We start from the raw sequence: 46,614 nt of genomic DNA, 5'->3' as shown, positions 1-46,614 counted from the left end.
ACCTCCACGGACGCACCGGATCTACCTCACCCGCCCCGGCATCACGCCTGACCAGCGCAAACCCAGCCACCACACTCGGTTTCGAGAAGCCCTCTGAGTCTGGACTGTTTGGGCTGGGGGGTATCCGGGTCTGGACTGTCTGGGCTGGGGGTGTCCGGGTCGGGGTTTGTCCGGGCCGGAGGTGTCCGAGTCCGTGGCCGTTCGTGTGCGGGGCGGTTCGGGCCAGGTCCGTCCGAGTCCGGGGTCGATCGGGCCGCCCACGGGCAGCAGCCCCTTCGCGCAGCTGACGTACGCAGTGCAGGCACCGGCGCTCCCAACACGAGGGGCGCCACCCGCGAAGGGCCCCGACCCCGATGGCCGGGCCCCGACCGCTCCCACACGCCAACGGCCCGGACCCGGACAGCCCCGGCTGTAAAGGGTCCGGGCTCGATCGGCCCCGGACACAGACGCCGCCGGACACAGACGCCCCGGACACAGCCCCCGGGCTCGGATCCCAACCCGCAGCGACCGGGGGCGGCCCGGGGCGCAGGTCCCTCCCCTCCCACCCCGTCCGCCGAGCGCAGCGTCTAGGCTTCCGACCATGCTGAAAGTTGGCCTGACCGGCGGAATCGGCGCCGGAAAGAGCGAGGTGTCGCGGCTGCTCGTGGAGCACGGTGCCGTGCTGATCGACGCCGACCGCATCGCCCGCGAGGTCGTCGCGCCCGGCACCCCCGGACTCGCGGCGGTGGTCGACGCCTTCGGCGAGCGGGTCCTCGCCCCCGATGGCGGCCTGGACCGGCCCGGGCTCGGCGCGATCGTCTTCGCCGACCCCGAGAAGCTGGCCGTTCTCAACTCGATCGTGCACCCCTTGGTGGGCGCCCGCTCCCGTGAGCTGGAGAGCACAGCGGCCGACGATGCCGTCGTCGTGCACGACGTGCCGCTCCTCGCCGAGAACAGCCTCGCGCCCCTCTACGACGTCGTGGTCGTCGTCGACGCCAGCCCCGAGACCCAGCTCGACCGGCTCGTACGGCGGCGCGGCATGAGCGAGGACGACGCACGCGCGCGTATGGCGGCGCAGGCGACCCGGGACAAACGCCTGGAGATCGCGGACGTCGTCATCGACAACGACGTGCCCCTCGACGCCCTGCGGCGGCGCGTCGCCGAGGTGTGGGCCGACCTGGTCCGCAGGGAACACGCGCACCGCGCGGACGCGGCAGGGGCAGCCGGGGAATAGCATGCGCCCGACCGGGCGTTGAACGGTGTCTGCGAGGGAAGAAGTGTGCCGTGCCTGAGACCAGCGGATCGCCCGGACGTACTCCGGAAACGCATGTCATCGACTTCCGTGCCGCCGAGCATCTGCTCAACGCACGGGATCCGCGGGGCGCGGTGAAGCTGCTCGACGGAGTCATCGCCGCGCACCCCGAGAACACGGCCGCCCGTCTGCTCCGCGCGCGTGCCTTCTTTGCCGCCGCGCAACTGCGCCCCGCCGAGCTGGAATTCACCATCGTCCTGGAACGCGAGCCGGACAACGCGTTCGCGCACTTCGCTCTCGCCCGCACTTATGAGCGCCAGGGCCGCCGCGACCAGGCCAAGCGCCACTTCCGGCTGGCGGCGGCGCTCGACCCGAACCCGCAGTACCTGAAGGCGGCGCAGTTCGATTCCTGAGCCCGGCGGAGCCGTGAATACCGGTGCCACCCGATGGTCATGGGTGCCGGTGCCGGTGCCGGTGCCGGTGCCAGTGCTGGGGCGGGCGGCTCATGGGTGCCGGTGCTGGGGCGGGAGGCGGTACCGCGACCGGCGCTGCGACGGCCGGCGGTAGGGCGGGCTCGCCGGCGGAGCGTACGGCGGTACATCGCGGCCCGGCTGGTAGTGCGGCCCCTGCCGGATGTGCCGGACGATCATGATCAGGTCGACCGTGGTCACCAGCCACAGCAGCCCGCAGGCAATGGCCCAGCCCGTCCGGTCCAGCAGCGCGAACACCGCCGTTCCGAAGATCGCCCAGGCCACGCCCCACACGCTCAGCCAGAACCGCGCCCGCAGAGCACTGCGCGCGGTCGACGGCTCACTGCCCGTACGCATCGGATCATCACTCCTGTTTGCAACGTACTCTTCGATGCGGATGCCGACCAAGCGCACCGGCCGAGGGCATCAAGCGGACGCCGACCGGCAGGGGCCCGCCGTGCCGCCCGGCGTCGGCGGCCCGCCTGACCTGCTGCTCGACCTGGCGTGCCCCGGACCATGGCCGTCTGTCGCAGGCGACACGGCCGCGCCGGGGTACAGGCAGCGCACCGGCCCGTCCACTCGAACGGGTGAACTACTGCGGCATGGGAACGGGTGTGCGGCGCCGGGCCGTTGTTCGGGCATGACGGCTGAAATGCGAGAGGGATACGAGGGCACGGGACCCGGTGCGATCACCCCGGACGGCTGCGCGGTGGAGCTCTACTCGCGCCTGTCGGTCGGTGACGAGCCGGACATCATCGCCGCGGCCGTGCCGGCCGGGGCGAGCATCCTGGAACTGGGCAGCGGCGTCGGACGCGTGACCCACCCCCTGCTGGAGCGCGGGTTCACGGTCACCGCGGTCGACGAGTCCGCGGAGATGCTGGAGCGCATCCGTGGGGCGCGCACCATATGCAGCCCGATCGAGGACCTGGACCTGAGCGAGAGGTTCGACGTGGTGATGCTCGCGTCGTTCCTGGTGCACGCCGGGGACACAGAGGTGCGGCGCGGCCTGCTGCACACCTGCGCCCGGCATGTGGCGGAGGGCGGCTGCGTGCTGATCCAGCGGGAGGGCGAGGACTACCACACGAATCTCCCGAGGGAGCGGGTCGACCCGAGCGGCTACACCGTGCGCATGGTCTCGGCCGAGCCGGTCGGCGACGGGGTGAACTCGGTGCACGCGGAGTATGTGTTCCCGGACGCGGTCTGGACACAGACGTTCGCGGCCCGGCCACTGACGAAGGAACAGTTCGAGGGGGCGCTGGCGGAGGCCGGCCTGGAGGTGGACGAGTATCTGACACCGGACCGGGTGTGGGTCAGAGCGGTCCGGACGGCCTAGGGCTGTGACCGCCCCCGGTTCGCCGGACGGCGATGAGTTCCGCGCCGAAGAGGGGTCTGCCTCTACGACAGCGACCAGGACGCTTCAACGGGAGAACTCATGTCCGAGATCAGTGCCTCCGGCGCGTCCGCCACCGACACCGTCTCCGGTACGGTCATCGCCGAGTCCGCGACCCCGCGCGGCCGGCGCGCCCGTGCCGCCCTGTTCGGCCTGCAAGTGCTGCTCGCGCTCTTCTACGCCATCGCCAGTGCTCTGCCCAAGCTGATCGCGCACTCCTCGGCCGTCGACTCCTTCGACCGGATCGGCTGGGGCACCACCGGCATGTACATCATCGGCGTACTCGAACTGGCCGGGGCCGTGGCCCTGTTGATACCGGTCCTGCAGTCGGTGGCGGCCATGGCGCTCGGCGCGCTCATGGCGGGGGCGTTCGTCGTCCAGGTCACCATCTTCGACGGAGAGAACGCGGCGACCCCGCTCATCCTGATCGTGCCCCTGGCCCTCATCGCCTGGGCCCGACGCGGGCGCAACGCGGATCTGCTGCGCCTGGTGCGCCGACAGGCATGACCTGGGTCACCGGGACCCCGGGGGGCGGTTGCCGAGGCCGCGCAGGGCCCGCAGCCGTTCCAGTTCGCGGCGGTCCCGCTTGGTGGGGCGGCCGGCGCCGCGGTCGCGCACGCCCGCGGGGGCGACGGCATCCCGAGGCGGGGGAGGCGGCGAGTTGTCGACATAGCACTGAACCGCCACGGGGGCGCCGACCCGCTTGCGGATCAGGCGCTTGACGATGACGATCCGCTCCCGGCCCTCGTGCCGCAGCCGCACCTCGTCGCCGACGCGCACGGAGTACGCGGGCTTCACTCGCTCGCCGTTGACGTGGACGTGCCCGCCACGGCAGGCGGCGGCGCCGAGCGAGCGGGTCTTGATCAGGCGGACCGCCCAGATCCAGCTGTCGATGCGGACGGTCTCGCCCTGTCCCGGACCGGCCGCCCGGGCGGCGGCCTCCGCCGCGGCGACCTTGGGGTCCATGGCATCGCCGGCGGGTGCGTCCGAGGAGCCCCTCAGCTCGGCGTCGGCCCGCGCGGAAAGGGCCTCGGCCGGGGCGTTGGCTGGGGCGTCGGCCCTGGCACCCGTCCCGGGGCCCGTCGGGGAGCCGGTCCGCTCGGTCCCATGGTCGCCGTTCACGTCCGCATCCTCGGAAGCCATGCCCCGACCTTAGCTCGCAGAACCGGGGAACACGGCAGCGTTTTCATGCCTGCGGCTCTCGGCTGCTCGTCGCGTGGCGGCGCTCGTCGCCTGCTGTCTGTGCCGTCTGCCGTTTCTGTCTGTGGCGGCGGGTGTGGCCGTTCGCCGGGCATACCGTGGGGGCATGGACAGCAGTGGTCTTGACGCTCTCGACCGGTGCATCGCCGGCTGCCGGGCCTGCCCGCGGCTGGTCGCATGGCGCGAGGAGGTGGCCCGGACCAAGCGCGCGGCCTTCGCCGACTGGACGTACTGGGGCCGCCCGGTGCCCGGCTACGGACCGTCCGACGCCCGGCTGCTGATCCTCGGGCTGGCGCCTGCCGCGCACGGCGGGAACCGGACCGGCCGCATGTTCACCGGCGACCGCTCGGGCGACGTGCTGTACCGGGCGCTGTACGACATCGGGCTGGCCTCGCAGCCCACCTCCGTGAGCGCCGACGACGGTCTGGAACTGTACGGCGTGCGCGTCACCTCGCCCGTGCACTGCGCCCCGCCCGCCAACCGGCCGACGCCCGCCGAACGCGACACCTGCCGCCCCTGGCTGGTGCGGGAGCTGGGGTTGCTGCGGCCCACCCTGCGGGCCGCGGTCGTGCTGGGTGCCTTCGGCTGGCAGGCCGCGCTGCCCGCCTTCGCCGCGGCGGGCTGGACGATCCCGCGTCCCCGGCCGGCCTTCGCGCACGGCGCCCGGGTGTCCCTCGACGGGCTGGACCTCTTCGGTTGCTTCCACGTCAGCCAGCGCAACACCTTCACCGGACGGCTCACGCCCGAGATGCTGCGGGAGGTGCTGCGCACGGCGGCGGACGCGGCCGGGCTGCCGGGCCGGAAATGAAATGAGAGGACAGGCCCGCCGCCGGGTCGTTACGGTGCCCCGATGGGCCTCTATCCGGAGATCGAACCGTACGACCACGGCATGCTCGACGTCGGTGACGGCAATCTCGTCCACTGGGAGACCTGCGGCAATCCGCACGGCAAGCCCGCGGTCATGCTGCACGGCGGCCCCGGCTCCGGCAGCACCCCGCAGCTGCGCCGCTACTGCGACCCGGCCGCCTATCGCATCGTGCTGCTCGACCAGCGCGGCAGCGGTCGTTCGACGCCGAGGGCGAGCGCGTACGGCACCGACATGAGCGTCAACACGACGGCCCATCTGATCGCCGACCTGGAACTGCTGCGCCGGCACCTCGGGATCGAGCGGTGGCTGGTGTGGGGCATCTCCTGGGGGTCGGTGCTGGGCCTGCGGTACGCGCAGACGCATCCGGAGGCCGTGTCCGAGCTGGTGCTGGCCGGGGTGGCGACCGGCTCCGACGCCGAAGTGACGCTGCTGACCAGGGGGTTGGGGAAGATCTTCCCTGAGGCGTTCGAGCGGTTCCTGGCCGGGCTGCCCGAGGGCGAGCGGGACGGCAACCTCGCCGCCGCCTACCACCGGTTGCTGGAGTCGCCCGACCAGGCCGTGCGGGAGCGGGCGGCGCGCGCCTGGACCGACTGGGAGACGGCGATCGTCCCCGCGCCGCCGCGTTCGGTCGAGCGGTACGAGGACCCGGAGTTCCGGATGGGCTTCGCCCGCACGGTCACCCACTACTGGGGCAGCGACCACTTCCTGGGCGAGGGCAACGACACGGGCGTCGTACTGCGCGACGCGCACCTGTTGAAGGGCATTCCGGGGACCCTCGTCCAGGGCAGTCTCGACCTGGCCAACCTCGTCGGGATGGTCTGGCGGCTCCATCACGCCTGGCCCGGCAGCGAGTTGGTGGTCGTGGACGAGGCCGGCCACAACGCGGGCGCGCCGGGCATCGTGGACGCGGTGGTGGCGGCTACGGACAAGTACGCGGCGTCCGCGCGCTGATCACGGCCGCCACACATAGCGAACGTCCGGCTCGCGCTCCTCGTTCGCGCTGCCGTGCGTGAACTCGACGGCGACAAAGCCGCGCCGCTCGTGGAAGCGGTGGGCGGGCTTGTTGACCTGGAAGGTCCACAGGGTGAGGCCCTCGGGACCGCGTTCCTTGGCCAGGCCGACGAACCGGTCACCGATGCCGCGGCCCCGCCACCGGGGGTCGAGGCAGAGCTGGGAGAGCGTCGCGCCGTCGAGCACCATCACCCCCACGATGCCGCCCCCGCCGACCGCCTCGGCGACCCACGTCTCCCTGAGCGGTACGACGGCGTCACGGAAGTAGTCCCGTACGGCGTCGTCGGACCGCGGGCGGGTGACCGTCGGCAGCGCGGCGTCGTAGGAACGCAGCCAGACATCGGCGGCGGCACGCGCGTCGGGGCGGACAATCTGCCGATCATGCGGGGCAGGTCCCGCGTCCGCATCCGAATTATTCGGCTCGCGCGACCGACCCACCCCACATAGGCTCCCGCCGATCCTTACCTTCCGCCGTTCCCCGCCTCTGCCGATCTCTCCCTCCCGCCGTTCTCCGCCTCCGCCGATCTCCGCCTAGCGCCGATCTCCGCGGAAGCGCACAGCACCGCACCCGACGTCCCGTTCACCCGCCGGAGCCGCCCATGCCGTCCGATCCCGACCAGATGTTCCTGGACACCACCGCCCACCGCCTCGCCGCGCTCACCGCCGTCCGGGCCGTGGCACTCGGCGGCTCCCGGGCCCAGGGCACCCACCGCCCGGACAGCGACTGGGACCTCGCCGTCTACTACCGGGGCCGCTTCGACCCCGCGGAGCTGCGCGCCCTCGGCTGGCCGGGGGAGGTGTCCGAGATCGGCGGCTGGGGCGGCGGTGTCTTCAACGGCGGCGCCTGGCTGACCATCGACGGCCGTCGCGTCGACGTGCACTACCGCGATCTGGACGTCGTAGAGCACGAACTGGCGCAGGCGCGGGAGGGCCGCTTCCGGGTGGAGCCGCTGCTCTTCCACCTCGCCGGCATCCCCAGCTACCTGGTCGTCGCGGAACTCGCGGTCAACACGGTGCTACGGGGAGAACTGCCACGCCCCGCGGCCTACCCGCCGAAGCTGCGCCGAACCGCCCCCGAACACTGGCGGGGCACCGCCCGCGCCACCCTCGCCTACGCCAAGGCCAACCACGCGCCGCACGGCCGCCTCACCGAGGTCGCCGGCGCCCTCGCCGTGGCCGCCGCCCAGACCGCCCACGCGGTGCTCGCGGCCCGCGGGGAATGGGTGACCAACGAGAAACGGCTGCTGGAGCGGGCGGGACTGCGCGCCGTCGACGGCATCGTGACCGGTCTGGACGGCACCGGGCCGGTGGCCGGGATCGAGCGCGCCGAGGCCCTGTTCGAGGAGTCGGTCGCCGCGGTCCGCGCCATGACCGATGGCCCGGCCACCGCTGACCGCCGGACCGCCGAATAATCGTTCGAGATGGCTGAGTTGACGCTGCTAACGTCTTCCCGTGGCGAAACTCAACCAGATCATCGCAGTCGAGAAGGGCATCAAGTCCAAGGCGCACCAGGACCTGACGACCACTCATCACGGGCTGCAGAAGCCCGCGTTGCTCGCGGGCATCTCCCGGACGTACCAGCCGAAGGACGAGGAGGGCGAGCAGTTGCCGCCCGAGTCGACGCGGGTGCAGGTCAAGGCCGAGGACGTGCTGCGGGAGACCGCGGCGATCCTGACGCGGCTGTTCGACGTGACCGCCACCAAGGACTGGGCCAACTGCACCGCGCGGGCGGACGTGACCGTGGACGGGCGGGTGCTCGTCGCCGACGTCCCCGTCTCCTACCTGCTGTTCCTGGAGAAGCAGCTCGTCGACCTCAACACCTTCGTGCGGAAGCTGCCGGTGCTCGACGCCTCCGAGTCGTGGGCGCAGGACCCGTCCACCGACGCCTGGAAGACCGAGCCGGTACGGACGCTGCGCACCAAGAAGGTGCCGCGCAACCACGTCAAGGCGGAGGCCACCGACAAGCATCCGGCCCAGGTCGAGGTCTACTACGAGGACGTGCCCATCGGATACTGGACCACCGTGAAGTTCTCCGGCGCGCTTCCCGCCCGCCGCGTCAACGAACTCCTCGACCGGGTCGAGAAGTTGCAGCAGGCCGTGAAGTTCGCGCGAGAGGAGGCCAACGGCGTCGACGTCGTCGACCAGCGGATCGGTGACGCCGTGTTCGGTTACCTCTTCCGATAACCGCACCCTGTGAGACTCCCCGGTCCCGGTGACCGGGGTGCGCGAGGAGCGCAAGCTGAAGCTGAGGCTTGTCGTGACTGCGCGGTTCCAGTGGAGGTTCGAGTCCTCCCCGCGGCATCCATGGACCATCCCCGTGCCGCGGTGGCCCAACAGGCAGAGGCAGACCGCGATCAATCTCAGACTCTCGCTCCAGACTCAGCATTCGCCGTCGATCGCCGGATCGACCGGGCCCAGGCCCCAGGGCGTCGAGATGCCGGTTCAAGTCCGGTCCGCACAGCTCGATGTGCGGTGGTCCAAAGGCAGGACGCGACGACATAACGACTGACCTGGACCCTCAAGCGTGCCGGCGTGTGATCGTGGACGGCATTCCAGGGCCCGGGGGCAGGCTACGCCCCCGGGTCCGCTCCCGTTCGGCCGGACGATCCGGCCGGGACCCGGTCCGGCCGCGCCGTTGTGTTCATAAAGAACGCCCCCCTCCGGTCAACCGTCACACGGCGGAAACACAACCGCTCCATTGCGTACGGTCCCGCGATCTACCGTGGACCCACAGCCCACCCGCCACGGCCGCCGTCGCCCGAAGGCACACCCCGCCCTCGTCCGGACAGGAGCCCCGGTGACCCGCGCCCTCCCCGCAGCCCCGCCCTGGCTCGCCCACGCCCTCAGCGCCCAGCGCGGGCCCGTGCCCTGGAGCGCCGTCGCGCGCGGGGCGCTCGCCGCGGGCCCGCTGCTGCTCGGCGCCGTCCTCGGCGGCCACGCCTCCCTCGGTGTCGTCGCCGCCATCGCCGCCATGCTCGCCGGGATCAACGACCGGCCCGGCAGCCGTAGGGCGGCGGTCGCGCGGCTCGGTGTGCCCGCGCTCGCCGGGGCGGTGGGGCTGCTGGCCGGGACGTACACGAGCCGGTACCTCGGCGCCGTCCCACTGACCCTGCTGCTGACCGGCCTCGGGCTCGTCGCCGGCGGCATGAGCGCGGTCGGACCCGTCGCATCCGGCGCCGGCACGCAGTTGCTCGTCGCCGCCGCGATCGGGGCCGGCATGCCGCTGCCCGAACCGGGCTGGCTGCGCGCGCTCGCCTTCCTCGCCGGAGCCGGCTGGCTGCTCGCGCTGCGGCTCGCCCTGCCCACGCCCGGCGCCCTCACCGGCGACTACCGGTTCGACGGGGAACGGGCGGCGGTGGCCGATGTGTACGACGCCGTAGCCGACCTGCTCGACGCCGCCGGCACCGGCGCGGCCGTACGGCGCCGGGCCGCGCTCACCGCCGCCCTCGACCATGCACAGGACGCCCTCGCCGGACCCCGGCTGCGCCGGTACGCGAGCTGCGCGGCCGAGCGCCGGCTGCACGCCCGGTACGCCGCCGCGCTGCCGCTCGCCGAGGCCGCGACCGCGCTCGCCTGGGCCGGGGAAGCGGTGTCCGGCCGGGCCTGCGAAGGGCCCCGCAGGCTCGCCGCCGCCGTCCGCGGCAACCGTCCCACCGGACCGCTGCCCGCGCCCAGCCGCTGCGCGCCGGCCCTGCGCGCCCTCGACGACGCACTCCTGCACGCCGCCGACGTCTTCGACCGGGGCAAGGACGGCGACCTGCACACCCGCAGGCGGCGGACGCGGGATGCGCTCCGCACGGCGCTGGGCACCGGCGGACGGGAGTACGGACTGCGCGTCGCCCTGTGCTTCGGGGCGAGCGCGGCCATCGCCCAGTCCCTGCACCACGCCCGCTGGTACGGGCAGCACCAGCACTGGTACTGGCTGCCCGCCACCGCCGTCTTCCTCGTCAAGCCCGACCTCGGCCCGCTGGCGTCACGGGTGCTGTGCCGGGCCGCCGGGACCGTTCTCGGTGCCCTCGTCTTCGCCGGGCTCGCCGCCGTACTGCCCCGGCCCGCGGGGCTCGTCGCGCTGGTCGCCGTCAGCGGGGCGCTCATCCCGGTCGCCACCCGGCACTTCGCCGCGCAGACCGCCGTCGTCACCGTGCTCGTGCTCGCCCTCGTCATGGTCGGCGGGGAGCCGCAGGCCTCCGTCAGCCGGATCGGCGAGACGCTGCTGGCCTGCGCGCTCGTGCTGGTCGTCGGGCATCTGCCGATGCCGGGGGAGCGGGGCGCGGGCGTACGGGCCCGGCTCGCCGCGGCCGGGAGCGCCGCGCACGCCTACCTCACCCATGTCCTCGCGGGGTGCGAGGACCGCCCCGAGCGGTGGGCGCTGCGCCGCGAGGCCTACCGCACCCTCGCCGCGGCCCGTACCGCCATCGCCCTCGCCGCCGCCGAACTGCCCGCCCTGGCCCGGCACACCGAGGGCACCGACGCGGTGGCGTCCGTCCTGGAACGGCTCGTCGACACGACCACGGCCTGCGCCGTGCACCTCGACGACACCGGACGGCTCAGCCCGCGCCACACCGAGCAACTCGACGCACTGCTCACGGAGCTGGAGCGCGACGGACGGCAACTCGGGCCCATGGCCCCGGAACTGCCGCTCACAGCCTGACGCCGCATCTGGCCGGTCGTCGTCGCCTGCCCCGCCTGCCTCGCCGGCCACCGCGCCTCACCGTCCCGCCGGTCCGTCCCGACCGCCGCCTTGTCCCGCCGCCGAGTGCCGCCTTCAGGAGTAGGCCACCCGAGCACCCGCTTCTTTCTAGGCTGTGCCTCATGGATCCCGCGGACGGCCTCCTCGACCACCCGTACGACGTGTACCGGCGGCTGCGCGACAACGCGCCGGTGCACCGCATCACCGGCCCCGACGGCACCCCCGCCTGGCTCGTCACCCGCTACGACGACGTGCGCGAAGCCCTCGCCGACCCCCGGCTCGCGCTCGACAAACGGCACGCCTCGGCGGGCACCTACAAGGGTTTCTCGCTGCCACCCGCCCTCGACGCCAACCTGCTCAACATGGACCCGCCCGACCACACGCGCGTGCGCCGCCTGGTCGGCCGGGCCTTCACACCGCGCCGCGTGCAGCGGTTGCGGGCGCCGATCCGGCATACCGCTGACGCGCTGCTCGACGTGCTCGGCCCGCACGGCAGCGCCGACCTCGTCGCCGCATACGCCGCACCCCTGCCGATCACCGTCATCTGCGACCTGCTCGGCATTCCGGACGAGCACCGGTTCGACTTCAGGGTCTGGACGGACAGCCTCGTCGCCCCCGACCCGGCACGGCCCGAGGCCGGCAAGGAGGCCGTGGTGGCGATGCTGGGCTATTTCACCCGGCTGCTGCGCGACAAGCGCGCCGAGCCGGGCGACGACCTGCTCTCCGACCTGATCGCGGTGCGCGACGGCGGCGACCGGCTGAGCGAGGACGAACTGATGTCCCTCGCCTTCCTCATTCTGTTCGCCGGCTACGAGAACGCGGTACAGCTCATCGGCAATTCGGTGCTCGCCCTCCTCAGCCACCCCGACCAGCTCGCCGCGCTGCGCCGGGACCCCGGCCTGCTGCCGGGCGCCGTCGAGGAGTTCGTCCGCTACGAGGGGCCCGCGCTGCTCGCCATCCGGCGCTTCCCGGTCGAGGACGTCACGATCGGCGGGGTGACCGTGCCCGCGGGCGAGACGGTCTGGGTGTCACCGGCGGCCGCCAACCGCGACCCCGCCCGCTTCCCCGACCCCGACCGCCTCGACCTCGGCCGTGACGCCGGCGGACACCTCGCCCTCGGCCACGGCATCCACTACTGCCTCGGCGCTCCACTGGCTCGCGCGGAGACCGAGATCGCCCTGGCCGCCCTGCTGGAGCGGCTTCCGGATCTGGCCCTCGCCGACGGCGAGTTGCGGTGGCGCCGGTCGCTGCGCGCGCGGGGGCTGGTCGCGTTGCCCGTGACGTACTGACTGCGGCGCCCGTGCCGCGCGGTGGAGGAAAATCCTCCGTGCGGCGATGAGTTCCGCCCGGCCCGCCGGTCACCACCCAGAGCACAGGGTCGTGACCGTCGTACAGGAGGCTCCATGCGGTTACCGGAGATCGTCTCGCGCGAGCAGTGGCGCGCGGCGCGGGCGGAATTGCTCGCCAAGGAGGAGGCGGTCCGGCGCGCACGCGACGTGCTGAACGCGGAGCGGCGCCGGCTGCCCGTGGTCGAGATCGACACGGAGTACGTGTTCGAGGGCGGCGACGGTAAAGCGACGCTTCTCGACCTGTTCGAGGGGCGGCGCCAGCTCGTCGTCCACCACTTCATGTTCGCGCCCGAATGGGACGCGGGCTGCCCCGACTGCTCCGCCTTCCTCGACCAGATCGGGCATCTGGCGCACCTCCACGCGCGCGGGACGTCGTTCGCGGTCGTCTCCCGGGCGCCGTTCACCCGGATCCTGCCGTTCAAGGCGCGGATGGGCTGGACGCTGCCGTGGTTCTCGTCGTGCGACAACGACTTCAACCGGGACTTCGAGGTGACCCTGGAACGGGACGGTACGCTCGCCGACCGGGCCGGGATCAGCTGCTTCCTGCGCGAGCACGACCGGGTCTTCCACACCTACTCGGCCTACGAGAACGGGCTGGACGCACTGGGCTCCGTCCCCAGCCTGCTGGACCTGACGGCGCTCGGCCGCACCCCCGAAGGCAGTGACCGGGTCCGCCACCACGACGAGTACGACTGCTGACACGGACGTGCGTGAACCGACGGAACGTGATCGGACCCTCACCGTGGGCGTCGAGCCGGTGTCACCTGCGTCTCATTCGGGTCACCGGGCGCACCGTGTCCCACCTCCAGGGCGTTGACTCATCGCAGTACGACGTGGGAGGTACAGGATGGTGAACGGGCGAACCGTGCTCGAACGCTTTCCCGCCGGAGGACCGCGCGGATCGTGGCCGGCCGAGGAGTTCGCGCAGGCGCGACGGCTGGAGGGACTGCCCGCGGAGGTCGTCATGGACCTCGCGACGGACAGCTTCCTGGTCGTCGTCCGCGGCGGCGAGCGCACCGGGTGACCCGGTGAGACGGCGGCAGGGGGCTGACGCGGCGCCTTCGCGTGGGCGGCTTCGTCGTGAGCCGGGCCGCCCGGCAACGAGGTGCCCGGCAACGAGGTGCCCGGCAACGAGGCGCCCGGCAACGAGGCGCTAGGCCGGTCCGGGCCGCCGCGCCCTTCAGCCGGCGGCTATGCGCTGAGCTGGCGGGACCAGTCCGGTGTGGTCCCCGTCACTCGGCACAGGGCCAGATAGAGCGGGATCGGCGGGGTGTACGGCACTGTGCCGTCCGGCCGGTGGATGAGGCGGCTGGTGGCGGGCAGACGGGCGCCGGGCGCGTAGTGCGCCGGGGTCGGCCAGGTGAGCGCGTAGTCGGAGTCCGACGGGACGAGCCACCACCAGTGCGATCCGTCGGCGTACACACAACCCACCCGCGGCAGCCGGGGGACGACGAGCGGCCCGAAGCGGGCGGGCACCGCAACGGCGTCGCAGCCCAGTGGTGTCGTCATTCCCTCGGGAAGCGCGAGCCGCCCGGTCGCGCCCGGCGAACGCTGCTCGCGCCGCAGCCGCACCAGGGTGTCGAGCCCGAGTACCGGACCGTGATGGGGGGCGTCGCTCACAGCCATTCAGCCCTCCCGGACTGCCGTGTCTCCGTCTGGGATGTCCTGCGGTACTGCTTCTGCACCCGCTCCTCCTCGCCGGTGCCCCGGCCGGGGCCGGGCTTGGGACGGGTGCCCCAGCCCAGGTCGTTGCGCGGTTCTGCGGTGTCCGGGGCGGCATCGGCCCGGCACGGCAGCTCGGCCCAGACCAGCAGGCCGGGCCCGTGCTCCTGGGCGCCCCAGGCCCGGCACATGGCATCCACGAGGAGCAATCCCCTCCCGTGCTCCTCCTCGGCCCGCCGTGGGGACGGGCGGGGGTCACCCGGCGCGCACCCCTCGTCACGCACGGCTATCCGCAGCACGTCGTCGTGGTCGCGCAGCTCGCACACCACCCGGCTGCTGGCCGTGTGCACGATCGCGTTGGTGACCAGCTCCGAGATGACCAGGACTGCGGTGTCGCAGGTGTCCGCGCACACCGACCAGCCGGACAGCCGGTCCCGCGTCAGGCGTCTCGCCTGGGCGGGTGAGCCCGGATGTGCGGCCAGCTCGAATCGGAACCGACGCTCGGCAGCGGCCTGACCTGCGGCTGCTCCCGCGACGGCGCCGAGACCCGGTCGGTCTGCGGCGGCCTCTGCTCCTAAGGGCGCGGACGGAATCACGCTTGCCACTATCGCCCCGCCGTGAACACTTGGCAAGTGTCACTCTGAAAATTGCAGAGTGCTGTGTGACTCGGTCGGGTGCCATGGCACACTGCTCGCAACAGCACGTCCGGCGGCGCCAGTTCGAATCACCGGCGATCCAGCTGATCACCGATGACTTCCTCGAACGGCGCCGCAGGGCTGTCCGGATTCATGCGTGTCCAGCGCGTTCAAGAGGTGGAGGTGGAGCGTGAGCGAACCGCGGTCCGCGCCGACCGTGGGCCAGGTCGTCCTCGGTCGGCGCCTGCTGGACCTGCGGGAACGCGCCGGGCTCAAGCGTGACGAGGCCGCCCGCATCCTCCGTGTGGCCCCCGCCACCGTCCGCCGCATGGAGATGGCCGAAGTCGCCCTCAAGATCCCGTACCTCCAGTTGCTCCTGAAGGCCTACGGCGTCACCGACGACGAGGCCGACCTCTTCGTGCAGCTCGCCGAGGACGCCAACAAGCCCGGCTGGTGGCAGCGCTTCCACGACATCCTGCCGGGCTGGTTCTCGATGTACGTCAGCCTCGAAGGCGCGGCCAGCCTGATCCGCTCGTACGAACCGCACTTCGTGCCCGGCCTGCTGCAGACCGAGGACTACGCGCGCGGTGTCCTGGAATCCGGCGCCATAGGCCAGACCCAGCCCGAGGACATCGAGCGCCACGTCGCCCTGCGCATGCAGCGCCAGGATCTGCTCACCCGCGCCGACGCGCCCCGTTTCTGGGTGGTGATGGACGAGACCGTCCTGCTGCGCCAGGTCGGCGGCCCCAAGGCGATGCGCGCGCAGATCGACAAGCTGCTTGAGGCCGCAAAGCTGCCCAACGTGACCCTCCAGATCGCCCCGTTCGCCAGCGGGCCGCATCCGGGCACGTACGGGCCCTTCGTGCTGTTCCGATTCGCCGTGTCGGAACTGCCGGACATGGTTTACAGCGAGTACCTGACCGGCGCCGTCTACCTGGACGCGCGCTCGGAGGTGGCGACCCACCTTGAGGTCATGGACCGCATGGCGGCGCAGGCCGCCACGGCACATCGCACCAAGGAGATCCTCCGGGATCTTCGCAAGGAGTTGTGAATGGAACGCAGCAAGACCCACGCCAAGCCGCTGCCCCGCGCCCAGCGGATCTACAACGGCATGCCCGCGCGCGAGTTGGGCAGCGAGGGCTGGCACAAGCCGTGGAGCGGCGGCAACGGAGGTAACTGCCTGGAGGCCATGAAGCTCGCCGACGGCCGGATCGCCGTCCGTCAGTCGACCGACCCGGACGGACCGGCGCTCATCTACACCACGGACGAGATGACCGCCTTCATACAGGGCGCGAAGGCGGGTGACGCGGACTTCCTGCTGTCCTGAACCAACGCACGTTGATGGTGCTGCTAACTCGACTTCCCTCTACTCGACTTCCCTGTTCTGGTACCGACTTGATCACCGACCGCGACCGACGCTTACGGAGTGCCCCCATGACCGGGCAGGACCGCACCACCGCCATCGAGACCGACACCGGCAGCCCGCATCCCGCGCGCGCGTACGACCGGTACCGCGGCGGCAAGGACCACCACACCGCAGCGGAGTGGGGGTACCGCCCACGCCCGTAAGACAGCGGGGGAGGGCCGGCAGCCGCCGGCCCTCACACGGCCATCGGCCGGTCGTACGCCGATATCGGCGCAGGCAGCCGCGAACTCCCCGTCAGATACCGGTCCACCGCCGCGGCCACCGCCCGGCCCTCCGCGATCGCCCACACGATCAGCGACTGTCCGCGCGCGGCGTCCCCGGCGGCGAACACGCCGGGGACGCGGGTCGCGAAACCGGCGTCCCGTGCGATCGTGCCACGCGCGTCCATCGCCAGCCCCAGCTGGTCGATCAGCCCGTCCGTACGGTCGGGCCCGGAGAAGCCGAGCGCGATCAGCACCAGGTCCGCGGGCAGGGTCCGTCCGGTGCCCGGCAACGGCCGGCGCGCCGCGTCCACCTCCACCAGATGCAGCGACCGCACATGCCCGCTCTCGTCCCCGGTGAAGCGCAGCGTCGACGCCGCGAACAGCCGCGCGTCCGCGTCGGCCGCCGGCGCCGTCACCAGGTCGCGCGCCTCCTCGTGCGCGGCCGACAGCCGGTAGATCTTCGGATACGTCGGCCAGGGCTCGGCGTCCGCGTCCCGCTCGGCGTCCGGCTGGGCGTAGATGTCCAGCTGGGTCACGGACGCGGCGCCGTCCCGGACCGCCGTGCCCAGACAGTCCGCACCGGTGTCGCCGCCGCCCACGATGACGACGTGCTTCCCCGCCGCGCACAGCGGCGAGACCGTCAGATCGCCCTCGCCCACCCGGTTGGACAGCGGCAGATACTCCATCGCCTGGTGAATCCCCGCCAACTCCCGCCCCGGCACGGCAAGTTCCCGCCATGCCGTGGCCCCCGTGGCGATCACCACGGCGTCGTAGCGCGTTCGCAGTTCCTCCGCCCCGACGTCCCGCCCGACCAGCGTCGACGTACGGAACCTGGTGCCCTCGGCGCGCATCTGCTCCAGCCGCCGCTCCAGGTGCCGCTTCTCCATCTTGAAGGACGGGATGCCGTACCGCAGCAGCCCGCCCACCCGGTCGTCCCGCTCGTACACGGCGACGGTGTGGCCGGCCCGGGTCAGTTGCTGTGCCGCGGCGAGCCCCGTGGGGCCCGATCCGATCACCGCGACCGTCCGCCCGGACAGCCGGTCCGGCGGCCGGGGCTGGGTGAAGCCCTCCTGCCAGGCCCGGTCGGCGATGGCGCACTCGACGTTCTTGATGGTCACCGCCGGCTGGTTGATCGCGAGCACGCACCCCGCCTCGCACGGCGCCGGACACAACCGGCCCGTGAACTCAGGGAAGTTGTTCGTGGCATGCAGCCGGTCGGCGGCCGCCCGCCAGTCCTCGCGCGCCACCAGGTCGTTCCACTCGGGGATCAGGTTCCCCAGCGGACAGGCGTCGTGGCAGAACGGTATGCCGCAGTCCATGCACCGGTCGGCCTGCTTGCTGATGATGGGCAGCAGCGCCCCTGGGACGTACACCTCGTCCCAGTCCCCGACCCGTTCCTCGACGGGCCGACGTGGCCACTCCTCGCGCGGCGTGGTCATAAAACCCTTGGGGTCGGCCATGGTCGTCTTCCTTGCCTCCGCCTACGACGGGCCATGCGCCTTCGGGCGGCACTCCTGCGGCCACGATACGTCCCCCCGGCCGCCCCCGCAGGGCCGCCGACGGCCCCTTCCCCCGCAGCCGGCCCGCCCTGGACCCACGCGGGCGGCCATCGGACGCACTCAGGTGAGCGCCAGCACATACGCCACCGCGGCGGCGGCCGAGGCGACCGTGCGGACGTGGTTCCACATGGTCCACTCGCGCACATACGTCGGCCAGTACGCGGCGGCCTCCGGGCTGCCCGGCTCCATCCCGGCCAGGGTGTCGTTGCGGGGCACGTTCGCGACCACCGTCAGCCCGAACGAACCGAACAGGAACAGCGCGCTGCCCAGCAGCAACTCCACCTTGCCGCCGTCCGGCCACAGCACGAACGTCACCACGGCGATCATCGCGCACAGCACCGCGGACCCCGCGAACACCAGCATGAACGCGGGCGTCACAGCGGCCACGTTGATCGCGTTCATCGCGGCGACGCCCTGCGCAGGAGGCAACGCGCCCAGCCCGCGCATGACGAACGTGGAGAACCCGCAGAACACCCCGGCCACCAGCCCGGTACCGAGCACCCCCAGCACGATCAGCACGAAGTACGGCCCGTCGATCATGTCCTCATCCACTCCCCACCTCGAACCGGGTCCACCCGGCACCCACCGTCGCCCCAGTGAATTCCCCCCCCGCGAAACCCTGCCCATCGCCGTGACGCGCGAGCGCATGCGCGAGCGTCCAGCCGCCCCGGCCTGCCGGTCTCACCCCACGTCCGCGCCGGCCCCCCGCCACCCGTGCAGCACCGTCTCCACGGCCGCCGCGATCCGCCGCCGCGCCTCGTGCCGCGGCACCCCGCTCATCAGCAGCCGGTCGTAGGGCGTGTCCAGGTGCCGCACGGCCGCCACGACCGCCGAGACCACCGCACCCTCGGACAGCGACCGCCCCGCCGCGCTGCGCCCCACCCGCCCGCTGCCCCGCACGGACGCATGCCCGGCGATCGCCTCCGCCCTGTCGGCCGGGCACCCGGGAAACAGCCGCCGGATCTCCGCCGCGAACGCCTGCGCGAACCGCGCGTCCTGCACCGCCCGGCGCCGCGCGTCCCGCGCCCGGCGCCGTCTTCGCGCCTCCGCGTCGGCCAGGCACCGCACCTCCGCCCGGGCCAGGGCCGCCTCCTCGACGAGCACACCCTGCCGCTCGTACCGGCTCCTGCGCCGGTTGAACCGCACCACCACCGCCGACAGCCCGCTCTCCTCCCGCGACCTGCGCGTCAGCGCCGTGTCGCCGCGCGGCAGGAACACCAGATGACCGAGGTCGGCGCAGTCGAGGCAGCGTGGCACCCCGTCCTCGAACACGAGCAGGGACAACGGTCCGCGACGGCATGCGGCGCACTGCGTGCGCCGCAGCGGCTGGATCACGAGAAGTCCGTCGGACGACGGGTGAGTTGCGAGGCGCGCCATCCCCGGTACCTTCCCCGCCCGGCCCCGGTTCTCCCGTACGTCAGCGCGCCCCCGCATCCCCCCGAAGCCGGCCTCCCGCGTCCGCGTGGAGCCGTGACCCCGCACCCCCGCAAAGGCCCGCGCCTGGGGCGAGGCCTATCTGCCGGCCCTCCTCGCCGCCCGCCGCACCCACGAACGGCTCTCCTGACCGCCAGCGGCCCCCCCACGGCCCGCCGGACCTCGCGACCGGGCGCCAGGACCGGCCGGCAAGCGCGGCTGCCGCGGAACCCGGCACCGGCGCCCGCCCCGCCGTCGGGCGCCCGCCCCGCCGTCGGGCCCCAGCACCGGCGCCCGCCCCGCCGTCGGGCCCCGGAACCTGGCGCCCACCCCGCCGTCGGGCCGCGGACCCCGTGGCGGCTGCCGGACGGCCCTGGTCGGTCCCCGTGCCGGTGCGGTCGGCCGGCGCGGCATCATGGGCCCGTGCGACTTGAAGCGATCACCTGGGACCGCCTCGCCGAACGGCTGGCCGAGCGGCTGCTCGATGTCCGGCCCGCGGACGGCGGCACCTGGCCGCGCGTCGCCTTCGACGGCGCCTCGGCCGCCCGCCCGGGCGACCTCGCGGAGCGGGTCGCGCAGGCGCTGCGAGTACGCGGCCGTCCCTCGCTCGTCGTGGACGCCGAAGGATTCCTGCGCCCCGCCTCCGTCCGGCTGGAACACGGTCACCGGGACGTGGAGTCGTACTACAGGGGCTGGTTCGACACCGCGGCACTGTGGCGCGAGGTCTTCGGCCCGCTCGAACCCGGCGGCGACGGCCGCGTCCTGCCCGACCTGTGGGATCCGGCCACTGACCGGGCCACCCGCAGTTCCTACGTCCGACTCCCGCCCGGCGGGCTGCTGTTGCTGCACGGTCCGCTCCTTCTGCGGCACTGGTTTCCCTTCGACCTGACCGTCCATGTCCTCCTCTCACCGGGCGCCCTGCGCCGCCGCACCCCCGAGGCGGACCACTGGACGCTGCCCGCCTTCGAGCGGTACGCGGACGAGACCGACCCCGCCACGGCGGCCGACGTCCTGGTCCGCGCCGACGACCCCCGGCACCCCGCCTGGAACGGCTGAACCACCCCGCACGTGGACCTTCCCTGTGTGGACCTCCCTGGCGTGGATCTTCCCTGCGTGGACCTGCCTCGGGTGGATCTTCCCTGGCGTGGATCTTCCCTGCGTGGACCTTTCCTGCGCGGGCCTTTCCCCACGCGGGCCTTCTCCCGCTGCGGGCGCGGCCTGCCCGCGCTTCGAGGCGGAGGGGCGGAGCGAGGCCCGCGTCTGCGGGTGCGGAGACCGGGCCGGGCGCGGGAGAATGAAGGCCGCCGGGACCAGCGGTGTTTCCCGCGCCGCGCCGGCCAGTCCGGTACCGGGAGGTGCACCATGACCACCGCCGGAGACATCATGCACCGTGGCGCCCAGTGGATCCCCGCCCACGAGACCCTGGACCGCGCCGCCCAGTTGATGCGCGAGCTGAACGTCGGGGCGCTGCCCATCAGCGACGAGAACGAACGGCTCTGCGGCATTCTCACCGACCGCGACATCGTGGTCGGCTGTGTGGCCATGGGCCACGACCCCGCCAAGATCACCGCAGGGCAGATGGCCCATGGCACGCCCCGCTGGATCGAGGCGAGCGCCGACGTCGGTGAAGTTCTCCAGGAGATGCGGGGGCACCAGATCCGCCGCCTGCCCGTCATCGAGAACAAGCGTCTGGTCGGCATGATCAGCGAGGCCGACCTCGCCGAACACCTGAGGGAGGACCAGATCGCCGCCTTCACCGAGAGCGTCTACGCCCGGACCACGCCGCCCGGCCGCTGACGCCCGGGCCCGGCCCCGGGCCGGTCACAGCCAGCCGTTGCGCCTGAACCCTCGGTACAGCGTCAGACACGCGACGGATATCACCCCGATGACCAGCGGATAGCCGAACCGCCAGCGCAGCTCCGGCATGTGCTCGAAGTTCATGCCGTAGACCCCGCACACCATCGTCGGTACGGCGATGATCGCGGCCCAGGCCGTGATCTTCCGCATGTCCTCGTTCTGCGCGACCGTCACCTGTGCCAGATGGGCCTGGAGGATCGAGTTGAGCAGCTCGTCGAAGGAGGCGATCTGCTCCTTCGCCCGTATCAAGTGGTCGAGGACATCCCTGAAATAGGCCTGTATCTCCGGGTCGACCACCCGGATCGGCCGTGTGGCGAGGTCCTCGACCGGACGGGCGAGCGGCACCACCGCCCGCTTCAGTTCGAGGAGTTCACGCTTCAGTTGGTAGATACGCCCGGGGTCGACCCGCGCGCCGTTCTCCGCGAACACGTCCGTCTCGACCTGGTCGATGTCGGACTGCAGCGCGTCCGTCACGGTCAGGTACTCGTCCACCACATGGTCCGCGATGGCGTGCAGCACCGCCGCCGGGCCCTTGGCCAGCTGCTCGGGCTGCGACTCCAGTTCCTCGCGCAGCGGTCCCAGCGAGCCGTGCCGTCCGTGCCGCACCGTGATCACGAAGTCCTGGCCGAGGAACACCATGATCTCGCCGGTGTCCACCACCTCGCTCGTCGCCGTCAGCTCCTCGTGCTCGACGTAGCAGACCGTCTTGAACACCACGAACATCGTCTCCCCGTACCGCTCCAGCTTCGGGCGCTGGTGGGCCTCCACCGCGTCCTCGACCGCCAGCGGATGCAGGTCGAACAGTTCGGCGATGCCGGCGAACTCGGCGTCCGTCGGCTCATGCAGCCCGAGCCACACGAATCCGTCGCCGCTCTTGCGTATCCGCTCCACGGTGTCGAGCAGGTCGCCGCCGCCGGAGACCCGGGCGCCGTCCCGGTACGTCACGCAGTTGACCACCGAGGAGCCCAGGGGCGACCGGGCGGGATGGCTCAGATCGACGCGCGGTCGCCGCCGGGCCAGCCGCGCGACCTTGCGCAGGCGGCCCACCCCGCTCAGGTCCCTGACCTTGCGCAGATTCCCTGCCATGGACATCCGGATCCCCCTGCCTGGTACTCCTCGCGCTGTGCTGTCGCGCCTTGACCAGAAAGTCTGCCAGCCCGGCGCGAGACGCGGGCAAGCCTGTGGGAACGGCGCATTCCGCTAGGTTCCCGGCTGTGGACAAGCCGTCAAGGCCATAGCGGGCCGCTGGTCGCGCCGGAGCGTCGACCATCCTCGGCCGGCGGGCCGACTGGGATGATCGCAACATGACACAATCCGACGGTTATCTCCTCGACAACCGGCAGGCCGAGGCGGGGCAGCGCTTCGACGCCTTCGCCACCCTCTTCGACCCCACCACTTTCCGGCACCTGGCGGACTTCGGGCTGGGGCTCGGCTGGCGTTGCTGGGAGGTCGGAGCCGGAGGTACCTCGGTGGTGTCCTGGCTGGCCAAGAAGGTCGGCCCGACCGGCAAGGTCGTCGCCACCGACATCGACACCTCGCTGCTCCTCCCGGCCGCCCGTCCGCCCGTCGAGGTGCGCGTCCATGACGTCGGCGCGCACGAGCCGCCAGGGGAGGGGTTCGACCTGGTGCACGCTCGCCTGGTCCTCGTACACGTCCCGGACCGGGAGCGGGCGCTGCACTCGATGATCCGAGCGCTGCGGCCCGGCGGACGGCTCCTGATCGAGGACGCCGACCCCGCGCTCCAGCCCCTCGTCTGCCCCGATGAGTACGGCCCCGAGCAGCAACTCGCCAACCGGCTGCGCAAGGGCTTTCGCAGCCTGCTCGCCGAGCGCGGCGCCGACCTGTCCTACGGCCGCAGACTCCCGCGCCTGCTGCGCGAGGCCGGACTGCGCGACGTGCAGGCCGACGCGTACTTTCCGCTCACCTCGCCCGCCTGCGCGGCGCTGGAGTCCGCCACCGTGCGGCAGATCCGGGACCGGCTCGTCGCCGCGGGACTGGCCACCGACGAGGACATCGACCAGCATCTCGCCAACGTCGCCGCGGGCGGCATGGACCTGGTCACGGCACCGATGATCTCGGCGTGGGGGCGCAAGGCATAGGCCGAACCGTCCCGCCGTGCCGCGCCCGACGACCGCTTTCTCCGCCCGTCCGCAGTACCGCACGGCCCTGAGCCGCCGTCCGCGTCTGCGCTGCGCCGACGAGGCTTATTGCGCCGCGTGAGACGCCCGCTGTGTCGCACGGGGCGTGGGCCCACGCGAGGCGTATTGCGCCACGCGAGACGTAGGCGCCGCAAGAGGCAGACTGCGCCGCACGCCATCGGCGCCTGATCACCGCACACCTGCCCGACGACCGAGGCTGCGAGACGCATCGCGCCGGACGAGACGAACTGTGCCGCGCGAGGCGTACTGCGCCGTACGGGTCCTTCTGCGCCGCGCTACGCCTTCCGCCCCGCATGACGGCTGCCCCGCACGACGCTTGCGGCGCAGCGCCGATGGCGTTGCCCCCGCATGCCCCACGTACCTGCGCTGTCGCGCCTCTCCCGCCTGTCACCAGCATCGCCGCGCCCGAGCTGCGGGAAGTCCGGCGGGCCCGCCACATCGCACACGCCACCGCGCCACGGGCCGGTCAGCGCCGCCGCCGGGAACCTGCCGCGATCAAGACCGCGTCTCGGTCATTCACATGCCGGTGGCCGGCCGCCCACCCGCTGCACCGCACGGGCGCCCGCCCGGCACCCACGCGCCGCCGCGTCCTCGGCACCCGCACCGCCGAGGAGGGCGGCCAGGAAGGCGCCGGTGAACGCGTCCCCCGCGCCCGTCGTGTCCCGGGGCGTCACCGGCGCGGCCGGAACCCGGGCGAGCACATCGCCGGACCGGGCCACCAACGCCCCCTCGGCCCCGAGCTTGGCCACCACCAGCGGGATGAGACGGCTCAGCTTGGCCGCTGCGTCCGCCGGATCGGACAGACCCGTCAGCAGACACGCCTCGTCCCGGCTGGGCAGCAGGACGTCCAGCCCCTCGGCGAACGCCAGGAAACGGCCCACCCCCAAGTCCCGGAGGAACCCCGCCGATGCCGGATCCAGGCTCACCGGCACCCCACGCGCGCGTGCCGCCCGCAGGGCCACCGCCGCCAGCGCCCGGCTCGGCTCGGAGAACAGCAGATAGCCGGACAGATGGAGCCGGGCGACCCCGTCGAGCAGCGCGTCCGACCAGTCGGCCGGTTCGAGCCGCAGCGACGCGCCGCTGTCCGTGAGGAAGGTGCGCTCGGCCGCGGCGCCCACGTCCACGAGGCAGATCACCGTCGCGGTCGCCGCCTCCGCGTCGCGCACGAGCCGCGGACGCACTCCGGCCGACATCAGTTCCCGCTCGTGCCACGCCGCCGCGTCCGCACCCACCCGCCCCAGCAGCCGCACGTCGGCGCAGCCTGCCGCGGCGGCCCAGCAGGCCACATTGGCGCCCGCCCCGCCGGGCAGCGTCCGGATCGACGCCGCCGTGTCGGTGCCGGGCGCGAGCGGGCCCCGGTGCCGGGCGACGACATCGGTGACGATGTCCCCGACGACCAGCAGCGCCCCCGTCCGCCCCGCCGTCACCCCCGGGTCCACGCCGCCGCGATCCGTGCCGCCAGCCGCACATTGCCGCGGACGGCCGCCAGATTGGCGCTCAGCGAGGCGCCGTCGGTGTGCCGGACCAGGTAGTCCAGCAGGAACGGCGTGACCGCCTGGCCGGTGATCCCCTCCTGTTCGCACGCGCGTAGCGCGTCGGCGAGCACCCGGGAGTGCAGTGCGGGATCCAGTTGCTCCGTCTCCGGCACGGGATTCGCGACGATCAACGCCGACCCCGGACCGTCCAGCGTGTCCTGGGCGCGCATGACCCGTGCCACCTCCTCCGGGCTGCGCACCGTCCAGTCGACGGGGTGCCCGGAGTCGGACAGATAGAAGCCGGGGAACCGGTCCGTGCCGTACCCGGCGACCGCGACCCCCAGCGTCTCCAACCGCTGCAGGGTGGCCGGTACGTCCAGGATCGACTTCACGCCGGCGCACACCACCGTGATCCGGGTACGCGCCAGCAGGCCCAGGTCCGCGGATTCGTCCTGCGTCACCGTCCACTGCCGGTGCACGCCGCCCAGCCCGCCCGTCGCGAACACCCGGATGCCGGCCAATGCCGCCAGCAGCGCGGTCGCCGACACCGTGGTCGCCCCGCTCGCGCCGGCCGCCACGGCGAGCGGCAGGTCGCGATGGCCCAGCTTGCGCAGACCCTCCTCGTTCGCGATCCGCTCCGACTGCTCCTTGTCCAGACCCACATGGGGACGCCCGTCCAGCACGGCGATCGTGGCGGGCACGGCACCCTCTCGCCGTACCGCCTCCTCCAGCTCCTGCGCCACCCGGAGATTGCGCGGTCGCGGCAGCCCGTGGGCGATGATCGTGGACTCCAGGGCCACCACGGGACGACGCGCGTCGATCGCCTCCCGTACTTCTTCCGCCACCACCAGCACCACGCGCCTGCCTCCTGTCGCTAGGTCCCTCCCTCATCCCTGGCGAGCCGTACGGCGGGCTAAACGCCGGCGGCCCTGCGGCCACCACCAGCCTGGGAGGACATGACTCCAAGGGCGCTCGCCGCAAGGCACCGCGCAACGTCCGCTTCGGGGACCGTCAGAACAAGGGCTCGGGCAGCACGCCCTCCAGGGCGAGCAGCCTCCGCTTGGTCTCCAGACCGCCTCCGAACCCGCCGATGCCGCCGTCGCTCTCCACGACACGGTGACACGGCACGACGACCGGCAGCGGATTGGAGCCCATGGCCATGCCCACCGCCTGTGCCGCCCCCGGCTGGCCGACCCGCCCGGCCAGATCGCCGTATCCGACGACCGTGCCGTACGGGACGCCGGAAGCCAGTCCGCGCAGCACCTGCCGGTTGAAGCCGGAGATCAGCGACCAGTCCAGCGGCAGCTCGAAGTCGTGCCGTCTCCCCGCGAAGTACGCCTCGATCTGGCGTATCGCCTCGGCCAGCAGAGGTGAATCGGCTGCCTCGACTGGTTCGGTGCCCAGCCGCGCCGCCAGCCGCTCCAGCGCCCGGTCGCGCACCCCGTCGGTCGCGTGGAACACGACGTTGACCAGCCCGTCCCCGGTCGCCGCCAGCAGCAGCGGACCGATGTCCGTGCCCACGACGGCCCACACCACCCGCTGCTCGTCCTGCCCATGGCTGTCCATGCGCCCCACCGTACGACCCGCCACTGACAACGCCCCGCCGTCGGCCGGTCCGGGCCGTTCCGGCGCGCGGGCTCAGGCCGCGCTCAGTGCCTGCCGCACCACGTCGGGTCGGTTCGTGATGATGCCGTCGACGCCGTACCCGGCGACTTTCCGGGCGGTCGGCGCGTCGTTGACGGTCCAGGCGAACACCCTGAGCGGCTTGCCGTGCGGCCCGTCGCAGGAGTGCACGGTGGCGACGTAGTTCCTGGAGACGGACGCGTAGGACGGGTTGATCAGGTCCGTGAACCCGGCGTAGGTGGGCAGGTCCGCCGCCGGCGGCGTGCCGAGGTAGCCGGTCGTCAGGCCCGGCTTCAGGTCGTGCACGATCCGCAGACTGTCCGCGCTGAAGCTCTGGACGACGAGCCGGCCGAGGTGCTGCCGGTCCAGCCAGCCCTCGTTGCCAAGGAGCTTCAGGGTCTCCCGCTCGATACCCGGGTACAGCTGCGGACTCTTGATCTCCAGGAGCAGCTTCTCGTGGTGGTGTTCGACTCGGCGCATGTACTCCGTGAGCGTCGGCACGCGCGTGCCCGCGTACGCGGGTCCGAACCAGCTGCCCGCGTCCAGGCGGGCGATTTCAGCCGCGGTGAAGTCCTTCACTTTCCAGGGCGCCCGGTCCGGAAACACCTCCTCGGCGTTCGTGGTGCGGGCCAGGCTGTCGTCGTGGATGACGACGAGTTCGCCGTCCTTGGTCCGCTGTACGTCGTTCTCCACCCAGGTGAAGCCCCTTCGGGCCGCCTCGTCGACGGCGGGCAGGGTGTTCTCCGGGGCGTAGGCCGAGGCACCCCGGTGGGCGACGATCGTGACCTGGCCGCCGGCGCCCCCGGCCCGGGCGTCGCGGGTGGGGGTCAACAAGGTGGCAGCCCCCAGGAGCGCGACGACCGTGACGGCAATGACGCGCGCGTGCATGCGTGCTCCTCGCGACGGGGCGAATACGGACGGCACCAGGGTGACAGCAGAGAGTGGACAGCGGTGCGATACAGGATGAGCACAGTTTGGACCGAGATGCCCGTGACCGCTCACCGGTGCCGCACAAGTGGGGCAAGGGCGTGTTTCTTTGCCGGAAAATCGTTCGTCCGTTCCGGTGGGGGTCATACTCTCTGCGACAACCCTGACCGCCCGAGCGGTCCTGGGACGGGGGCGCATACCAGATCATCCGGGACGCAAGAAGGCGGAAGGGCAGCCGCGCATGCAGGGCACGGTCGACGACTTCAGTTACGGGGCCGTCACCCCGTTGGTGGCCTTCCTGATGGCCTGCCTCGGCGGCGCCCTCGGTCTGCGCTGCACGACCCGGTCCCTGCTGGTGTCCCACTCCAGGCGCCCCGCCTGGCTCGCCCTGGGCGCAGGCGCCATCGGCTCCGGCATCTGGACCATGCACTTCGTCGCCATGATGGGATTCACCGTCGCGGAGACCCCGGTCCACTTCGACAGACCGATCACGTACGCGAGCCTCGGCATCGCCATCGTCATGGTGGGCGTCGGGATCTTCATCGTCGGCTACCGCGGCGCCACCGGAACGGCGCTGTTCACCGGCGGAACGATCACCGGCCTGGGCATCGCCTCGATGCACTACCTCGGCATGGCGGGCATACGCCTGGACGGGAGCCTGGAGTACAACACCGTCACCGTCGCCGCCTCCGTCGTGATAGCGGTCGTGGCCGCCACCACCGCCCTGTGGGCCGCGGGACAGGTCCGCGGCTTCCTGTGGAGTGTGGGCGCCAGCCTCGTCATGGGCCTCGCGGTCAGCGGCATGCACTACACCGGCATGGCCGCCCTCACCGTCCACCTCCACGGCTCCACCACGGCCTCCGGTGACTCCTCGTCCGCGGTCCTGCTCGCGCCCATGCTGATCGGACCTCTCGCCTTCCTCCTGCTCGCGGGTGTCGTCGTGATCGTCGACCCACTGATGATCGCGGGCAGGCCCGCCCGGCCCCCGCAGGAGCGCAAACCGGGCGTCCCCGCCGGCGCGGTCGTCCCGCACCCGCGCCGCCGCCCGGAGGTGCCGGCCGGCCCGCAGCGCATCCACCAGAGGGCCGACCAGCCGGGACACCACAGCTCACGCACCCCGCAGAACCGCTGACCGGAGCCCGTTGTCAGTGCGGGGTCGTACGGTGGATGGCATGCGGCCCGTTTCCCACATCGAACGCACGGTGGCGCCCTTCGAGGTCGTCAGCCCCTACCAGCCCAGCGGCGACCAGCCGGCGGCCATCGCCGACCTGGCCAAGCGCGTCGGGGCCGGTGAGAAGGACGTCGTCCTGCTGGGCGCGACCGGCACCGGCAAGTCCGCCACCACGGCGTGGATGATCGAGCAGCTCCAGCGCCCCACGCTCGTGATGGCGCCGAACAAGACACTGGCCGCCCAGCTGGCCAACGAGTTCCGCGAGCTGCTCCCGAACAACGCGGTCGAGTACTTCGTCTCGTACTACGACTACTACCAGCCCGAGGCCTACGTCCCGCAGTCGGACACCTACATCGAGAAGGACTCCTCGATCAACGAGGAGGTGGAGCGCCTGCGGCACTCCGCGACCAACTCGCTGCTCACCCGCCGCGACGTCGTCGTGGTCGCCTCGGTCTCCTGCATCTACGGCCTCGGCACGCCACAGGAGTACGTGGACCGGATGGTCCCCCTCCGGGTGGGCGACGAGATCGACCGCGACGAGCTGCTGCGCCGCTTCGTGGACATCCAGTACACGCGCAACGACATGGCGTTCACCCGCGGCACCTTCCGTGTCCGCGGCGACACCATCGAGATCTTCCCGGTGTACGAGGAACTGGCCGTCCGCATCGAGATGTTCGGCGACGAGATCGAGGCGCTGTCCACGCTCCACCCGCTCACCGGCGAGATCATCAGCGACGACCAGCAGCTGTACGTCTTCCCCGCCTCGCACTACATCGCCGGCCCCGAGCGCATGGAGCGGGCCGTCAACGACATCGAGAAGGAGCTGGCGGAGCGGCTGGCCGAGCTGGAGAAGCAGGGCAAGCTCCTTGAGGCCCAGCGGCTGCGGATGCGCACCACGTACGACATCGAGATGCTCCGCCAGATCGGCACCTGCTCCGGCGTGGAGAACTACTCGATGCACTTCGACGGCCGCTTGCCCGGCTCCCCGCCCAACACCCTGCTGGACTACTTCCCGGACGACTTCCTGCTCGTCATCGACGAGTCACATGTCACCGTCCCGCAGATCGGCGCCATGTACGAGGGCGACGCCTCCCGCAAGCGCACCCTCGTGGAGCACGGCTTCCGCCTGCCCTCCGCGCTGGACAACCGCCCGCTGAAGTGGGAGGAGTTCCAGGAACGCATCGGGCAGACCGTCTACCTGTCCGCCACTCCGGGCGCATACGAGCTGTCGCGCTCCGACGGAGTCGTGGAGCAGATCATCCGCCCCACCGGCCTGGTCGACCCAGAGGTCGTGGTCAAGCCCACCGAGGGCCAGATCGACGACCTGGTGCACGAGATCCGCAAGCGCACCGAGAAGGACGAGCGCGTCCTGGTCACCACGCTCACCAAGAAGATGGCCGAGGACCTCACGGACTACTTCCTGGAACTCGGCATCCAGGTCCGCTATCTGCACAGCGATGTCGACACCCTGCGCCGTGTCGAGTTGCTGCGCGAACTGCGCTCCGGCGAGTTCGACGTCCTGGTCGGCATCAACCTCCTGCGCGAGGGCCTGGACCTGCCCGAGGTCTCCCTCGTGGCGATCCTCGACGCCGACAAGGAGGGCTTCCTGCGCTCGGGGACATCCCTGATCCAGACCATCGGCCGCGCGGCGCGCAATGTCTCCGGACAGGTCCACATGTACGCCGACAAGATCACTCCGGCGATGGAGCGGGCCATCGACGAGACCAACCGGCGCCGCGAGAAGCAGATCGCCTTCAACAAGGCCAATGGCATCGACCCACAGCCCCTGCGCAAGAAGATCAACGACATCGTCGCGCAGATCGCCCGTGAGGAGGTCGACACCGAGCAGCTTCTCGGCACCGGATACCGCAAATTGAAGGACGGCAAGGGTGCCAAGGCCCCGGTCCCGTCGCTCGGCGACAAGGCGGCCAAGGGCGCGAAGGCCGCCAAGCCCGCCAAGGGCAAGGCCAAGGCCAAGGTTGCGGTACCGACGGACCACCCGGCGGCCGAACTCGCCGAGCAGATCGAGGAGATGACGGAGCGTATGCGCGCCGCCGCCGCTGATCTGCAGTTCGAGATCGCGGCCCGGCTGCGCGACGAGGTCTCCGAGATGAAGAAGGAGCTGCGCCAGATGAGAGAGGCGGGGCTGGCCTGAACCCGCCACCGACCGTCCGGACCCCGGTATGTGCGCGGAGTGTTGCAACACCGACACAAAGCGCGGACCGGGGTTCGGCACTGTCAGTGCCGGTGCGTAGGGTTCTGGTCAACCGCGGGCGCCGCGGCAACAGGGGAAACACCGAGAGGGGAAGCAGCCGTGACCGTCAACATGACCAAGGGTCAGGCCATCAGTCTGGAGAAGAAGGACGGGGGCACCCTGACCGCGGTCCGGATGGGTCTCGGCTGGCAGGCGGCCCCGCGCCGGGGTCTGTTCGGCTCCCGCACGCGGGAGGTCGACCTGGACGCCTCCGCGGTGCTGTTCGCCGACAAGCAGCCCGTCGACGTGGTCTTCTTCCGCCATCTGGTGAGCGACGACGGCTCCGTGCGTCACACCGGTGACAACCTCGTCGGCGGCGCGGGCCAGGGCGGCGACGACGAGTCCATCCTCGTCGACCTCCAGCGGGTGCCGGTCCACATCGACCAGATCGTCTTCACCGTGAACTCCTTCACGGGCCAGACCTTCCAGGAGGTGCAGAACGCGTTCTGCCGCCTGGTCGACGAGACCAACGGCCAGGAACTCGCCCGCTACACGCTGGCCGGCGGCGGCGCCTACACCGCCCAGGTCATGGCCAAGGTGCACCGGTCCGGTGCCGGCTGGGCGATGACCGCCCTCGGCAGCCCGGCCAACGGCCGGACCTTCCAGGACCTGATGCCCGCGATCCTGCCGCACCTGTAGGACGACCTTCGACACCGACGAGCGGCGCACGACACCACGACACAGGGGGAAGGCGATGACGGCCGAACTGGTACGCGGGCAGAACCACCCGCTCTCCCAGGCCCGGCTCGAAATCCGGATCACGGCCGACGTGCCGGTCGTGGCGGGCGCCACGCTCAGCGACGAGACCGGCAAGGCGCGCGACGGCGCGTGGGTCGCCCACCCGGGCGCGCCCACGCTGCCCGGCATCGAGGTGTCCAGACAGGCTGCCGCCGACCATCGGCTGGCCGTGGACCTGGCGGCCATGCCCGAGGCCGTGCACCGGGTCAACGTGCTGCTCGCCCTGCCCTCCGGGGTGGGCGGTCCGCTCCGCTTCGGCGCCGTCACCGCCCCGCGGGCCGCGGTCACCGGCCTCGACGGCACGGAGATCGCCCGTTACACCCTGACCGGCCTGGACGCCGAGTCGGCCGTGGTGGCCCTGGAGCTGTACCGCAGACAGGGCGCCTGGAAGGTACGCGCCGTCGGACAGGGCTACGCGGGCGGTCTCGCCGCGCTCTTCACCGACCTGGGGGTGCCCCGGGCCGACGACCTCGCGGGCGGCATCCAGGAGGCGGTGGCCCGGGGCATGGCCCGGTCGGTCGCGGCACCCCCGCCGCGCCCGGCGGACGGCGATCGCACCCGCAGGGCCGCGGCGCCCGCGTCCGGCACCGACCAGCCGGGCCCCGCGTCCGGCGCCGCCGCCGACCCGGTTCCGCCGCGGCCCGCCCATCCGTACGAGGCGTCCGGCCCCTACGCGCCGCAGAGATCGGCCGGACCGGGGGAGCGCGGGTACGAGGGTGCGGTGACGGACACGACACAGCCCACCGGGGCCACCGGCGGCCCGATCGACTACACCCACCCGAGCCGCGGACACGCGACGGCTCCACCGCCTCCGCCGCAGGCGCCGCCCGCCCCGCCGGGCGCGCCCGCGCCACCCGTGGCGGGCGACGCGGCCGGCTGGTCCCTCGACGAGCGGCTCTACAACCAGGTCTGGGGCATGTTCGAGGACCTGGCCCGGACGACGGCCGCGTACCGCAGCGCCGTCGACTTCGCGGACTCCCGCATGGAGAAGGAACTGGACCAGATCCTCTCCGACCCGCGCAGCAGACTCGGCTCCGCCGGCGACGCCGCGCGGGACGCGGCCCGTGCCAAGCGCGCCCAGCTCGTCGACCAGGCCGCGGCGGTCCTCGACCGCGACCTCGCCCAGCTCATCGCCGAGGCCGGGGCCGTCGAGCCCGCGTTGCCGCCGGCGTACGCCCGCTGGGACAACCCCGTCTGGCACGGGTACCGCGTGCCCACGGAGCCCCCGATGGCCCTGCGGCTGGGCGACCTCCATCTGCCGGAGAGCCCGGCGCTGCGCATACCGCTGCTGGTGCGGCTGCCCCTGGAGCGGGGACTGTGGATCGACAGCGGTCCCGCGGCGGCGGGCGTCTCGTTCCTGGACTCCGGTGAGCTGCGGCAGCGCGCGATGGAGACGGCGGTGGCGGTCGCGGCCCGGCTGCTCGCCGCCCATCCGGCGGGCGACTTCGCGGCCCATGTGATCGATCCGGCCGGTTCGGCGGCCCGGGAACTCGCTCCGCTGGTACGGGCGGGCGTGCTGGCCGCGCCGCCCGCGACCGGCGCCGCGGGGGTCACGCAGGTCCTGGGCGGGCTCACCCAGCGCGTCGACCTGGTGCAGATGGCGCTGCGCGGCGGCGCCGCCGATGCGTTGCCGCCCGGTCTCGACACGGCCCGGCAGCTGCTGATCGTCAACGACTTCCCGCACGGTTTCGACGACCGGGCCGTCACGGGCCTGCGCTATCTCGCGGACGAGGGCCCCTCGGTCGGTGTCCACCTGCTGATGGTCGCGGACCGTCAGGATGCCGCCGCGTACGGTCCTTTGCTGGACCCGCTGTGGCGTTCGCTCATGCGACTCACCCCGGTGCCCGACGATCACCTGGCCGATCCCTGGGTCGGCCATGCCTGGACGTACGAGCCGTCGCTCGTCCCGCCCGGCAGTCAGGTGCTCGACCACGTGCTCACTCAGGTGGCCATCGCCCGCACCAAGATCAAGTAAAGGTCCTCTGACCAGGCGATTTGATCATTCTTTTGCCAATCCCTTTACCTTTACTTGGTGATTGGGGTACTGTCCTTCACACGGAGGGGAGTACTCCCTGTCTGCTGCGGCGTACCCGTCAATACGGATCAGGCCAGATCCCGGGGCGTCGGCCCGTCTCGGGTGGAAGAGACCTCCGGTAGCGACGACGCTGACTCTTTGCCCGTTCACGTACCGGAGGCGCAGTGGATGTATCCGTGACCCTGTGGGTCCTGACCATCGCGGGGCTCGCCGCCCTGATCTCGGTCGACTTCTTCATCGGCCGCAAACCCCACGACGTGTCGATCAAGGAAGCCGGCATCTGGACGGTCGTCTGGATCGCCCTCGCCGGACTCTTCGGCCTCGGTCTGCTTGTCTTCGGCGGCGGCCAGCCGTCCGGCGAGTTCTTCGCGGGCTTCATCACCGAGAAGTCGCTGAGCGTCGACAATCTCTTTGTCTTCGTCCTGATCATGGCGAAGTTCGCGGTGCCCTCGCAGTACCAGCAACGGGTGCTGCTCGTCGGCGTTCTCATAGCCCTGGTCCTGCGTGCCGTCTTCATCGCCGCGGGAGCCGCGATCATCGCGAGCTTCTCCTGGGTCTTCTATCTCTTCGGTGCCTTCCTGATCTGGACCGCCTGGAAACTGATCCAGGAGGCCAGGGCGGAGGAGCAGGACGAGGAGTACGAGGAGAACAAGCTGCTGAAGGCGGCCGAGCGCAGGTTCGGTGTGGCCGACCGCTACCACGGCACCAAGCTGTGGATCCAGCAGAACGGCAAGCGCGTCATGACGCCGATGCTGGTCGTGATGCTCGCCATCGGTACGACGGACGTGCTGTTCGCGCTGGACTCCATCCCCGCGATCTTCGGCCTGACGCAGGACCCGTACATCGTCTTCACCGCCAACGCCTTCGCCCTGATGGGCCTCAGGCAGCTGTACTTCCTCATCGGCGGACTGCTCAGAAAGCTCGTCCACCTTTCGTACGGCCTGTCGGTCATCCTCGGCTTCATCGGCGTCAAGCTGGTGCTGCACGCCCTGCACGAGTCCGGGGTCCACGTCCCGGAGATCAGCATCCCCGTCTCGCTCGGCGTGATCTGCGGCGTCCTGATCGTCACGACGATCACCAGCCTGATGGCGAACAAGAAGCAGGCGGCGGCCGAAGCGGCGCAGCCGCCGACGCCCAGCGAAGGACCGAAGGACAGCGTCGGCGCCTGACCGCCGCGAGCGCGGGGCAAGGCGCAGGCCACATCGGTCAGCACGGGAGCGGTGAGCAGCACCTGGCCGCCCACCGCTCCCGCTGCTCCGCCGGGTGCCGAGCGTTCCCGTGCCTCCGGGGACGGACGCGGGCTCAGGCCGACGCACCCGACAATCCCGAATCGACGGGGACCCGAGCAGCCCTCGACCCCCCTCGTCATCGAAAGGACCGGAATGCGAACCCTGTACGCCTCTGCCAGCATCGCCGCATGACCCATCGGTTCAGGTCGCTCACTCAGTGGACGCTCCTCGTGCCGGTGCTCGCGGTCGTCCTTCTCGTCTTCACCTGGGGCCAGGGTCTGCCCGGTGCCGTTGTCGCGCTGGTGACCGTGGTCCTCGCCGGGTCCGTCCTGGCAGCCGTGCATCATGCCGAAGTGGTCGCCCACCGGGTCGGCGAACCCTTCGGCTCCCTCGTCCTCGCCATCGCCGTCACCATCATCGAGGTCGCCCTGATCGTCACCCTCATGGTCGACGGCGGCGACAAGAGTTCAACGCTGGCCCGGGACACGGTCTTCGCCGCGGTGATGATCACCTGCAACGGCGTGGTGGGCCTGTGCCTCCTCGTCGGATCCCTGCGCCACGGCACCGCCGTCTTCAACCCGGAGGGCACCGGCGCCGCTCTCGCGACCGTCGCGACCCTGGCGACACTCAGCCTGGTACTGCCGACCTTCACCACCAGCAAACCGGGCCCCGAGTTCTCCGGTGTGCAACTGACCTTCGCGGCCCTCTCCTCACTGATCCTCTACGGGCTGTTCGTGGCCACCCAGACCGTCCGGCACCGCGACTACTTCCTCCCGATCACCCGCCAGGGCGAGGTGATCACCGTGGACGACCACGCGGCGGCGCCGTCCGCGCGCACCGCCTGGACCAGCCTCGGTCTGCTCGGCCTGGCCCTGATCGGCGTGGTCGGCCTCGCCAAGGGCGTGTCGCCGACCATCGAGTCCGGGGTGGAAGCCGCCGGCCTGCACCAAGCGGTCGTCGGCGTGATCATCGCGTTGCTGGTGCTGCTGCCCGAGACGATCGCCGCGCTCCGTTCCGCCCGCCGCGACCGGGTGCAGACCAGCCTGAACCTCGCCCTGGGCTCGGCGATGGCCAGCATCGGTCTGACCATCCCCGCCGTGGCCCTCGCCTCCGTCTGGCTCTCCGGACCGCTGGTCCTCGGGCTCGGCTCCACGCACATGCTGCTGCTCGCCCTGACCGTGGTGGTCAGCTCCCTGACCGTGGTGCCGGGACGTGCCACGCCCCTGCAGGGCGGGGTGCACCTGGTGCTGTTCGCGGCCTATCTGGAACTGGCGATCAACCCGTGACCGGCTTGGCCGCCACCGCCGGCACCGGACGGGTCTCCGGCAGCAGGGCGAAGCACCAAAGGCTGAGCAGCGCCACCCCGGTCAGATAGGCGCCCACGCCCCAGGGGACGCGCCCCGAGTGCTCGGCGAGCGCGGTCGCGACGATCGGCGTGAGCGCGCCGCCGAGAACCCCGCCGAGGTTGTAGCCCACCGCGGCGCCCGTGCAGCGCAGCCGGGCCTCGTACAGCTCCGGCAGATACGCGGCGATCACCGCGAACATGGTGATGAACGCGACGAGCGCACCGAGGAAGGCGAGGAACATGAGCAACGGCTTCCCCGTGGCCAGGAGCGCGACCATCGGGAACATCCACAGGGCGGCGGCGGTGCATCCGGTCAGGCACATGGGCCGCCGCCCGAAGCGGTCGCCGAGCACGGCCATGAAGGGCGTCAGCGCCCCCTTCACCACCACGGCGGCCATGACACAGGTCAGCATGACGGAGCGGCTCACCCCGAGCCGCTCCGTCCCGTATGCGAGGGCCCAGGTGGTCACGGCGTAGAACACGGCGTACCCCACCGCGAGCGCCCCGGCCGTCAGCAGCACCAGCCGCCAGTGGTGCCGGAAAACGTCGACGAGCGGCACGCGTGCGTGGTCCTTGATGGCCAGGAATCGGGGACTCTCGGTGAGCGAGGAGCGCAGCCACAGCCCGGTCAGGGCGAGCGCCCCGGCCATCCAGAAGGGCACTCGCCAGCCCCACTGCGCGAACTGCGTGTCCGACAGCGACGCCGACAAGGCCAGCATCACGCCGTTGGCGAGCGCGAAACCCAGCGACGGCCCCACCTGCGGAAAACTCGACCACAGGACCCGCCGTCCCGGAGGCGCGTGCTCCGCGGTCAGCAGCACCGCCCCGCCCCACTCGCCACCGAGCCCCAGCCCCTGCACAAAGCGCAGGACGAGCAGCAGCAGGGGCGCGCCCACTCCGATCGTCGAGTACGTCGGCAGGCATCCCACCGCGACCGTCGACACGCCGGTGAGCAGCAGTGAGGCGATGAGGACCGGCCGCCGCCCCCGTCGGTCCCCCATGTGCCCGAACAGCACGGAACCCAGCGGCCGGGCCACGAACCCCACGCCGAACGTCGCGAAGGCGGCCAGCGTCCCCGCCAGTGGCGAGAACGTCGGGAAGAACAGCGGACCGAGGACGAGGGCCGCCGCCGTCCCGTAGACGAAGAAGTCGTAGAACTCGATCGCGCTGCCGACGAGCGAGGCGGCTGCGATCCGCAGCATGGACGGTGACCTTACGGTGCGTACATCGTGCATGCCGCCTCAACTACCCACAGTGACGGGCGGTTGCGGGGGGGCGTGCGGAGGTGAGTCCTGCGTCAGTGGATACCAGTGATGCGCCGGGCCGGGCCGTCGACGCGAATCGTTCCTCCAGGGCGAAACATGAACGGGGCCCGGTGTGAGCGAAGTCGATGTCGAAGACGACCGGCAGGGAGGGGGCGTACGCCCGCGGCGCATGGGCACACGGCCTGGCCGCCGCCGCACAACGCGCCGTCGGCGCACCGTGGTAAACCGGGTCCCAGAAGCGGTCGTCGACACACCGCCACCCCGAACGGACCGGAGGAACCGTGCCCCGCACCCTGGCCAACGCCCCGATCATGATCCTCAACGGGCCCAATCTGAACCTGCTCGGCCAGCGCCAGCCCGAGATCTACGGCTCCGACACCCTCGCCGACATCGAGGCCCTGTGTGCCAAGGCCGCGGAAGCGCACGGCGGAACGGTGGACTTCCGGCAGTCCAACCACGAGGGCGTACTCGTCGACTGGATCCACGAGGCGCGGCTCAACCACTGCGGGATCGTCATCAACCCGGGTGCCTACTCGCACACATCCGTCGCGATCCTGGACGCGCTCAACGCCTGCGACGGCCTGCCCGTGCTGGAGGTCCACATCTCCAACATCCACAAGCGCGAGTCGTTCCGGCACCACTCGTACGTCTCCCTGCGCGCCGACGGCGTCATCGCCGGGTGCGGAGTGCAGGGGTACGTGTTCGGCGTGGAGCGGGTCGCGGCTCTGGTGGGCGCCGCACAGACCGACCGGTAGGACGCACGGGTTTGAAAGCCGATCGACGTCTTAAAGCCGACTGCCGCCTTCGAGCCGGCCGTCGTCCTCAAGCCGTCGCCCTATAGGCGGCTCAGAGGCGGCCCGCCTCCACGATCCGCCGCAGGAAGCGCCGGGTGCGTTCCTGCCGCGGGTCCTCGAAGACCTGCTCGGCGGTGCCCCGCTCCAGCACGACGCCGCCGTCCAGGAAGCAGACCTGGTCGGCGACGTCCCGGGCGAAACCCATCTCGTGCGTCGCCAGCACCATGGTCATGCCGTCGTCCTTCAGGCCGCGGACCACGGTGAGTACCTCGCCCACCAGCTCGGGATCGAGGGCCGCGGTGATCTCGTCGAGCAGCAGCAGTCGTGGCCGCACCGCCAAGGCCCGCACGATCGCCACCCGTTGCTGCTGGCCGCCGCTCAGCCGGTCCGGGTACGCCCGCGCCTTGTCACCCAGACCAAGCCGCTCCAGCAGCTCCACGGCGCGCTCCTCCGCCTCCGCGCGCGCCACCCCGTGCACCCGGCGCGGGGCGAGCGTGATGTTCTCCAGCACCGTCATGTGCGGAAACAGGTTGTACGCCTGGAAGACCACGCCGATACGGCGCCGTACCGCGTCCTGGTCGATCCTGGGGTCGGTGATCTCCTCGCCGTCCAGCCAGATCGCCCCGTCGTCGATCTCCTCCAGGAGGTTGGCGCAGCGCAGCAGCGTCGACTTGCCGGAGCCGGAGGCGCCGATCAGCGCCGTCACCGTGTGCGGAGCGACCTGAAGATCCACGTTCCGCAGGACGACCGTGCCGCCGAAGGTCTTGCGGACGGACTCCATGCGCAGCACGGGGGAGCCGTCCGTGTGCGTGGTGCTCATATCGTGCCTCCCTGGGTCCGCTGCCGGTCCATCCGGGCCGTCACCCAGTCCGTGAAGCGGGTCATCGGGATGGTCAGCGCGACGAAGACCAGTCCCGCGACGATGTACGGCGTGTAGTTGAGACTGCGGCCCACGATGATGTCCGCGGCCCGCACGGCGTCCACGGCGCCGCCGATGGACACGAGTCCGGTGTCCTTCTGAAGCGACACCAAGTCGTTGAGCAGAGGCGGCACCTGGCGGCGCACGGCCTGGGGCAGCACCACATGGCGCAGCGCCTGCCGGTTGGTCAGACCGAGCGAGCGGGCCGCTGCACGCTGCGAGGGATGCACGGACTCGATGCCGGCGCGGAAGACCTCGGCCACGTACGCCGAGTACGTCAGGGTAAGCGCCGTGCCGCCCAGCAGCACCGGATCGACCGTCACGCCCTGCAGCCGCAGCGCTGGAACGCCCAGCACCACGATCATCAGATTGATGATCAGCGGCAGTCCGCGGAAGAAGTCGGTGTACGCGGCGGCCAGCACCCGCAACGGGAAGAACACCGGGCCGCGCAGCGTGCGCGCGACGGCGATCAGCATGCCGAGGACCAGGACGGCGGCGCCGCAGACGAGCAGCAGCCGGATGTTCAGCCACAGCCCTTCGAGGACCTTGGGGAACGCCTCGCGCGCGTACCGCCCGTTGAAGAACGTCTCCTGGGTGCGCGGCCAGCCCGGTGCATTGACGACGACCAGATACAGGACGGCAGCCGTCACCAGTGTCGACAGCGCCGCCACGGCCGTGGAGCGCCGGGCCCGGGCCCGCTTGTGGCGCTCGCGGTCGAGCCGCCGCCGCGACGGGACGTAGCCGTCGCCGGGCCGGGCGCCGGTCGGGTCACCCGACAGGTGACCCTTGTGGTCCGCGCCCTCCCGGCCGGACTCGCCCTTCGCGACCGTCACTTGAGCACCGGGGCGTCGACGGCCTCGGACAGCCACTGTGTCTCGATCCGGGCGAGGGTGCCGTCCTTGCGCAGCGCGTCGACGGCCTGCGTGACACACGGGGTGAGCCCGCTGCCCTTGTCGAGGACGAGCCCGAACTGCTCCGGCGCGCCGCCCTGGTTCTCGAACTGGCCGACGATCTCGGCGTTCGTGATCTCGGCGGCCGTGATGTAGAACGCGGTCGGCAGGTCGACGACGATGGCGTCGACCTGGCCGTTCTTCAGCGCGGATTTCGCCTGGTCGTTCTTGGCGTACACGGCCGCCTCCCGCTTGGGCCGCACCACGTCGTTGATGTAGTCCAGGCTGGTGGTGCCCACCTGGGCGCCCAGCTTGAGATCCGCCAGATCCGCGGTGCCCGTCGCCTTCGCGGCCTTGGTGCCCTTGAGGGCGATGACGGCCTGGCGCACGTCGTAGTAGCCGGATGAGAAGTCCACGGCCTTCTTGCGTTCGGCGCTGATCGACACCTGGTTGATGTCGAAGTCGAAGGTCTTCGCCCCGGGCGCGAAGGCCTTGTTGAAGGGGACGCTCTGCCAGACGACGGCGTTCCGGTCGTAGCCGAGCTGCCGGGCCACCGCGTACGCCACCGCCGACTCGAAGCCCTTCCCGTTGGCGGGCTTGTCGTCCTTGAACCACGGTTCGTAGGCGGGTTCGTCCGTGGCGACAGTCAGCTTGCCGGCCGTATGGGTGTCCAACTCGCCCTTGGCACAGCTGGTCCCGTCCGAACCGGACGGTGTGGTGGCCGCCTTCTCCTCGGGCTGCGGAGCGCAGCCGACGGCGGTGGCGAGCAGGGCTATGACGGCGGCGACGGAGCCGCGCAGCGTGCGAGGGGCAAGATGCATGGCGGGAGAGTGGCAGTGAAGGCCGCGTTTGTCGAGGTCATGACGGCAGTTGTCCGCATGCTGGGAACGGGTGTTGCCGCCGTGTGAACGCCGCCGCCGGCCCGCCGGTGGCAGCCCGTCCCTGCCGGTGGCCGCCCAGGCCCGACCGGCCGCGCCCGCCTCCGTGGCCGATGGCCTGTGACCGCTTCCGTGGCCGGTGGCCTATGACCGCCTGCCCGCTGCCTGGGCCGCCGGCCGAGGGCGGGATGATGTGGCCGACGGCCCGTCCCGCCCAGGAGCCGTCATCCTGCGCGGGGCTGCTACCAGTTGACCGCGCATCAGCGCACTCCGGGAGCGCGCACGCGCCCTCGACGTGTGCGAACGATTCACACGGGGCGCGCGCCGCCACCTTGCGCGGGGCGTAGAGGCCGAGTGTGCGCCGGGCACAGGACCCGAGTGCCCGCGCTCGGCGCTCATGGCAGGCGCGTACGCAGCGCATGCGCCCGGGCCGCGCACGCGCCAGCGTGAAGACGATGACCGCGCGCCACACCGTGCACCACTTCACCGCCGTTCGCCCTGCCCCGCTCGGTGGCGGGGCAGGGCGAACAGCGGCATCGGCGTGTGGCGTCAGAGGTCGGTCCTGCCGCCGAAGTGCTCCGGAACCTGCTCGCGCAGGGTCAGCTCCACATCCCAGAACTCCTGCTCCTGACCGAGGCGAGAGCGCTGAAGCGCCGTACGCAGCCCCTTGATCAGGCTCTCCAGCCGTATCTCGTCACCCAGCTCGCCGACGCGTCGTGCCTCGGCCAGGAGACCGGCGAAAGCCCCGACCGCGGCATCCCGGTGCTCCTCCCAGAGCCAGGCGAACACACTGCCGAACGGCTCTCCGGGGATCACGGCTTCGGCGGCCCGGCCGAAGTGAGCGATTTCTTCGGCCTCGCTACGGACGAACCCGCTGAGCAAGTGCTCGAACGTCCGATGAGGAACCCCTATACGGTCCATGTACGTCCCTTCGCCGACGGCTTTCAGGGACATCGTGGCGGGCTCGGAGACGACGCGACAGAGGGCGACGTGACGGCGATGTGACAGAGCACGTCCGAGTCGCACCGGTGCCTACCAGCCGCGGGCCCACCACTCCTGGATGTGGGGACGTTCCGCCCCGAGGGTGGTGTCGTTGCCGTGGCCCGGGTAGATCCACGTCTCGTCCGGCAGCGTGAAGACCTTCGCCTCAAGCCCGGACATGAGGCTCTGGAAGTCCGCGGGTCGCGTTGTCCGGCCGGGACCCCCGGGGAAGAGGCAGTCCCCGGTGAAGACGTGCGGGTGGCCGTGCGGGTCGTCGTAGACCAGCGCGATCGACCCTGGGGTGTGCCCCACCAGATGGCGCGCGGTCAGCTGGACCTGCCCCACCCGGATCACGTCGCCGTCGTCGACCGGGACGTCGGTCGGCACCGGGATGCCGGCGGCGTCCTCCCGGCCCGCGAACGTACGCGCGCCCGTGGCCGCCACCACCCGGTCGAGCGCCTGCCAGTGGTCACCGTGCTGGTGCGTGGTGACGACGGAGGCGATGCCGTCGTCACCGATCATGCCGAGCAGCGTCTCCGCGTCGTTGGCGGCGTCGATCAGCAACTGCTCGTCCGTGGCCCGGCAGCGCAACAGATAGGCGTTGTTGTCCATCGGCCCGACCGCGATCTTGGTGATCATCAGGTCCTTGAGCTCGTGCACGTCCGCCGGTCCGCCGACCGTCACCTCTCCGCTGTACGTCATGGCCGTCAGCCTATAGCGGGGGAGTGGCCCGGGGACCCCGCACGGCTACAGCGCAGGCAGCGTCGGCAGCTGGCCGCCCGCGACCCGCAGGGCGGAGCCGTCGCGCCGCCCTGCCAGCCAGCCGAGCAGGTCGGCGGCCGACCCCTCGACGGCGATCGGGCCGCCGTCGGCGCCGCCGCCCGTGGCCCACGTGCGGCCCTCGTCGTCGGCCAGACTCGTCGCGGGCACGTCCCGGTGACCGCGGAAGCGCTCCGCGAGGAAGTCGATCTCGCGCGTCACGAACTCCGCCGGAAGATCCTCCAGCTCGTACCCGATCCCGAGATCCACGTGGTGCAGCTCGACCTCGGCCCAGCGCCGGAAGGGCACCCGCCACGCCGCGTCGACGACCCCGTTGCGCAGTTCCACCGTCCGGGCCCAGTCCGCGGGCGTGGCGCCCGCGTTCTGGAAGCGGGCCGCGCTGTCGCGCAGGTCGGCGAGCTGGACGTCCAGGGGGCGCGGGGCGTCCCGCTCGATGTCGGCGTCGCGGGCCTCGGCGGAGGCGTACATGGGACGCCCCTCCAGGACGTTCACGAGCGCGTCCGCGTTGCGGGCCAGGTGGGCCAGGACGTGTCCGCGGGTCCAGCCGGGCAGCCGTGACGGCTCGGTCACGGCCGCGTTGTCCAGTGCGGCGGCTGCAATGAGGAGCCGGTCGGACGCGATACGTACAGACGCCAGGTCGTGGGCGTGATCAATCATGGTGCCGACCCTAGACCCGCCACTCCTTCGGGTGAAGGTTGTGGGGCTGAGCCGCAAATCGAATGTGCGTGCTATATCGTCGAGGGCGGCGTCGGGCATGCTGGATGGCCCGGGTTTGTTATCCAACCGGGAATCCGACCGGCGTTGTCAGTGGCTCCCCCTAGTCTGAAGAAGCACGGGGGCTCCGGCCCCTGTCACTTCTCTGAAGAAAGGTGCGGACCGGCGTGGCCGACCGTCTCATCGTCCGTGGCGCGCGCGAGCACAACCTGAAGAATGTCTCGCTCGATCTGCCGCGTGACTCGCTCATCGTCTTCACGGGCCTGTCGGGGTCGGGCAAGTCCTCGCTGGCCTTCGACACCATCTTCGCCGAGGGACAGCGGCGCTACGTGGAGTCGCTGTCCTCCTACGCCCGGCAGTTCCTCGGACAGATGGACAAGCCGGACGTCGACTTCATCGAGGGCCTGTCCCCGGCGGTCTCCATCGACCAGAAGTCGACCTCGCGCAACCCCCGCTCCACGGTCGGCACCATCACCGAGGTCTACGACTACCTGCGTCTGCTCTTCGCGCGCATCGGCAAGCCGCACTGCCCCGAGTGCGGCCGGCCCATCTCGCGCCAGTCGCCGCAGGCCATCGTGGACAAGGTGCTTGAACTGCCGGAGGGGAGCCGCTTCCAGGTGCTCTCGCCCCTCGTGCGCGAGCGCAAGGGCGAGTTCGTCGATCTGTTCGCCGATCTTCAGACGAAGGGATACAGCCGTGCGCGTGTGGACGGGCAGACCGTCCAGCTCTCCGACCCGCCCGCGCTGAAGAAGCAGGAGAAGCACACCATCGAGGTGGTCGTCGACCGCCTCACGGTGAAGGACTCCGCCAAGCGCCGCCTCACCGACTCCGTGGAAACCGCCCTCGGCCTGTCCGGTGGCATGGTCGTGCTCGACTTCGTCGACCTCCCCGAGGACGACCCGGAGCGCGAGCGGATGTACTCGGAGCACCTGTACTGCCCCTACGACGACCTGTCCTTCGAGGAACTGGAGCCCCGCTCCTTCTCCTTCAACTCGCCCTTCGGCGCATGCCCCGAATGCACCGGTATCGGCACGCGCATGGAGGTCGACCCCGAGCTGATCGTCCCGGACGAGGAAAAGTCCCTCGACGAGGGCGCCATCCACCCCTGGTCGCACGGGCACACCAAGGACTACTTCGGCCGTCTCGTCGGCGCCCTGGCGGACGCCCTGGGATTCCGGACGGACATCCCGTTCGCCGGTCTTCCGCAGCGCGCCAGGAAGGCCCTGCTCTACGGCCACAAGACGCAGATCGAGGTGCGCTACCGCAACCGGTACGGGCGAGAGCGCGTGTACACGACGCCCTTCGAGGGAGCCGTGCCCTTCGTCAAGCGCCGGCACAGCGAGGCCGAGAGCGACGCCAGCCGCGAGCGCTTCGAGGGCTACATGCGCGAGGTGCCCTGCCCCACCTGTGAGGGCACGAGGCTCAAGCCGATCGTCCTCGCCGTCACGATCATGGAGAAGTCGATCGCCGAGGTCTCCGCGATGTCGATCAGCGACTGTGCGGACTTCCTGGGCGAGCTGAAGCTGAGCGCCCGGGACAAGAAGATCGCCGAGCGGGTACTGAAGGAGGTCAACGAACGGCTGCGGTTCCTCGTGGACGTCGGCCTTGACTACCTCTCGCTGAACCGCGCCGCGGGCACGCTCTCCGGCGGCGAGGCCCAGCGCATCCGCCTGGCCACCCAGATCGGCTCCGGGCTGGTCGGCGTCCTGTACGTCCTCGACGAACCGTCGATCGGCCTGCACCAGCGCGACAACCACCGGCTCATCGAGACCCTGGTCCGGCTGCGCGACATGGGCAACACGCTCATCGTCGTCGAGCACGACGAGGACACCATCAAGATCGCCGACTGGGTCGTGGACATCGGCCCCGGCGCGGGCGAGCACGGCGGAAAGGTCGTGCACAGCGGCTCCCTCAAGGAACTGCTCGTCAACGAGGAGTCGCAGACCGGTCAGTACCTCGCGGGCAGGAAGTCCATTCCGCTGCCCGACGTCCGGCGCCCGCAGGACCGGTCCCGCAGACTCACGGTGCACGGGGCCCGGGAGAACAACCTCCAGGACATCGACGTCTCCTTCCCGCTGGGCGTGTTCACGGCCGTCACGGGCGTGTCCGGCTCCGGGAAGTCGACGCTGGTCAACGACATCCTCTACACACACCTGGCCCGTGAGCTGAACGGCGCCCGCAATGTGCCGGGGCGGCACACGCGCGTGGACGGCGACGACCTCGTCGACAAGGTCGTACACGTTGACCAGTCGCCCATCGGCCGCACCCCCCGGTCCAACCCGGCGACGTACACCGGCGTCTTCGACCACATCCGCAAGCTGTTCGCCGAGACCACCGAAGCCAAGGTCCGCGGCTACCTGCCCGGACGCTTCTCCTTCAACGTCAAGGGCGGCCGCTGCGAGAACTGCGCGGGCGACGGCACGATCAAGATCGAGATGAACTTCCTCCCGGACGTGTATGTGCCGTGCGAGGTCTGCCACGGCGCCCGGTACAACCGGGAGACCCTGGAGGTCCACTACAAGGGCAAGTCCATCGCCGAGGTCCTGAACATGCCGATCGAGGAGGCCCTCGACTTCTTCGAGGCCGTCCCCGCGATCGCCCGCCACCTCAGGACCCTGCACGACGTCGGACTCGGCTACGTCCGGCTCGGCCAGTCCGCGACCACCCTGTCGGGCGGTGAGGCGCAGCGCGTCAAGCTCGCGAGCGAACTCCAGCGCCGCTCCACCGGACGCACCGTCTACGTCCTGGACGAGCCGACCACCGGTCTGCACTTCGAGGACATCAGCAAGCTGCTGAAGGTCCTCTCCGGCCTGGTCGACAAGGGCAACACGGTCATCGTCATCGAGCACAACCTCGATGTGATCAAGACCGCCGACTGGGTCGTCGACATGGGCCCCGAAGGCGGTGCCGGCGGCGGGCTCGTCGTCGCCGAGGGCACACCGGAGGAGGTCGCCGGGGTCCCGGCGAGCCACACCGGCAAGTTCCTGCGCGAGATCCTCGGCGCCGAACGCATCAGTGACGCGGCCTCGGTGCCCGCCCCGCGCCGGGCCTCGGCCAAGAAGACCGTCGCGGCCAAGTCGACGGCGAAGCGGACGACCACGGCCAGAACGGCGAAGACCGTGAACAACACGGCGACCAAGAAGGCCGAGGGGGTCACCAAGAAGGCGGCACCCGCGAAGAAGACGACACGGACGCGCAAGGCCTAGCCGTGCGCCCGGACCTCCGGAGCCGGGCGGTGACTACGTCCTGACAAGTCCTCAAAAAGCGGCGCTCCGCGGGAACTCCCCGCGGGGCGCCGCTCGTTCTACCAACAGCCACCCCGGCCCTGTGGTCTTGCCGCTCCCACGAACCGCAGGCCCGGTCGAACCTTGACAACAACTGTGAGTCTGTTGGGCGGCTGGTCCGGGACCGGCTGGCAGGGTTGACGTCGGTCGCCTCACCGCAGTCGTGACTCGTGACAACAGTGGCCCCCA

General features: G+C 71.5%; 46 protein-coding genes. 26 read left to right on the top strand and 20 right to left on the bottom strand.

What is annotated here, in order from left to right; all coding sequences use genetic code 11:
* The first annotated feature begins 580 nt into the window (after positions 1 to 580).
* Positions 581 to 1,213, top strand: a complete 633-nt coding sequence (gene coaE, locus ACFYTE_RS39485; RefSeq protein WP_388721623.1) for a dephospho-CoA kinase — start codon at positions 581 to 583, stop codon at positions 1,211 to 1,213.
* A gap of 50 nt (positions 1,214 to 1,263) precedes the next feature.
* A complete protein-coding gene (locus ACFYTE_RS39480) occupies positions 1,264 to 1,644 on the top strand; it encodes a tetratricopeptide repeat protein (protein ID WP_351735063.1) in 381 nt (126 codons plus the stop codon).
* Between the two features lie 90 nt (positions 1,645 to 1,734).
* Here the strand turns inward: ACFYTE_RS39480 and ACFYTE_RS39475 are convergent, their stop codons facing one another.
* Positions 1,735 to 2,058: a DUF6343 family protein gene (locus tag ACFYTE_RS39475; RefSeq protein WP_388721621.1), complete on the bottom strand. Its 324-nt coding sequence runs from the start codon at positions 2,056 to 2,058 to the stop codon at positions 1,735 to 1,737.
* A gap of 295 nt (positions 2,059 to 2,353) precedes the next feature.
* On the opposite strand from ACFYTE_RS39475, the gene ACFYTE_RS39470 reads away from it, so the two are divergent.
* Both ACFYTE_RS39470 and ACFYTE_RS39465 read left to right on the top strand, forming a co-directional pair.
* The gene (locus ACFYTE_RS39470; RefSeq protein ID WP_388721619.1) at positions 2,354 to 3,034 is read left to right on the top strand and encodes a class I SAM-dependent methyltransferase; all 681 of its coding nucleotides are present in this window, start codon (positions 2,354 to 2,356) and stop codon (positions 3,032 to 3,034) included.
* Between the two features lie 99 nt (positions 3,035 to 3,133).
* A complete protein-coding gene (locus tag ACFYTE_RS39465; protein WP_388721617.1) occupies positions 3,134 to 3,598 on the top strand; it encodes a DoxX family protein in 465 nt (154 codons plus the stop codon).
* 6 nt (positions 3,599 to 3,604) lie between these two features.
* On the opposite strand, the gene ACFYTE_RS39460 is transcribed toward ACFYTE_RS39465, so the two are convergent.
* Entirely contained in the window at positions 3,605 to 4,234 is a 630-nt protein-coding gene (locus ACFYTE_RS39460) for an RNA-binding S4 domain-containing protein (RefSeq protein ID WP_388721615.1), read from the bottom strand.
* 163 nt (positions 4,235 to 4,397) lie between these two features.
* On the opposite strand from ACFYTE_RS39460, the gene ACFYTE_RS39455 reads away from it, so the two are divergent.
* Both ACFYTE_RS39455 and pip read left to right on the top strand, forming a co-directional pair.
* Positions 4,398 to 5,099, top strand: coding sequence for a uracil-DNA glycosylase (locus ACFYTE_RS39455; RefSeq protein ID WP_388721612.1), 702 nt, complete (start codon positions 4,398 to 4,400; stop codon positions 5,097 to 5,099).
* 42 nt (positions 5,100 to 5,141) lie between these two features.
* The gene (pip, locus tag ACFYTE_RS39450; RefSeq protein ID WP_388721609.1) at positions 5,142 to 6,110 is read left to right on the top strand and encodes a prolyl aminopeptidase; all 969 of its coding nucleotides are present in this window, start codon (positions 5,142 to 5,144) and stop codon (positions 6,108 to 6,110) included.
* Here pip and ACFYTE_RS39445 read toward each other — a convergent pair whose 3' ends face one another.
* The gene (locus tag ACFYTE_RS39445) at positions 6,111 to 6,542 is read right to left on the bottom strand and encodes a GNAT family N-acetyltransferase (protein WP_388721628.1); all 432 of its coding nucleotides are present in this window, start codon (positions 6,540 to 6,542) and stop codon (positions 6,111 to 6,113) included.
* Between the two features lie 227 nt (positions 6,543 to 6,769).
* Between ACFYTE_RS39445 and ACFYTE_RS39440 the strand changes: the two genes are divergently transcribed.
* The 6 genes from ACFYTE_RS39440 to ACFYTE_RS39415 all read left to right on the top strand — a co-directional run bounded on the left by ACFYTE_RS39440 (position 6,770) and on the right by ACFYTE_RS39415 (position 13,233).
* Complete coding sequence (locus tag ACFYTE_RS39440; RefSeq protein ID WP_388721606.1) at positions 6,770 to 7,582, top strand: nucleotidyltransferase domain-containing protein; 813 nt, start codon at positions 6,770 to 6,772, stop codon at positions 7,580 to 7,582.
* A gap of 40 nt (positions 7,583 to 7,622) precedes the next feature.
* Complete coding sequence (locus tag ACFYTE_RS39435; protein WP_388721604.1) at positions 7,623 to 8,354, top strand: hypothetical protein; 732 nt, start codon at positions 7,623 to 7,625, stop codon at positions 8,352 to 8,354.
* Positions 8,355 to 8,967: 613 nt separating this feature from the next.
* Positions 8,968 to 10,821 carry an FUSC family protein gene (locus tag ACFYTE_RS39430; RefSeq protein ID WP_388721601.1) on the top strand — a complete coding sequence of 618 codons (1,854 nt, stop codon included), beginning with the start codon at positions 8,968 to 8,970 and terminating at the stop codon, positions 10,819 to 10,821.
* 161 nt (positions 10,822 to 10,982) lie between these two features.
* The gene (locus ACFYTE_RS39425; protein ID WP_388721598.1) at positions 10,983 to 12,149 is read left to right on the top strand and encodes a cytochrome P450; all 1,167 of its coding nucleotides are present in this window, start codon (positions 10,983 to 10,985) and stop codon (positions 12,147 to 12,149) included.
* Between the two features lie 114 nt (positions 12,150 to 12,263).
* Positions 12,264 to 12,908, top strand: a complete 645-nt coding sequence (locus ACFYTE_RS39420) for a DUF899 domain-containing protein (protein WP_388721595.1) — start codon at positions 12,264 to 12,266, stop codon at positions 12,906 to 12,908.
* Positions 12,909 to 13,056: 148 nt separating this feature from the next.
* Complete coding sequence (locus ACFYTE_RS39415) at positions 13,057 to 13,233, top strand: hypothetical protein (protein ID WP_388721592.1); 177 nt, start codon at positions 13,057 to 13,059, stop codon at positions 13,231 to 13,233.
* Between the two features lie 167 nt (positions 13,234 to 13,400).
* Here the strand turns inward: ACFYTE_RS39415 and ACFYTE_RS39410 are convergent, their stop codons facing one another.
* Together ACFYTE_RS39410 and ACFYTE_RS39405 are read right to left on the bottom strand one after the other, a co-directional pair.
* Entirely contained in the window at positions 13,401 to 13,835 is a 435-nt protein-coding gene (locus ACFYTE_RS39410) for a hypothetical protein (RefSeq protein ID WP_388721590.1), read from the bottom strand.
* Positions 13,826 to 14,476 (bottom strand): ATP-binding protein, encoded by a 651-nt coding sequence (locus ACFYTE_RS39405; protein ID WP_388721587.1) that lies wholly within the window; start codon positions 14,474 to 14,476, stop codon positions 13,826 to 13,828. Before ACFYTE_RS39405 ends, ACFYTE_RS39410 begins: the two co-directional genes overlap by 10 nt.
* A 220-nt stretch (positions 14,477 to 14,696) precedes the next feature.
* Here ACFYTE_RS39405 and ACFYTE_RS39400 point away from each other — a divergent pair, with 220 nt between their 5' ends.
* From ACFYTE_RS39400 to ACFYTE_RS39390, 3 genes are all read left to right on the top strand, one after another.
* Positions 14,697 to 15,557: a helix-turn-helix domain-containing protein gene (locus ACFYTE_RS39400; protein WP_388721584.1), complete on the top strand. Its 861-nt coding sequence runs from the start codon at positions 14,697 to 14,699 to the stop codon at positions 15,555 to 15,557.
* Complete coding sequence (locus ACFYTE_RS39395) at positions 15,558 to 15,833, top strand: DUF397 domain-containing protein (protein ID WP_388721581.1); 276 nt, start codon at positions 15,558 to 15,560, stop codon at positions 15,831 to 15,833.
* 107 nt (positions 15,834 to 15,940) lie between these two features.
* On the top strand, positions 15,941 to 16,075 hold the full coding sequence (locus ACFYTE_RS39390; protein ID WP_388721579.1) for a hypothetical protein: 135 nt from the start codon (positions 15,941 to 15,943) through the stop codon (positions 16,073 to 16,075).
* Between the two features lie 32 nt (positions 16,076 to 16,107).
* On the opposite strand, the gene ACFYTE_RS39385 is transcribed toward ACFYTE_RS39390, so the two are convergent.
* From ACFYTE_RS39385 to ACFYTE_RS39375, 3 genes are all read right to left on the bottom strand, one after another.
* On the bottom strand, positions 16,108 to 17,595 hold the full coding sequence (locus tag ACFYTE_RS39385) for a glutamate synthase subunit beta (protein ID WP_388721577.1): 1,488 nt from the start codon (positions 17,593 to 17,595) through the stop codon (positions 16,108 to 16,110).
* Between the two features lie 159 nt (positions 17,596 to 17,754).
* A complete protein-coding gene (locus tag ACFYTE_RS39380) occupies positions 17,755 to 18,234 on the bottom strand; it encodes a DUF1772 domain-containing protein (RefSeq protein WP_388721626.1) in 480 nt (159 codons plus the stop codon).
* A gap of 141 nt (positions 18,235 to 18,375) precedes the next feature.
* On the bottom strand, positions 18,376 to 19,071 hold the full coding sequence (locus ACFYTE_RS39375; protein ID WP_388721574.1) for a DUF2293 domain-containing protein: 696 nt from the start codon (positions 19,069 to 19,071) through the stop codon (positions 18,376 to 18,378).
* A 459-nt stretch (positions 19,072 to 19,530) separates the two neighbouring features.
* On the opposite strand from ACFYTE_RS39375, the gene ACFYTE_RS39370 reads away from it, so the two are divergent.
* Both ACFYTE_RS39370 and ACFYTE_RS39365 read left to right on the top strand, forming a co-directional pair.
* Complete coding sequence (locus tag ACFYTE_RS39370; RefSeq protein ID WP_388721571.1) at positions 19,531 to 20,163, top strand: uridine kinase; 633 nt, start codon at positions 19,531 to 19,533, stop codon at positions 20,161 to 20,163.
* Between the two features lie 306 nt (positions 20,164 to 20,469).
* Complete coding sequence (locus ACFYTE_RS39365; protein WP_388721568.1) at positions 20,470 to 20,904, top strand: CBS domain-containing protein; 435 nt, start codon at positions 20,470 to 20,472, stop codon at positions 20,902 to 20,904.
* A gap of 24 nt (positions 20,905 to 20,928) precedes the next feature.
* Here ACFYTE_RS39365 and ACFYTE_RS39360 read toward each other — a convergent pair whose 3' ends face one another.
* Positions 20,929 to 22,056, bottom strand: coding sequence for a magnesium and cobalt transport protein CorA (locus ACFYTE_RS39360; protein ID WP_388721565.1), 1,128 nt, complete (start codon positions 22,054 to 22,056; stop codon positions 20,929 to 20,931).
* 212 nt (positions 22,057 to 22,268) lie between these two features.
* Here ACFYTE_RS39360 and ACFYTE_RS39355 point away from each other — a divergent pair, with 212 nt between their 5' ends.
* Positions 22,269 to 23,063, top strand: a complete 795-nt coding sequence (locus ACFYTE_RS39355; RefSeq protein WP_388721562.1) for a methyltransferase domain-containing protein — start codon at positions 22,269 to 22,271, stop codon at positions 23,061 to 23,063.
* Positions 23,064 to 23,635: 572 nt separating this feature from the next.
* Here ACFYTE_RS39355 and ACFYTE_RS39350 read toward each other — a convergent pair.
* The 4 genes from ACFYTE_RS39350 to ACFYTE_RS39335 all read right to left on the bottom strand — a co-directional run bounded on the left by ACFYTE_RS39350 (position 23,636) and on the right by ACFYTE_RS39335 (position 27,109).
* Positions 23,636 to 24,562: a carbohydrate kinase family protein gene (locus ACFYTE_RS39350; protein WP_388721559.1), complete on the bottom strand. Its 927-nt coding sequence runs from the start codon at positions 24,560 to 24,562 to the stop codon at positions 23,636 to 23,638.
* Positions 24,547 to 25,455, bottom strand: coding sequence for a pseudouridine-5'-phosphate glycosidase (locus tag ACFYTE_RS39345; protein ID WP_388721556.1), 909 nt, complete (start codon positions 25,453 to 25,455; stop codon positions 24,547 to 24,549). The genes ACFYTE_RS39350 and ACFYTE_RS39345 overlap by 16 nt, the downstream gene beginning before the upstream one ends.
* Positions 25,456 to 25,609: 154 nt before the next feature.
* A complete protein-coding gene (locus ACFYTE_RS39340; protein WP_388721554.1) occupies positions 25,610 to 26,164 on the bottom strand; it encodes a methylated-DNA--[protein]-cysteine S-methyltransferase in 555 nt (184 codons plus the stop codon).
* 72 nt (positions 26,165 to 26,236) lie between these two features.
* The gene (locus ACFYTE_RS39335; protein WP_388721551.1) at positions 26,237 to 27,109 is read right to left on the bottom strand and encodes a glycerophosphodiester phosphodiesterase; all 873 of its coding nucleotides are present in this window, start codon (positions 27,107 to 27,109) and stop codon (positions 26,237 to 26,239) included.
* A 280-nt stretch (positions 27,110 to 27,389) separates the two neighbouring features.
* Between ACFYTE_RS39335 and ACFYTE_RS39330 the strand changes: the two genes are divergently transcribed.
* The 6 genes from ACFYTE_RS39330 to ACFYTE_RS39305 all read left to right on the top strand — a co-directional run bounded on the left by ACFYTE_RS39330 (position 27,390) and on the right by ACFYTE_RS39305 (position 35,861).
* A complete protein-coding gene (locus ACFYTE_RS39330) occupies positions 27,390 to 28,280 on the top strand; it encodes an MHYT domain-containing protein (protein WP_388721548.1) in 891 nt (296 codons plus the stop codon).
* 40 nt (positions 28,281 to 28,320) lie between these two features.
* A complete protein-coding gene (uvrB, locus tag ACFYTE_RS39325; protein WP_388721546.1) occupies positions 28,321 to 30,474 on the top strand; it encodes an excinuclease ABC subunit UvrB in 2,154 nt (717 codons plus the stop codon).
* Positions 30,475 to 30,633: 159 nt separating this feature from the next.
* Positions 30,634 to 31,212 (top strand): TerD family protein, encoded by a 579-nt coding sequence (locus ACFYTE_RS39320; RefSeq protein WP_388721543.1) that lies wholly within the window; start codon positions 30,634 to 30,636, stop codon positions 31,210 to 31,212.
* A gap of 55 nt (positions 31,213 to 31,267) precedes the next feature.
* Positions 31,268 to 33,286, top strand: coding sequence for a TerD family protein (locus ACFYTE_RS39315; RefSeq protein WP_388721540.1), 2,019 nt, complete (start codon positions 31,268 to 31,270; stop codon positions 33,284 to 33,286).
* Positions 33,287 to 33,510: 224 nt separating this feature from the next.
* The gene (locus ACFYTE_RS39310; RefSeq protein ID WP_388721537.1) at positions 33,511 to 34,515 is read left to right on the top strand and encodes a TerC/Alx family metal homeostasis membrane protein; all 1,005 of its coding nucleotides are present in this window, start codon (positions 33,511 to 33,513) and stop codon (positions 34,513 to 34,515) included.
* A 248-nt stretch (positions 34,516 to 34,763) separates the two neighbouring features.
* Positions 34,764 to 35,861: a calcium:proton antiporter gene (locus ACFYTE_RS39305; protein WP_388721534.1), complete on the top strand. Its 1,098-nt coding sequence runs from the start codon at positions 34,764 to 34,766 to the stop codon at positions 35,859 to 35,861.
* On the opposite strand, the gene ACFYTE_RS39300 is transcribed toward ACFYTE_RS39305, so the two are convergent.
* Positions 35,851 to 37,122: an MFS transporter gene (locus tag ACFYTE_RS39300; protein WP_388721531.1), complete on the bottom strand. Its 1,272-nt coding sequence runs from the start codon at positions 37,120 to 37,122 to the stop codon at positions 35,851 to 35,853. The genes ACFYTE_RS39305 and ACFYTE_RS39300 overlap by 11 nt on opposite strands.
* A 344-nt stretch (positions 37,123 to 37,466) precedes the next feature.
* Between ACFYTE_RS39300 and aroQ the strand changes: the two genes are divergently transcribed.
* A complete protein-coding gene (gene aroQ, locus ACFYTE_RS39295) occupies positions 37,467 to 37,940 on the top strand; it encodes a type II 3-dehydroquinate dehydratase (RefSeq protein ID WP_388721528.1) in 474 nt (157 codons plus the stop codon).
* Between the two features lie 91 nt (positions 37,941 to 38,031).
* Here the strand turns inward: aroQ and ACFYTE_RS39290 are convergent, their stop codons facing one another.
* The 6 genes from ACFYTE_RS39290 to ACFYTE_RS39265 all read right to left on the bottom strand — a co-directional run bounded on the left by ACFYTE_RS39290 (position 38,032) and on the right by ACFYTE_RS39265 (position 43,084).
* Positions 38,032 to 38,799 carry an amino acid ABC transporter ATP-binding protein gene (locus ACFYTE_RS39290; protein ID WP_388721525.1) on the bottom strand — a complete coding sequence of 256 codons (768 nt, stop codon included), beginning with the start codon at positions 38,797 to 38,799 and terminating at the stop codon, positions 38,032 to 38,034.
* Positions 38,796 to 39,731, bottom strand: a complete 936-nt coding sequence (locus ACFYTE_RS39285) for an amino acid ABC transporter permease (RefSeq protein ID WP_388721522.1) — start codon at positions 39,729 to 39,731, stop codon at positions 38,796 to 38,798. The genes ACFYTE_RS39290 and ACFYTE_RS39285 overlap by 4 nt, the downstream gene beginning before the upstream one ends.
* Entirely contained in the window at positions 39,728 to 40,609 is an 882-nt protein-coding gene (locus ACFYTE_RS39280; RefSeq protein WP_388721519.1) for an ABC transporter substrate-binding protein, read from the bottom strand. Before ACFYTE_RS39280 ends, ACFYTE_RS39285 begins: the two co-directional genes overlap by 4 nt.
* A gap of 606 nt (positions 40,610 to 41,215) precedes the next feature.
* Positions 41,216 to 41,620, bottom strand: a complete 405-nt coding sequence (locus ACFYTE_RS39275; protein ID WP_388721516.1) for a hypothetical protein — start codon at positions 41,618 to 41,620, stop codon at positions 41,216 to 41,218.
* 78 nt (positions 41,621 to 41,698) lie between these two features.
* On the bottom strand, positions 41,699 to 42,349 hold the full coding sequence (locus ACFYTE_RS39270; protein ID WP_388721513.1) for an MBL fold metallo-hydrolase: 651 nt from the start codon (positions 42,347 to 42,349) through the stop codon (positions 41,699 to 41,701).
* A gap of 45 nt (positions 42,350 to 42,394) precedes the next feature.
* Entirely contained in the window at positions 42,395 to 43,084 is a 690-nt protein-coding gene (locus ACFYTE_RS39265; RefSeq protein WP_388721510.1) for a maleylpyruvate isomerase family mycothiol-dependent enzyme, read from the bottom strand.
* A 224-nt stretch (positions 43,085 to 43,308) separates the two neighbouring features.
* On the opposite strand from ACFYTE_RS39265, the gene uvrA reads away from it, so the two are divergent.
* Positions 43,309 to 46,347 carry an excinuclease ABC subunit UvrA gene (gene uvrA / locus ACFYTE_RS39260; protein ID WP_388721508.1) on the top strand — a complete coding sequence of 1,013 codons (3,039 nt, stop codon included), beginning with the start codon at positions 43,309 to 43,311 and terminating at the stop codon, positions 46,345 to 46,347.
* Positions 46,348 to 46,614: the final 267 nt, after the last annotated feature.

The organism is Streptomyces sp. NPDC004629 (assembly GCF_042873595.1).
GTDB lineage: Bacteria > Actinomycetota > Actinomycetes > Streptomycetales > Streptomycetaceae > Streptomyces.
The sequence above is the reverse complement of the archived record's forward strand: the minus strand, read 5'-3'. Positions and strand labels throughout refer to the sequence as shown.

What these genes read in the sequence shown, in the direction of transcription:
- coaE (WP_388721623.1), top strand. Translation starts at nt 581, where the DNA reads ATGCTGAAAGTTGGCCTGACCGGCGGAATCGGCGCCGGAAAGAGCGAG.
- ACFYTE_RS39475 (WP_388721621.1), bottom strand. Translation starts at nt 2,058, where the DNA reads ATGCGTACGGGCAGTGAGCCGTCGACCGCGCGCAGTGCTCTGCGGGCG.
- ACFYTE_RS39470 (WP_388721619.1), top strand. Translation starts at nt 2,354, where the DNA reads ATGCGAGAGGGATACGAGGGCACGGGACCCGGTGCGATCACCCCGGAC.
- ACFYTE_RS39465 (WP_388721617.1), top strand. Translation starts at nt 3,134, where the DNA reads ATGTCCGAGATCAGTGCCTCCGGCGCGTCCGCCACCGACACCGTCTCC.
- ACFYTE_RS39460 (WP_388721615.1), bottom strand. Translation starts at nt 4,234, where the DNA reads ATGGCTTCCGAGGATGCGGACGTGAACGGCGACCATGGGACCGAGCGG.
- ACFYTE_RS39455 (WP_388721612.1), top strand. Translation starts at nt 4,398, where the DNA reads ATGGACAGCAGTGGTCTTGACGCTCTCGACCGGTGCATCGCCGGCTGC.
- pip (WP_388721609.1), top strand. Translation starts at nt 5,142, where the DNA reads ATGGGCCTCTATCCGGAGATCGAACCGTACGACCACGGCATGCTCGAC.
- ACFYTE_RS39440 (WP_388721606.1), top strand. Translation starts at nt 6,770, where the DNA reads ATGCCGTCCGATCCCGACCAGATGTTCCTGGACACCACCGCCCACCGC.
- ACFYTE_RS39425 (WP_388721598.1), top strand. Translation starts at nt 10,983, where the DNA reads ATGGATCCCGCGGACGGCCTCCTCGACCACCCGTACGACGTGTACCGG.
- ACFYTE_RS39420 (WP_388721595.1), top strand. Translation starts at nt 12,264, where the DNA reads ATGCGGTTACCGGAGATCGTCTCGCGCGAGCAGTGGCGCGCGGCGCGG.
- ACFYTE_RS39415 (WP_388721592.1), top strand. Translation starts at nt 13,057, where the DNA reads ATGGTGAACGGGCGAACCGTGCTCGAACGCTTTCCCGCCGGAGGACCG.
- ACFYTE_RS39410 (WP_388721590.1), bottom strand. Translation starts at nt 13,835, where the DNA reads ATGGCTGTGAGCGACGCCCCCCATCACGGTCCGGTACTCGGGCTCGAC.
- ACFYTE_RS39395 (WP_388721581.1), top strand. Translation starts at nt 15,558, where the DNA reads ATGGAACGCAGCAAGACCCACGCCAAGCCGCTGCCCCGCGCCCAGCGG.
- ACFYTE_RS39390 (WP_388721579.1), top strand. Translation starts at nt 15,941, where the DNA reads ATGACCGGGCAGGACCGCACCACCGCCATCGAGACCGACACCGGCAGC.
- ACFYTE_RS39385 (WP_388721577.1), bottom strand. Translation starts at nt 17,595, where the DNA reads ATGGCCGACCCCAAGGGTTTTATGACCACGCCGCGCGAGGAGTGGCCA.
- ACFYTE_RS39380 (WP_388721626.1), bottom strand. Translation starts at nt 18,234, where the DNA reads ATGATCGACGGGCCGTACTTCGTGCTGATCGTGCTGGGGGTGCTCGGT.
- ACFYTE_RS39375 (WP_388721574.1), bottom strand. Translation starts at nt 19,071, where the DNA reads ATGGCGCGCCTCGCAACTCACCCGTCGTCCGACGGACTTCTCGTGATC.
- ACFYTE_RS39365 (WP_388721568.1), top strand. Translation starts at nt 20,470, where the DNA reads ATGACCACCGCCGGAGACATCATGCACCGTGGCGCCCAGTGGATCCCC.
- ACFYTE_RS39360 (WP_388721565.1), bottom strand. Translation starts at nt 22,056, where the DNA reads ATGTCCATGGCAGGGAATCTGCGCAAGGTCAGGGACCTGAGCGGGGTG.
- ACFYTE_RS39355 (WP_388721562.1), top strand. Translation starts at nt 22,269, where the DNA reads ATGACACAATCCGACGGTTATCTCCTCGACAACCGGCAGGCCGAGGCG.
- ACFYTE_RS39340 (WP_388721554.1), bottom strand. Translation starts at nt 26,164, where the DNA reads ATGGACAGCCATGGGCAGGACGAGCAGCGGGTGGTGTGGGCCGTCGTG.
- ACFYTE_RS39335 (WP_388721551.1), bottom strand. Translation starts at nt 27,109, where the DNA reads ATGCACGCGCGCGTCATTGCCGTCACGGTCGTCGCGCTCCTGGGGGCT.
- ACFYTE_RS39330 (WP_388721548.1), top strand. Translation starts at nt 27,390, where the DNA reads ATGCAGGGCACGGTCGACGACTTCAGTTACGGGGCCGTCACCCCGTTG.
- uvrB (WP_388721546.1), top strand. Translation starts at nt 28,321, where the DNA reads ATGCGGCCCGTTTCCCACATCGAACGCACGGTGGCGCCCTTCGAGGTC.
- ACFYTE_RS39315 (WP_388721540.1), top strand. Translation starts at nt 31,268, where the DNA reads ATGACGGCCGAACTGGTACGCGGGCAGAACCACCCGCTCTCCCAGGCC.
- ACFYTE_RS39305 (WP_388721534.1), top strand. Translation starts at nt 34,764, where the DNA reads ATGACCCATCGGTTCAGGTCGCTCACTCAGTGGACGCTCCTCGTGCCG.
- ACFYTE_RS39300 (WP_388721531.1), bottom strand. Translation starts at nt 37,122, where the DNA reads ATGCTGCGGATCGCAGCCGCCTCGCTCGTCGGCAGCGCGATCGAGTTC.
- ACFYTE_RS39290 (WP_388721525.1), bottom strand. Translation starts at nt 38,799, where the DNA reads ATGAGCACCACGCACACGGACGGCTCCCCCGTGCTGCGCATGGAGTCC.
- ACFYTE_RS39280 (WP_388721519.1), bottom strand. Translation starts at nt 40,609, where the DNA reads ATGCATCTTGCCCCTCGCACGCTGCGCGGCTCCGTCGCCGCCGTCATA.
- ACFYTE_RS39275 (WP_388721516.1), bottom strand. Translation starts at nt 41,620, where the DNA reads ATGTCCCTGAAAGCCGTCGGCGAAGGGACGTACATGGACCGTATAGGG.
- ACFYTE_RS39270 (WP_388721513.1), bottom strand. Translation starts at nt 42,349, where the DNA reads ATGACGTACAGCGGAGAGGTGACGGTCGGCGGACCGGCGGACGTGCAC.
- ACFYTE_RS39265 (WP_388721510.1), bottom strand. Translation starts at nt 43,084, where the DNA reads ATGATTGATCACGCCCACGACCTGGCGTCTGTACGTATCGCGTCCGAC.